39 protein-coding genes, 8 tRNA genes, 1 other RNA gene and 1 pseudogene are annotated in these 51,630 nt (G+C 71.6%); 27 read left to right on the forward strand and 22 right to left on the reverse strand.

What is annotated here, in order from left to right; translation table 11 throughout:
- Positions 1-525: pseudogene (locus V9U70_RS26820) on the forward strand (IS256 family transposase); the annotation flags it as partial.
- 38 nt (positions 526-563) lie between these two features.
- Positions 564-1,274 (forward strand): hypothetical protein, encoded by a 711-nt coding sequence (locus tag V9U70_RS26825; RefSeq protein ID WP_419724040.1) that lies wholly within the window; start codon positions 564-566, stop codon positions 1,272-1,274.
- A 143-nt stretch (positions 1,275-1,417) separates the two neighbouring features.
- On the opposite strand, the gene V9U70_RS26830 is transcribed toward V9U70_RS26825, so the two are convergent.
- From V9U70_RS26830 to V9U70_RS26845, 4 genes are all read right to left on the reverse strand, one after another.
- A complete protein-coding gene (locus V9U70_RS26830; RefSeq protein WP_336679364.1) occupies positions 1,418-4,495 on the reverse strand; it encodes a type I restriction endonuclease subunit R in 3,078 nt (1,025 codons plus the stop codon).
- Between the two features lie 22 nt (positions 4,496-4,517).
- Positions 4,518-5,639, reverse strand: coding sequence for a restriction endonuclease subunit S (locus tag V9U70_RS26835; RefSeq protein WP_336679366.1), 1,122 nt, complete (start codon positions 5,637-5,639; stop codon positions 4,518-4,520).
- A gap of 88 nt (positions 5,640-5,727) precedes the next feature.
- Entirely contained in the window at positions 5,728-7,302 is a 1,575-nt protein-coding gene (locus V9U70_RS26840) for a type I restriction-modification system subunit M (RefSeq protein ID WP_336679368.1), read from the reverse strand.
- A gap of 449 nt (positions 7,303-7,751) precedes the next feature.
- Positions 7,752-7,839 (reverse strand) — tRNA-Ser (locus V9U70_RS26845).
- A 142-nt stretch (positions 7,840-7,981) separates the two neighbouring features.
- On the opposite strand from V9U70_RS26845, the gene ffs reads away from it, so the two are divergent.
- The 6 genes from ffs (at position 7,982) to V9U70_RS26875 (ending at position 17,613) form a co-directional block, all read left to right on the forward strand.
- An RNA gene (ffs, locus tag V9U70_RS26850) (signal recognition particle sRNA small type) lies at positions 7,982-8,078 on the forward strand.
- 110 nt (positions 8,079-8,188) lie between these two features.
- The gene (locus V9U70_RS26855; protein ID WP_336679370.1) at positions 8,189-10,513 is read left to right on the forward strand and encodes a DNA polymerase III subunit gamma and tau; all 2,325 of its coding nucleotides are present in this window, start codon (positions 8,189-8,191) and stop codon (positions 10,511-10,513) included.
- Between the two features lie 148 nt (positions 10,514-10,661).
- A complete protein-coding gene (gene purD, locus V9U70_RS26860) occupies positions 10,662-11,912 on the forward strand; it encodes a phosphoribosylamine--glycine ligase (protein WP_336679372.1) in 1,251 nt (416 codons plus the stop codon).
- Positions 11,913-12,633: 721 nt separating this feature from the next.
- Positions 12,634-14,325 (forward strand): M48 family metalloprotease, encoded by a 1,692-nt coding sequence (locus tag V9U70_RS26865; RefSeq protein WP_336679374.1) that lies wholly within the window; start codon positions 12,634-12,636, stop codon positions 14,323-14,325.
- Between the two features lie 610 nt (positions 14,326-14,935).
- Positions 14,936-16,396 carry a N,N-dimethylformamidase beta subunit family domain-containing protein gene (locus V9U70_RS26870; protein ID WP_336679376.1) on the forward strand — a complete coding sequence of 487 codons (1,461 nt, stop codon included), beginning with the start codon at positions 14,936-14,938 and terminating at the stop codon, positions 16,394-16,396.
- A 302-nt stretch (positions 16,397-16,698) separates the two neighbouring features.
- Positions 16,699-17,613, forward strand: a complete 915-nt coding sequence (locus V9U70_RS26875; protein WP_336679378.1) for a phosphoribosylaminoimidazolesuccinocarboxamide synthase — start codon at positions 16,699-16,701, stop codon at positions 17,611-17,613.
- A 54-nt stretch (positions 17,614-17,667) separates the two neighbouring features.
- Here V9U70_RS26875 and V9U70_RS26880 read toward each other — a convergent pair.
- The 8 genes from V9U70_RS26880 to V9U70_RS26915 all read right to left on the reverse strand — a co-directional run bounded on the left by V9U70_RS26880 (position 17,668) and on the right by V9U70_RS26915 (position 23,115).
- Positions 17,668-17,740: transfer RNA gene (locus V9U70_RS26880), tRNA-Gly, on the reverse strand.
- Positions 17,741-17,763: 23 nt separating this feature from the next.
- Positions 17,764-18,384 carry a response regulator transcription factor gene (locus tag V9U70_RS26885; protein ID WP_336679380.1) on the reverse strand — a complete coding sequence of 207 codons (621 nt, stop codon included), beginning with the start codon at positions 18,382-18,384 and terminating at the stop codon, positions 17,764-17,766.
- A complete protein-coding gene (locus V9U70_RS26890; protein WP_336679382.1) occupies positions 18,381-19,823 on the reverse strand; it encodes a sensor histidine kinase in 1,443 nt (480 codons plus the stop codon). Before V9U70_RS26890 ends, V9U70_RS26885 begins: the two co-directional genes overlap by 4 nt.
- A gap of 243 nt (positions 19,824-20,066) precedes the next feature.
- Positions 20,067-20,894 carry an ABC transporter permease gene (locus V9U70_RS26895; RefSeq protein WP_336679384.1) on the reverse strand — a complete coding sequence of 276 codons (828 nt, stop codon included), beginning with the start codon at positions 20,892-20,894 and terminating at the stop codon, positions 20,067-20,069.
- Positions 20,891-21,898: an ABC transporter ATP-binding protein gene (locus V9U70_RS26900; RefSeq protein WP_336679386.1), complete on the reverse strand. Its 1,008-nt coding sequence runs from the start codon at positions 21,896-21,898 to the stop codon at positions 20,891-20,893. The genes V9U70_RS26895 and V9U70_RS26900 overlap by 4 nt, the downstream gene beginning before the upstream one ends.
- Before the next feature lie 161 nt (positions 21,899-22,059).
- Positions 22,060-22,135: transfer RNA gene (locus V9U70_RS26905), tRNA-Gly, on the reverse strand.
- Between the two features lie 79 nt (positions 22,136-22,214).
- Positions 22,215-22,286 (reverse strand) — tRNA-Gly (locus V9U70_RS26910).
- A gap of 493 nt (positions 22,287-22,779) precedes the next feature.
- A complete protein-coding gene (locus V9U70_RS26915; RefSeq protein ID WP_336679388.1) occupies positions 22,780-23,115 on the reverse strand; it encodes a histone-like nucleoid-structuring protein Lsr2 in 336 nt (111 codons plus the stop codon).
- A 456-nt stretch (positions 23,116-23,571) separates the two neighbouring features.
- Between V9U70_RS26915 and purS the strand changes: the two genes are divergently transcribed.
- The 9 genes from purS to purM all read left to right on the forward strand — a co-directional run bounded on the left by purS (position 23,572) and on the right by purM (position 33,343).
- Complete coding sequence (gene purS / locus V9U70_RS26920; RefSeq protein WP_003968034.1) at positions 23,572-23,823, forward strand: phosphoribosylformylglycinamidine synthase subunit PurS; 252 nt, start codon at positions 23,572-23,574, stop codon at positions 23,821-23,823.
- Positions 23,820-24,500 (forward strand): phosphoribosylformylglycinamidine synthase subunit PurQ, encoded by a 681-nt coding sequence (gene purQ, locus V9U70_RS26925; RefSeq protein ID WP_336679390.1) that lies wholly within the window; start codon positions 23,820-23,822, stop codon positions 24,498-24,500. Before purS ends, purQ begins: the two co-directional genes overlap by 4 nt.
- Positions 24,497-26,746 carry a phosphoribosylformylglycinamidine synthase subunit PurL gene (purL, locus tag V9U70_RS26930; RefSeq protein ID WP_336679392.1) on the forward strand — a complete coding sequence of 750 codons (2,250 nt, stop codon included), beginning with the start codon at positions 24,497-24,499 and terminating at the stop codon, positions 26,744-26,746. Before purQ ends, purL begins: the two co-directional genes overlap by 4 nt.
- A gap of 128 nt (positions 26,747-26,874) precedes the next feature.
- Positions 26,875-27,411 (forward strand): ArsR/SmtB family transcription factor, encoded by a 537-nt coding sequence (locus V9U70_RS26935; RefSeq protein WP_336679394.1) that lies wholly within the window; start codon positions 26,875-26,877, stop codon positions 27,409-27,411.
- Positions 27,412-27,568: 157 nt separating this feature from the next.
- Positions 27,569-28,408 (forward strand): M23 family metallopeptidase, encoded by an 840-nt coding sequence (locus V9U70_RS26940; protein WP_336679396.1) that lies wholly within the window; start codon positions 27,569-27,571, stop codon positions 28,406-28,408.
- 37 nt (positions 28,409-28,445) lie between these two features.
- Positions 28,446-29,249, forward strand: a complete 804-nt coding sequence (locus V9U70_RS26945) for a maleylpyruvate isomerase family mycothiol-dependent enzyme (RefSeq protein WP_336679398.1) — start codon at positions 28,446-28,448, stop codon at positions 29,247-29,249.
- A 157-nt stretch (positions 29,250-29,406) separates the two neighbouring features.
- Positions 29,407-30,246, forward strand: coding sequence for an META domain-containing protein (locus V9U70_RS26950; RefSeq protein ID WP_419724041.1), 840 nt, complete (start codon positions 29,407-29,409; stop codon positions 30,244-30,246).
- 436 nt (positions 30,247-30,682) lie between these two features.
- A complete protein-coding gene (purF, locus tag V9U70_RS26955) occupies positions 30,683-32,209 on the forward strand; it encodes an amidophosphoribosyltransferase (RefSeq protein ID WP_336679402.1) in 1,527 nt (508 codons plus the stop codon).
- Positions 32,210-32,269: 60 nt separating this feature from the next.
- Positions 32,270-33,343, forward strand: coding sequence for a phosphoribosylformylglycinamidine cyclo-ligase (gene purM / locus V9U70_RS26960; protein ID WP_336679404.1), 1,074 nt, complete (start codon positions 32,270-32,272; stop codon positions 33,341-33,343).
- A gap of 278 nt (positions 33,344-33,621) precedes the next feature.
- Here the strand turns inward: purM and V9U70_RS26965 are convergent, their stop codons facing one another.
- Positions 33,622-33,879, reverse strand: coding sequence for a DUF3073 domain-containing protein (locus V9U70_RS26965; protein WP_336679406.1), 258 nt, complete (start codon positions 33,877-33,879; stop codon positions 33,622-33,624).
- 315 nt (positions 33,880-34,194) lie between these two features.
- Positions 34,195-35,286: a Leu/Phe/Val dehydrogenase gene (locus V9U70_RS26970; protein WP_336679408.1), complete on the reverse strand. Its 1,092-nt coding sequence runs from the start codon at positions 35,284-35,286 to the stop codon at positions 34,195-34,197.
- A gap of 176 nt (positions 35,287-35,462) precedes the next feature.
- Between V9U70_RS26970 and V9U70_RS26975 the strand changes: the two genes are divergently transcribed.
- Both V9U70_RS26975 and bldC read left to right on the forward strand, forming a co-directional pair.
- Positions 35,463-36,311 carry a DUF8083 family protein gene (locus tag V9U70_RS26975; RefSeq protein ID WP_336679410.1) on the forward strand — a complete coding sequence of 283 codons (849 nt, stop codon included), beginning with the start codon at positions 35,463-35,465 and terminating at the stop codon, positions 36,309-36,311.
- Between the two features lie 676 nt (positions 36,312-36,987).
- Positions 36,988-37,194, forward strand: a complete 207-nt coding sequence (gene bldC / locus V9U70_RS26980; RefSeq protein WP_003949541.1) for a developmental transcriptional regulator BldC — start codon at positions 36,988-36,990, stop codon at positions 37,192-37,194.
- Between the two features lie 625 nt (positions 37,195-37,819).
- Here bldC and V9U70_RS26985 read toward each other — a convergent pair.
- The 4 genes from V9U70_RS26985 to hrpA form a co-directional block, all read right to left on the reverse strand.
- Complete coding sequence (locus V9U70_RS26985) at positions 37,820-38,161, reverse strand: DUF6274 family protein (RefSeq protein WP_336679413.1); 342 nt, start codon at positions 38,159-38,161, stop codon at positions 37,820-37,822.
- A gap of 154 nt (positions 38,162-38,315) precedes the next feature.
- Positions 38,316-38,390 (reverse strand) — tRNA-Asp (locus V9U70_RS26990).
- A gap of 154 nt (positions 38,391-38,544) precedes the next feature.
- Complete coding sequence (locus V9U70_RS26995; RefSeq protein ID WP_336679415.1) at positions 38,545-38,979, reverse strand: VOC family protein; 435 nt, start codon at positions 38,977-38,979, stop codon at positions 38,545-38,547.
- A 47-nt stretch (positions 38,980-39,026) separates the two neighbouring features.
- Complete coding sequence (gene hrpA, locus V9U70_RS27000) at positions 39,027-42,983, reverse strand: ATP-dependent RNA helicase HrpA (RefSeq protein WP_336679417.1); 3,957 nt, start codon at positions 42,981-42,983, stop codon at positions 39,027-39,029.
- Between the two features lie 183 nt (positions 42,984-43,166).
- Here hrpA and V9U70_RS27005 point away from each other — a divergent pair, with 183 nt between their 5' ends.
- The 3 genes from V9U70_RS27005 to V9U70_RS27015 all read left to right on the forward strand — a co-directional run bounded on the left by V9U70_RS27005 (position 43,167) and on the right by V9U70_RS27015 (position 45,321).
- Complete coding sequence (locus tag V9U70_RS27005; RefSeq protein WP_336679418.1) at positions 43,167-43,598, forward strand: hypothetical protein; 432 nt, start codon at positions 43,167-43,169, stop codon at positions 43,596-43,598.
- A 62-nt stretch (positions 43,599-43,660) separates the two neighbouring features.
- Complete coding sequence (locus tag V9U70_RS27010) at positions 43,661-44,452, forward strand: DsbA family protein (protein ID WP_336679419.1); 792 nt, start codon at positions 43,661-43,663, stop codon at positions 44,450-44,452.
- Positions 44,449-45,321, forward strand: coding sequence for a cytochrome c biogenesis CcdA family protein (locus V9U70_RS27015; RefSeq protein ID WP_336679421.1), 873 nt, complete (start codon positions 44,449-44,451; stop codon positions 45,319-45,321). The genes V9U70_RS27010 and V9U70_RS27015 overlap by 4 nt, the downstream gene beginning before the upstream one ends.
- 38 nt (positions 45,322-45,359) lie before the next feature.
- Here V9U70_RS27015 and V9U70_RS27020 read toward each other — a convergent pair.
- The 4 genes from V9U70_RS27020 to V9U70_RS27035 form a co-directional block, all read right to left on the reverse strand.
- Positions 45,360-45,436 (reverse strand) — tRNA-Phe (locus V9U70_RS27020).
- 21 nt (positions 45,437-45,457) lie between these two features.
- Positions 45,458-45,532 (reverse strand) — tRNA-Asp (locus tag V9U70_RS27025).
- A gap of 38 nt (positions 45,533-45,570) precedes the next feature.
- Positions 45,571-45,643: transfer RNA gene (locus V9U70_RS27030), tRNA-Glu, on the reverse strand.
- Between the two features lie 80 nt (positions 45,644-45,723).
- Positions 45,724-47,373, reverse strand: coding sequence for a metallophosphoesterase family protein (locus V9U70_RS27035; RefSeq protein WP_336679422.1), 1,650 nt, complete (start codon positions 47,371-47,373; stop codon positions 45,724-45,726).
- Positions 47,374-47,561: 188 nt separating this feature from the next.
- On the opposite strand from V9U70_RS27035, the gene V9U70_RS27040 reads away from it, so the two are divergent.
- The 5 genes from V9U70_RS27040 to V9U70_RS27060 form a co-directional block, all read left to right on the forward strand.
- Complete coding sequence (locus V9U70_RS27040; protein WP_336679424.1) at positions 47,562-47,912, forward strand: metallopeptidase family protein; 351 nt, start codon at positions 47,562-47,564, stop codon at positions 47,910-47,912.
- Positions 47,909-48,376 (forward strand): fluoride efflux transporter FluC, encoded by a 468-nt coding sequence (locus tag V9U70_RS27045; RefSeq protein ID WP_336679425.1) that lies wholly within the window; start codon positions 47,909-47,911, stop codon positions 48,374-48,376. The genes V9U70_RS27040 and V9U70_RS27045 overlap by 4 nt, the downstream gene beginning before the upstream one ends.
- The gene (locus V9U70_RS27050) at positions 48,373-48,747 is read left to right on the forward strand and encodes a fluoride efflux transporter FluC (protein WP_336679427.1); all 375 of its coding nucleotides are present in this window, start codon (positions 48,373-48,375) and stop codon (positions 48,745-48,747) included. Before V9U70_RS27045 ends, V9U70_RS27050 begins: the two co-directional genes overlap by 4 nt.
- 211 nt (positions 48,748-48,958) lie before the next feature.
- The gene (locus V9U70_RS27055) at positions 48,959-49,558 is read left to right on the forward strand and encodes a hypothetical protein (protein ID WP_336679429.1); all 600 of its coding nucleotides are present in this window, start codon (positions 48,959-48,961) and stop codon (positions 49,556-49,558) included.
- A gap of 239 nt (positions 49,559-49,797) precedes the next feature.
- On the forward strand, positions 49,798-51,630 hold a 1,833-nt coding region (locus V9U70_RS27060; protein ID WP_336679431.1), incomplete at its 3' end, for a DEAD/DEAH box helicase.

The following is a 51,630-nucleotide window of genomic DNA, read 5'->3' on the forward strand; positions in this document are numbered from 1 at the left end:
ATGCTCGTCTGCGACGGGCTCAAGGGCCTGCCCGACGCCGTCGAGACCGTCTGGCCCCGCACCGTCGTGCAGACCTGTGTGGTGCACCTGCTGCGGAACTCCTTCCGCTATGCCGCCCGCCAGGACTGGGACAAGACCGCGAAGGTCCTCAAGCCCGTCTACACCGCGGCGACCGAGAACGCGGCCCTCGATCGGTTCGCGGAGTTCGCCGACGCTTGGGGCAAGAAGTATCCGGCGATCATCTGGCTCTGGGAGAACGCCTGGGAGGAGTTCACTCCGTTCCTACGCTTCGACACCGCGATCCGCCGCATCGTCTGCACGACCAACGCGATCGAATCCGTGAACGCGCGGATCCGGCGGGCGGTAAAAGCTCGCGGGCACTTCCCGAACGAGCAGGCCGCCTTGAAGTGCGTCTACATGGCGATCATGTCGCTGGACCCGACCGGCAAGGGCCAAGCCCGCTGGACCATGCGCTGGAGGACAGCCTTGAACGCCTTCGACATCGCCTTCGACGGCGACTCTCCGCAGCACGCCAGTAACTCCAACAACCCAAGTTACACCGTTTGTTTGACAGACCCGTCCTGCTCATCCTCGGCGTCTCCGACGCGGTCGTCGACGCCATCATGGGCTGGGAGCCCGGCAAGTCTGCCCGAATGCGCCGTCGCTACCAGCACCTGACCAGCCGCGTCCTCAAGGACACCGCGGCTAAGGTCGGCGGCCTCCTCTGGGGCACAGACCAGGCGGAGGGAAGCGGTGCGCCGAAGGCCAGCCACGGCCCCGTCCCGACCGAGTTGGTGGTCCACGTTGCCCGCCTCGGCGAGCGGCGCGTGCCCTGCCTCCACCGTGAGCACGCCGACGAGGTCGTCGCACTCTGGGGCGAGGACTGGCCCGATCGCACTGCCGAGGTTGAGGAATGGGACCGCTGGGGCTGGGAGCACCAAGGCCCGGACGGCGCGAGCGCAATCCGCGACCGTGTACCGGAGCGGGCCGTGGTCTTCCACGCCCGAGCCCTGTTCCTCCCAGGCGGGGAACGCACGGCGACCGGGGGCCCGGAGCAGTGGTCAATGCCGACCTGGGACTTCGAGACCGACCGCTACACCGACCGGGCCTCAGCCTGGCGCACCGCCCGCCGCCCCGGCACGGGCCAGGAGGTCGAGGCCCAGGTGCGGGGCACGGACAAGATGGCCGTCGAGGTGGCCTTCGTCGAGGCTTGTGCACAGGCTGTGGACCGTGCCCGAAGCCCAGGGAAGTACGGTGACACCGAAGAGTGGTAGTGCCCTGGAATGCCGCTTACCAGGGCGAACCACACCGGCGCGCCCCAGCGTGCCCCCCAGGTGGCGCTAGGGAGAGCAGCAGGCCCACACAACGCGACGATGCCCGACACCCCACGGCGGGGTGCCGGGCATCCGCGCGTTCGTCAGTCAACGAGGTAGTGGGCCTCGATGTAGGCGACCGTGGAGTCGTACGGCTCTCCTACTGGCTTCAGTGCGTAGCGGCGGAAGACCGCAGCGGTGGCGCGGCGGGCGCCTCGGTTTCGGGCATCGGCGTTGTCCCAAGCCTTCGCGAGGGTGTGCCTGACTACCTGGTCGATTTCCTCGGCCAGGTTCCTCTCGGTGATGGTGAGACCGGCAGGTGCATGGTCGTGGAGTATCCGAGTCAGGACACCGATGTGGTCGTCGTCCAGTACTACGACGGCTTCGTCCGGGTGCTTCTCGGCGTTGACGATTGCTCGAGCGACCCGGAGCGCTTCCGAGAGGAAGTCCAGTGCGTCCTGGGCATTCTGGATGATCCGGTCCCGCAGCTGCTTGATCCGCTCGGCGAGGGCGGTGTACTTCGCGGACCCCGGGTCGACGCCCTTGTCGAGGGCAGCCTTGATGTGGTCCAGGATTTCCGCTGCTGACGGCGGAGACGTGTCCTCGCCGCCATTCTTGTCGGTCTTGGGGCGGACAAGCGCCAGCAGCTCCTTGAGGACGGTGATGCCCTGAGCGTCCAGGACAAGAGTTTCCTCCTGGGAGGCGACCACGGAGAAGGAGTGGACGTGGGCGTTGATGATCTCCAGGACCATTGGCCCCAGCTCGGCCAGCCGTTCCTTCCTCTCCTCGTCGGAGGACTTCTTGAACAGGGTTGTGTACACGGACCCGAACAGTCCAAAGCCGTCGCCGTACTTGGCGACTCGCTTGTCAGTGTTGATGAACGGGTACAGGCGGGCCAAGAGCCGGTAGTCCTTGCTGAACACCTCGGCGGCATCGGGGTTGGCGTCCAGGAAGACGTTGATGGCTCGGACGGACTGGTATCCGTGGATCGTCAGGTCCACGCCGTCCACGTCCGCGAGGAGGTCTTCGATCCGAGCGAAGGCGAGTCGGAATTCGGCGACCAGTTCGGACAGGTCGGTGACGAACCCGCCTCCCTTACTGTCTTCAGCCGCGGTGGGGTCGACGACGGCCTTCTGGACCTCTTCGGCGAGGCCGATGTAGTCCACGATCACGCCGGAGTTCTTCACGAACCCGTTCGGTGACACCCAGGTGCGGTTCGGGCGAGTGATTGTCTGGAACAGGTTGTGGGCCTTCAGCGGCTTGTCCAGGTAGAGGACTCCCTCGTTGGGAGCGTCGAACCCGGTCATCAGTTTCGCGGTCACCACCAGGAAACACAGGGGGTCGTCCGGGCTGAGGAACCGGCGCTTTTGCTCCTCTTCCTCGGTCTCCGAGAGCTGATACGGCTTCATATCGACGTCTTCGGTCTTGGAGTCCGAGACGGAGATGTTCACCTCTGCAGTGATCCGCTGATGCTTCCCGACCTCTCCGAGCACCTGGGATGCCTCGAAACCGGCCAGCAGCTCGTTGATCTTGTCCGTATATGCCACAGCCAGCTCACGGTTGTAAGCGACGACCTGCGCCTTGAGGCCGTTGCGGTAGGCGCCAGCCAGGTAGTGGTCCACGATGTGCCTGCAGACTGTGTGGATACGTTCGGGGTTGGCGAACACCGAGGTAAGGCGTCCGAACTTACGGGACAGGGCCTCACGGTCGGGGTCGTCAAGGTCGAAGTCGTCAGCGAACTCGTCGAACTCGGCTTGCAATGCCTGGTCGTCCATGTCGAAGGAGACCGGGTGCGGATGCAGTATGACCGGGACTGTCGCCTCGTCCAGAAGAGAGCGGGATACCGAATACCGGTGCAGCACTCTGCCCGGGTCGCCCTCCTCTCCGAAAAGGTCGAACGTGTCGGTGGCGAGATTCCTGACGGGGGTGCCGGTCATGCCGAAGAACCTTGCGTTGGGCAATGCTGCGCGCATCTGCCCGGCCAGGGAGTCCTTGTCGGAGGACTGGGTGCGGTGTGCCTCGTCGACGAGCACGATGATGTTGCTTCGGACCGACAGGTTCTTGCCGGCCTCGGCGAACTTGTGGACGGTCGTGGAGATGACGCCACGCACTTCATCGGCCAGCAGGGTACGCAGTTTCTGGCTGTTCGAAGGCTTGTGGAAGTACGCATCCCCCATTGCCGAGGTGAAAACTCCTGAGGTCTGCCGGACGAGGTGATTCCGGTCCGAGAGCAGGATGATCGTGGGTGACTCGGTGCGGGTATCGGCCAGCAGCAGCGCGGCGGCGAACACCATCAGCAGGGTCTTCCCTGAGCCCTGGTGGTGCCAGACCAGACCCTTCGAGCCACCCTGCAGGACTCGCTCGTGGATCAGGTGCGCGGCTTCCATCTGCGGGTAGCGGGGTAGGTACTTCACGTCGGTCCCTCCCCCGGCGGTGTCGAAGAGGGCGAAGTTGGCGAGCATGTCCAGGACCGTGGCCGGGTTCATCAGCAACTCGACGGAGCGCTGCACGTCGGCGTGACCGGACAGATTCTCGTCATCGTCGGTGGACCGGAACGGCTGCCACAGGTTCGTGGGCGCGCCGGCGGCACCGAACCGCAGCTTCAGGCCGTCCGTGGCGACGGCGAAGACGTTGGACGTGAAGAACCACGGGTACTCGGTGGCGTACACGTTGTTGATCTCGCGGGCGGCGTCCGCCCACGCGGACTTCGCGGTCGGGGACTTCACCTCGACCACTACCAGGGGCAGGCCGTTGACCCAGTAGACGAGGTCGAACCGGCGGAAGGTCTTGCCTGGCACGCTGATGGTCACCTCATCCGAGACGACCATCGTGTTGGCATTCAGTGTCTCGAAGTCGACCAACTTCAGCGTGTGCCACGCGCCATCGTTGTCCCGGAACTCCTTCCGCCCTCGCAACAGACGCAGCACCTGCTCGTTGGCCCGGACCAGTCCACCTTCGACGGCGGTGACCGTGGACACGACTTCATCGACCACCACGTCCAGGTCAAACCCGTCGATCACTCCCGGGTTCAGTCTGATGATGGCGTCGCGCAGGTGGGAGACGACCACCGTCTGTATGGTCTCCCGCGGCAGGGCTCGCCCCGCGGAGTAATCCCAACCCATCGGCAAGGACCACTGGATCATCTGGTTCTGGAACTCGCGCTCCCGAATGCCCTTCGCCATGCCTCAGACCCCCCTAGTCGGACTAAACGTCGATGGTGATGCTCTGGTCCAACAGTCCCGAGAGCAGGCCAGAGCGCGCTTTCCGGAGGCGGGTGGCCTCAGCCCGCGCCGCATCGGTGTTCGCACGAACGGAAAGTACGGCGGAGGCCACTTCCCGCTGCCGGTCCAAGTCAGGAAGTGGGATCGGTGTCTCACGAATGCGATCCTGGCTGACGTTGACCATGGACGCGCTGGTGCCTGTGGCCGAACTCATGAGGTGGTTCCGGGCCGCCTTCAGCGCCATAGCCACCACGAGGAAGTCCGGGTCCAGTTTCGACGACGGCACGAGTCGAAGAGTCTTGTCAGCGAGGTAGAGGCCGTTCCGAACATCGGCAGGTACTCGCGTGACAGCCCCGACTCGCAAAGGTGTGTTCGCTCGCGTGATTAGCACGTCTCCGGGCTGAACAAGCGCGGACGCAGGCATGAATGTGCCAGGCAGAAGGCTCTTCGATTCCTCTGGGAGGAACCGGAAGGGAGTGACCGCACTGACCTTCAACACGCCAAACTCGTCAGCACCCGGGGGCCACTTGTTTGCCTGGGGACTCTTGCCGCCTCGAATGTCGTCGAGCGCAGTTCCGAGCGCCACGATTGGCTCGCCGGAGAGCATGTCGCTGGCAACGGCCATCGAGACTCGATCCAGCGCCTCGGCCTCTTCGTTGAGTGCGGAGATCTGGTCGTCGACCGCGCCGATGGCCTCGACGATCCGTTTCTGCACTGGCAGGGGCGGAATGTCCATGACGATGTTGAGAAAGTCGGCGGGCTTCACCCGCTCACGCCTGCCACCCATCCCCTTGGAGGCCCCCTGCAGGGCGTCCCACATGCGCTCCATCGTGGTGAGGATGCGAAAGAAGTCGGGGTCGGCGTCGGACGCGAAGGCGAAGGTGGGGAACTCCTGCGACGCGAAGGATTCAGGCAGGTCGTCGGGCGTCACGGTGATCGCGCCCTCGAAAGCCTTGAGGCGGCTGTAGACGAGCATGCTGGGGCCGATCCGGTTGAGCTTCTTGTAGGCGGTTGCGCTCCCTGCCACGGAATCGCGGTAGAGCAGCCCTCGCCCCCTGTTCAGCACGCCCACGGTTGGGTATTTCTGCTCCGGGTCCACGTCCACGGATTCCACATTCGGCGTGAGGAACCGCGCCAGAGGAGCCCGGACCCAGCCCTCCTGCACCGGGGCAGCTTGGCCATTACTCGTCGGGTCACTCATCGAAGCCCTCGATCCCGGCGTCGGCGAGCACTGCGAGCATGCGAGCCTCAGTCTTCTCTCGTTCGGCGCGGGCGAGGTTGTAGGCGTCGATGAGGGTGCCGAGGTCTTCGCTCTCAGCTGCGGCCTGTTTGACGTACCTACCGATGTTCAGGTCGTAGCCGCTCGCCACGATCTCCGTCTTGGGCACGAAGCGTGCTGTCAGGCCGCCAAAACCGTCGGGGTCCACCAGGTGGCCGTCGGCGTCGAACTTGGAGTGGTAGGCAGTCACCATGTCGGCGATGTCGGGCGCGGTGAGGACATTGCGGTTCTTGGCCTTGGTGAACCTCTTGGAGGCGTCGATGAACAGCACCCCGCCCTGACGCTCCGGGGCCTTGGTCTCCCGCGCCCGGAACACCAGAATCGCCGTGGGGATGGCAGTCGAGTAGAAGAGGTTCGACGGCAACCCGATCACGGCTTCCAGGAGGTCATCGTCCAGGATCCGTTGCCGGATGGCTGCTTCCTGGCCGCCACGGAAGAGAACGCCGTGGGGCAGGACGACGCCGGCGCGTCCCTTCTTCGGGTCCATGCTGGCGATCATGTGTTGCACGAACGCCCAGTCCGCCGACGGCTGCGGCGCGACACCGCCGATGGCGCGCGGGTCGTTGGTCCACGGCTTCCACTTCAGGCTGTACGGAGGGTTGGCGAGGATCACGTCGAACTGCGCGACCGAGCCGTCTGGCTTCTTGAACCGGGGATCCTTCAGCGTGTCGCCAACCTCGACCTGGAATTGGGTCAGGTTGTGCATGAAGAGGTTCATGCGGGCCACACCTGCGGTGTCCGGGACGGCCTCTTGCCCGTACAGCTTGAGCGTGTAGCCACGCTTGCTGTGCGCCTTGAGAAGGTTCGCGGAGGCGATGAGCATGCCTCCCGACCCGCAGGTCGGGTCGTACACCGACTCGTAGCCCTTGGGGTCGAGGATCTCAACGATCAGCTCGACGACCTCGCGCGGGGTGAAGAACTGGCCGGCGCGGGTCCCCGAACCGTCGGAGAACCGCTTGAGGAGGTACTCGTATGCCCCGCCGAGCACGTCGTGGGACATGTTGCCCTCGTGCATCTTCGGAGTGCGGTCCATTGCCTGCATGACCGCCGCCAACACCTCCCCTGACAAAACCTCTTCGGCTGCCCAGGTCATAGACCCGAACAAGCGAGAGAACTTGGCGGGGTTAGCAGTTTCGATGGCCTGCAGAGCGGTGCGGACCCGCTGGCCGAGGCCGGGATGGGCGATGGTGGTGAGGATCGACGACCAAGAGGCGCGGCGCTGCTGAACGGTTCCGGGGTAGATGAAGGGGATCTCGAACGACTGGTAGTCGCGGTACTCGATCTCGTGGGCTTCCTCGGCAGAGAGGTTGTCCAGGCCCTCGTTCTCGGCAAGGAACTCCTGGTGGTGGTACTCCCAGGTGTCGGACAGGTACTTCCAGAACATCAGCGGGAAGACGACCGAGGAGTACTGCGCTTCGGGCATCGCCACGCGCAGCTCGTCGGCGGCGTCCCACAAGCGGTTCTCGATCTCCTGCTGGGTCACTGCCATCAGTCGGGGGTGTCCTTGCTCGTCTCAGGGCGGCGACCGAGGGCCGTGGTGGTCCTGCTGGTCACCCTATTTCGGGCGCATCCGGCATGTACACGACGGGTGTGTCCTGCTGGGGGAGTAACGATATCCCTCCCCGGGGCTGCGAAAAGTGGCAAACGACCCGAACAAGCAACGCGACCAGGCGCCCGCTTGTTGATCAAGCATGCCCCGCCCCGCGCATGCGGAGGAGGCACCGACTGTCGCTGTCGTGGTGGCTGCGGCGAGGCTATGAAAGAGGCCCGGGCCCGTCGTCCAGGGACGTGATCCTCGAGGGAGGTAGACGGAAGTCTGTCCGTGGAAGTTCAAGGCCGTCTGTCCCGCGCAACTGAGACCAAAAACTGAGACCACGCACGTCGAAGGGCCCCACCGCGAGCGGTGGGACCCTTCGACGTATTGCCCGGTGAGAGCAATGGCGGAGGATACGAGATTCGAACTCGTGAGGGGTTGCCCCCAACACGCTTTCCAAGCGTGCGCCCTAGGCCACTAGGCGAATCCTCCGCGGCAAACAATACAAGACGTTGGAGGGTGCTCGCGAACCTGGTCTCCGGAGATCGTCCGGGAGGGGGTCCTGGCCGCCCCGGGGAGGGGGTGGTCGGGCGGGCGGGTGGACCGGGAGGGGTGGGAATCCGCTAAGGTGGGCGTCAGCCCCTCACGTGGCGCTATCTGACTGAACTCCCCCAGGGCCGGAAGGCAGCAAGGGTAGGTCGGCTCTGGCGGGTGCGTGGGGGGCCCTTTGCGTTCCGGGGCCGGCCGCCCGGCCGGGGCGCGGGCCTGTCGGAGGGCCCGGGGGGTGCGGGCCTGGGCGGGGTGGGGCCGGTTGTCGGTCGTCCCCGATAACCTCGTAGGTGTGTCGTCCCTTGCGCTGTACCGCCGCTATCGCCCCGAGTCGTTCGCCGAGGTCATCGGTCAGGAGCATGTCACTGACCCGCTCCAGCAGGCCCTGCGGAACAACCGGGTCAATCACGCGTACCTGTTCAGCGGGCCGCGCGGCTGCGGGAAGACGACCAGTGCGCGCATTCTCGCCCGCTGTCTGAACTGCGAGCAGGGGCCCACCCCCACCCCGTGCGGGGAGTGCCAGTCCTGCCGGGACCTCGCGCGCAACGGGCCCGGTTCCATCGATGTGATCGAGATCGACGCCGCGTCGCACGGTGGCGTGGACGACGCCCGTGATCTGCGCGAGAAGGCGTTCTTCGGTCCCGCCTCCAGTCGTTACAAGATCTACATCATCGACGAGGCGCACATGGTCACCCCGGCGGGCTTCAACGCCCTGCTGAAGGTGGTCGAGGAGCCGCCGGAGCACCTCAAGTTCATCTTCGCGACCACCGAGCCCGAGAAGGTCATCGGGACCATCCGGTCGCGTACGCACCACTATCCGTTCCGGCTGGTCCCCCCGGGCACCCTGCGCAGCTATCTCGCCGATGTCTGCGGTCGGGAGAACAGCCCGGTCGAGGACGGCGTGCTGCCGCTCGTCGTGCGGGCCGGGGCCGGGTCCGTGCGTGACTCGATGTCCGTCATGGACCAGTTGCTGGCCGGCGCGGGCGATGACGGTGTGACCTACGCCATGGCGACCTCCCTCCTCGGGTACACGGACGGTTCGCTGCTCGACTCCATCGTCGACGCCTTCGCCGCGGGCGACGGGGCCGCCGCCTTCGAGGTCGTCGACCGGGTGATCGAGGGCGGCAACGACCCCCGCCGTTTCGTGGCGGACCTGCTGGAACGGCTCCGGGACCTGGTGATCCTGGCCGCCGTGCCGGACGCCGGGGACAAGGGCCTCATCGACGCCCCCGCCGATGTGGTCGAGCGGATGCAGGCCCAGGCGTCCGTCTTCGGCGCCGCCGAGCTGAGCCGCGCCGCCGACCTGGTCAACGAGGGGCTCACCGAGATGCGCGGGGCCACCTCGCCGCGGCTCCAGGTGGAGCTGATCTGTGCCCGGGTCCTGCTGCCCGCGGCCTTCGACGACGAGCGGTCGTTGCAGGCCCGGCTCGACCGGCTGGAGCGCGGTGCGTCCGCCGCCGCTGCCGCCTCGTTCGCGGCCCCGGCCTCCGGCGCTCCGATGGGGTACGTGCCGGGCCCGGAGGCTCAGGCCCATGCCCCCGCGGCTCCTGCCGGCCCGGACGCCGCCCGCGCCGCCGCACGGGGCGAAGCGCCCGCCGCGTACGCCCCGTCCCCGCCCGCCGGGCCCCCAGCGGCCCGGGAGACCGCGCCCCCCGCTCCCGCGCCTGCCGCCCCCGCTGTCCCCCAGGCCCCGGCAGAGGCTCCCGCGCAGCGGCCCGGGTCCTGGCCCACCGCCGCGGGCGGGGACCAAGCCCGTCGCCCCGGCGGCTGGCCCACCGCGTCCGCCCCCGGCAGCGGTCCCGCCGCACCCCGGCCACCGGCGGCCGCACCCGTCGCCCCGGTTCCGGCGGCCCCCGCCGCGCCGGCCGCCCCGGCGGCCCCGGCGGCCCCCGAGGGGGGGCAGAGCATGGCCCAGGGCGCCGCACAGGTGCGGAGCATGTGGCCCGACATCCTGGAGGCCGTCAAGAACCGCCGGCGCTTCACCTGGATTCTCCTCAGCCAGAACGCCCAGGTCACAGGGTTCGACGGGACCACCCTCCAGATCGGCTTCCTCAACGCGGGCGCCCGCGACAACTTCGCCGGCAGCGGCAGCGAGGAGGTCCTGAAGCAGGCCCTCGCCGAGCGCTTCAACGCCCAGTGGCGGATCGAGGCGATCGTCGACGCCTCCGGCGGCGGAGGCGCGTCCCCGCCGTCCGGTGGCGGAGGAATGCCCCCGCAGTCCGGCGGTGGGCGCCCCGCCCCGCAGTACCAGCCCGCTCCGGCGGCCCCGGTCGCATATGAGCCCCGCCCGGCACACTCCGCCCCGCAGCAGCCCGGGCCCCCGTCGCCGCAGCAGCACGGGTCGCCGTCCCAGCAGACGCCTTCCTCCTCCGCGCCGCCCCAGGGCCGGCAGGCCGCGTCGTCCGCACCGGAGCCCTCCCGCGGCGCGTACCGGACTGACAGCGCGTACGGGGGGGACAGCTCGTACGGGGCCGAGCCGGCCCGGTCCGTCGCGCCCGAGGACGACACCGCGGAGGCCGACGATCCGGACCTCGTCGACTCCGCCCTCTCCGGTCATGAGCTGATCGTCCGCGAACTGGGCGCCACGGTGGTCGAGGAGTTCACCAACGAGCAGTGAGGCGGGGGCCAACGGCCGGGGCCGACCGCGGGGCGGTCGAGCGGTGAGGCGCCGGGGGGCCGGGCGGTGAGGGGCGCGGCGGCGGTGGGGGCGTCCACGGACCGGCGGCCGTCGGGGCTCCGCGCGCCCGGCGGTTAGGCTGCATCCCGTGAAGGTCCTCGTCATCGGCGGCGGCGCCCGCGAACACGCCCTGTGCCGCTCTCTGTCCCTCGACCCCGATGTCACCGCTCTGTACTGCGCCCCCGGCAACGCCGGGATCGCAGAGGTGGCCGAACTGCACCCGGTCGACGCGCTCGACGGTGACGCCGTCGCGCGCCTCGCGACCGAGCTGGGCGCCGGGCTGGTGGTCGTCGGCCCCGAGGCGCCGCTGGTCGCCGGGGTCGCCGATGCCGTGCGCGCGGCCGGCATCCCCTGCTTCGGCCCCTCCGGCGAAGCGGCCCGGCTGGAAGGCTCCAAGGCGTTCGCCAAGGACGTCATGGCGGGCGCCGGCGTGCCCACCGCCCGCAGTTACGTCTGCACCACCCCCGAAGAGATCGACAAGGCGCTCGACGCTTTCGGCGCGCCGTACGTCGTCAAGGACGACGGCCTCGCCGCGGGCAAGGGCGTCGTCGTCACCGACGACGTCGCGGCGGCCCGCGCCCACGCGCTCTCCTGCGACCGCGTGGTCATCGAGGAGTTCCTCGACGGCCCCGAGGTCAGCCTCTTCGCGATCACCGACGGCACCACCGTGCTGCCGCTCCAGCCCGCCCAGGACTTCAAGCGCGCCCTGGACGGCGACGAGGGCCCGAACACCGGCGGCATGGGCGCCTACTCGCCGCTCCCGTGGGCCGACCCCGAACTGGTCGACGATGTCCTGGAGACGGTGCTCCAGCCGACCGTCGACGAACTGCGCCGCCGCGGTACGCCCTTCTCAGGGCTGCTCTACGCGGGCCTCGCGATCACCTCGCGCGGGGTGCGGGTCATCGAGTTCAACGCCCGCTTCGGCGATCCCGAGACCCAGGTGGTCCTCGCCCGGCTGAAAACCCCGCTGGCCGGTGTCCTGCTGGCCTCCGCCAACGGCACTCTGGACGTGTTCCCGGCACTGAAATGGCGCGACGACGCCGCGGTCACCGTGGTCATCGCCTCGCACAACTACCCGGACACCCCGCGCACCGGCGACCCGATCGACGGGCTCGCCGACGTCGCGGCGCAGGACGCCCCGGACGCGTACGTGCTGCACGCCGGGACCCGGGCCGAGGGCGACGCGGTCGTCAGCGCGGGCGGCCGGGTGCTCTCGGTGACCGCGATCGGCAAGGATCTCGCAGCGGCCCGCGAGCGCGCCTACACCGCGCTCGGCCGGATCAGCCTCGACGGCTCCCAGCACCGTACGGACATCGCGCTGAAGGCGTCCGAGGGCTGACCCGTCCGTCGGCGCTGGCCCGCCCGCCGACCAGTGCGGCACCCGCCCACCGGCGCTGGCCCGCCCGCCGACCAGTGCGGCACCCGCCCACCGGCCCCGGCCCGCCCACCGGCGCGGTACCCGCCGACCAGTGCGGCACCCGCCCACCGGCCCCGGCCCGGCCCGTGAGCCCCGCGCACCGCAGGCCTCGGCCCACCCCACCAGGCCACGGTTCCGGCGGCCCCGTCGGAGGGCGTCGCGGCCCCTTTGCCGCCCGTACGCCATCGGCGTACGGGCGGCGGGCGAGAGGGGCGGCCCTCACGGGCCCGCCCCGTGAACCCTGGCGGGCGCACGACGACAGCCACGGGTTCGACGACCGTTACGCCACCTCGCCACCTCGCCACCTCGCCACCTCGCCGCGTTGTCGGGACGCCCGGGTACATGCAGCATGCGGCCATCCCCCGCCGTGCGACGCGCCTCCTCCGACGCCGCGCACTGGTCCCCCAGGGATCACGGCTCGGTCCTGAGGCGCGAACACGACAGCTCCATTGTCAGCAGCTTTACCCAAAGCCATTCGATCGGGTGACGACTCGGCCATCCGGATGACGGCCGCCGGAGCCCCAACTAGGGTGCGGCGCAAGCGTTCCGGCACTTGGCCCACCGGCATTGCGATGTCAGTTGCGGGTGCCACAGTGGGGGAGTGAGCAACGCCGTCGTAGGGCAGAGGGGGTGACGTCCGGCCATGTCCGGTAGCGATGTGGGTGAAGAACTCGGTGTGCGGGCCGCACAGGCCCGAGCGCTCTCCCTGTTGCGCATCCGCAGCAGGGCGCTGGCCGTGGCGATCCTGCCCGCGGCCCTCGCCGTCGTGCTGTTCGCCGCGGGCGCTCAGGGGCGCCTGGGCGGTCCGGCCTGGGACACCGTGCGCTGGTCCGTTCTCGGCGTCGCCGCCGGTGTGCTGCTGGTGACCGTCCTGGTCGCGGTCTCCGTGGCCCGCGCGCGGCCCGCCGTCAGTCCGACGGTCCCCGTGCCCGAGCGGGGAGCCCCCGACCTCTACCGGCTGGTCCGGGACCTGGCCGCCCGGCTGGACGTGCCCCCGCCCTCGGCCATAGCGCTGACTCCGGACTGCGACAGCTGGCTGGAGGACCGCACCCACCGGGCGTACCGGCGGCTCCGCCAGGGGCAGCCGGGCCCCGCGTCCCGGCAGGACGCCCCCGTGCTGGTCATCGGATCGCCGTTCCTGTGGTGGATGCGGGTCGCCGAGCTCCGCGCGGTGCTCGCCCCCGTCGTGGCCGGCACCGGCCCCTCCGCTCACCCCGACATAGCCGCCGCCCGCCGCTTCGTCCGCGGCCTGGACGCCGCGGTCGCCGATGCCGCGCTCCCCGGGCGGGGCGGGCTGCGCGGGGCACCGCTCACGTTCGTCGGCTGGATCGCCCGGTTCCTGCTGCGCGCCTGCCGGGACCACGCCGGCGAGATGGAGCGCTGTGCGGCCGCCGCCGCGTCGATGCGCGCCCAGACGGTCGACCACGGGCTCCGGATCTCCGCCCAGGAGCAGGTCGGCCTGGCCTACGCGGGATGGGACCGGCTGCTGACCCGGGTGGCGCTGCCCGCCTGGCGGATGGGCCGCTGGCCCTCCCGGCTGGACGTCGGCGTCGTCTCCGCGCTCACCGAGCTCTCCCGCCGGGACCGGCTGGCCGACGGATTCGCCCCCCGCCTGGGCGAGCGCCCGGCGTGCGACCTGCTCGACGAGCCCGGCGCGGCCGACGAGGCGGCGTCCCTCCTGGCCGCCCGGCTCTTCCACGGCGGCCCCGCGGAGAGCGGCCCGGACTGGGCTCCGGTGGACTGGCAGCAGTATCCGGACGAGGTCGTCGACCGGAAGTGGCGCACAGAGGCGGCCCGGCTGCACCGGGTCCTCGACACCATGGGCGTTTCTCCTGCGTCCGCCGCCGACCCGGCCGTCCCCACCCTGGCCCGGGTCGTGGAGCATCTGTCCCGACCGGGAGGCTCCGGTGACGAGCTGGCCGCGGGCATCGGCGCCGCCGTGGCCCGTGAGGAGGCCGGCCGCCCGGCGTACGGCGGCCCGTCCCACGGCGCCCCGGCGCCGACCGTGCCCGGCGGTGGCGGCGCCGCCGACGATCCCCTCGACCTCTGGGGTCCCGGCCCGCTGCCCCTCTTCCCGCTCCAGCCCCCGCGTACGGGCACGGAGCTGCTCGCCGACCACGTCGCGGCGATGGTCTGCTGCGCGGCCGTGGACACGGCGGGCGCGGCCCCCGGTCTGGACTGGCTGGACGGTCCCGCGCTGCTCGTCGGCGGCGAGCGCCGGGCGGACCTGGCGGCGCCCGTCCTCAGCCTCGTCGAGGACGGCGACCCGGACCCGCTGCGATCCTGGCTCGCCGAGGTCGGCGTGCGCTCCGACAAGCCGGTCCGGCTGGTGTAGCCGGGCCCCGGCCCGACTGGTGGAGCCGGGCCCCGCACGCGGCGTACACGCCATCAGGCCCCACACGCCATCAGGCCCCACACGCGTCGTCCACGTCACCGGGCCCAGGGCGCCCCGCTCGCGTCGCGGGCCCCGGGCCCCGCGCCCGCCCCCGTGTCCCGCCCCTCCCGTACGCGCCCCGCCCCCGTGTCCCGCCCCTCCCGTACGCGCCCCGCCCCCGCGCGCCGCCCCTCCCGTACGCGCCCCGCCCCCGCGCGCCGCCCCAACGCAACCCCGTGACCGCCCCCGCGCGCTGCCCCGAGCGCACCCCCGCACCCGCGCCTGCCTCCGTACGCCCGCGCCCACCGCCCGTACGTCCGCGCCCCGCTCCCGCCCCTTGGCGAACACAGGCCCCGGGCCCGCCGGAGCGTGGAGAGGGAAACGTACCGACGTCCGACCGGCGTTGGCGTGCGGGTGCCACCGGAGGGGCGGTGGTCCAAAGGGGCGGCGTCCGTTCCCGTCAATTCACGACGAACGGTGACGGACCGCATGCGTTATGTGATGTGCTGGGGATCGGCGCTGACATTCGGCGCACCAGAGTTGTCCGGGGGACCTGAGGGAGGGGCGAGCCATGGGGGCGGAGCAGATTCGGCGGTGGGAGTCGGGCGCCCTCGCGCACGCGGTGAGCGATCCCTTCGGCCAGGGCCCGCTGCCCTGGCTGCGCGGCAGTGAGAACTACTTCGACGACACCGGCCAGGTCGTCCCCTGGTACGCCGACCCGGCGCTCGGCCGCTCCACCGGCGGCGGCACGCGCACGGCCGACGACGTGCACCGGCAGATCAAGGGCTTCGTCTCGCCCGGCGCGGCCGCCCCCGGAGAGGCCATCGACTTCCACATCACCGTGGACCCGCCCCAGCAGTTCTCCGTGGACGTCTACCGCATCGGCCACTACGGCGGCGACGGCGCGTCCAAGATCACCACGAGTCCGCGGCTCTCCGGCATCGTCCAGCCCGCCCCGCTCGCCGCCGACCGGACCGTCTCCTGCCACCACTGGTGGATGTCCTGGCGGCTCCAGATCCCGAGTTACTGGTCGGTCGGCGCGCATGTGGCCGTTCTGACCACCGCCGACGGCTACCGCTCGCACATCCCCTTCACGGTCCGCCACGACCACTCCGCCGACCTGTTGCTCCTGCTGCCCGACATCACCTGGCAGGCCTACAACCTCTACCCGGAGGACGGTCGCACCGGCGCCAGCCTCTATCACGCGTGGGACGAGAGGGGGCGGCTCCTCGGAGAGGAGGACGCGGCCGTCACGATCTCCTTCGACCGCCCCTACGCCGGGGCAGGGCTGCCCCTGCACGTGGGGCACGCGTACGACTTCATCCGCTGGGCCGAGCGGTACGGCTACGACCTGGCCTACGCCGACGCCCGCGACCTGCACGCGGGCCGCGTCGATCCCAGCCGCTACCGGGGCCTGGTCTTCCCGGGACACGACGAGTACTGGTCGCTGCCGATGCGCCGGGCGGCCGAGCGCGCCCGGGACTCCGGCACCTCGCTCGTCTTCCTCTCGGCGAACACCATGTACTGGCAGGTGGGCCTCGCCCCCTCCGCCTCCGGCGAACCGGACCGCCTGCTGACCTGCCGCAAGCGTCGCGGCCCCGGCAAGTCCGCCCTCTGGCGCGAGGTCGACCGCCCCGAACAGCAGCTCCTGGGCATCCAGTACGCGGGCCGGGTGCCCGAGCCCCGCCCGCTGGTCGTGCGCAACGCCGAGCACTGGCTCTGGGACGGCACGGGCGCGGCCGACGGCGACGAGATCGAGGGGCTGGTGGCCGGCGAGGCCGACCGCTACTTCCCGCGCACCAGCCTGCCGGAGCACGACAACCGCATCCTGCTCGCCCACTCCCCGTACGAGGACTCCGAGGGGGCCCTCCGCCACCAGGAGACCTCGCTCTACCAGGCCCCGTCCGGCGCGCTCGTGTTCGCCTCCGGCACCTTCGCCTGGTCGCCGGCGCTGGATCGCCCCGGCCATGTCGACTTCCGCATCCAGCAGGCGACGGCCAACCTCCTCGACCGGATCTGCAAGCGCGACTGAACTCCCGGGGCGGGTGCGGGCCTCCGGGCGGGCGCGGGCCTCCGGGCGGGGTCCGGCGGCAAGGCCGGCCGGGCCTGCGGCGGGTGTTCGCTCAGATCTCCTCCTGGCGTCCGCTCAGGCCCTTCCTCGTGTGCGCTCGGGCTTCCCCGAACGTCCGGTCACGCTTCCCCCAAAGCGTCCGGTCACGCTTCCCCCGGGCGTCCGCTCAGACCTCCGGGCGTGTCCTCGGCCCCGCTCCAGCGCGCGCGCCCCCCGTGCGGGACAATCGGAACCGCTCCTGGATCAATCTACGCGGAGGCACTGTGTCCGGTTTTGTAGAAAAGCCCGAGCCCGTATCGGTTCCGGGCCTCACCCACCTGCACACCGGCAAGGTGCGTGACCTGTACCGGAACGAGGCGGGCGACCTCGTCATGGTCGCCAGCGACCGTATCTCCGCGTACGACTGGGTCCTGCCCACCGAGATCCCCGACAAGGGCCGCGTCCTCACCCGGCTCTCGCTGTGGTGGTTCGACCAGCTCGCCGACCTCGTGCCCAACCACGTGGTCTCCACCGAGCTGCCGCCCGGCGCTCCGGCGGACTGGGCGGGCCGCACCCTCGTCTGCACGTCCCTGCGGATGGTCCAGGTCGAGTGCGTGGCCCGCGGTTACCTCACCGGTTCCGGGCTGGCCGAGTACAACGCCTCCCGTACGGTCTGCGGTATCGGCCTCCCCGAGGGGCTGGTCGACGGATCGGAGCTGCCCGGCCCGATCTTCACTCCGGCCACCAAGGCGGCCGTCGGCGACCACGACGAGAACGTCAGTTACGAGGAGATCGCCCGCGAGATCGGCGTGGAGACCGCCGCCCACCTGCGGCAGACGACGCTGGACGTCTACCGCAGGGCCCGGGACGTCGCCCGCACGCGGGGGATCATCCTGGCCGACACGAAGTTCGAGTTCGGATTCGAGACCACGGAGGACGGCGGCGAGCGGCTGATCCTCGCCGATGAGGTGCTGACCCCGGACTCCTCGCGCTTCTGGCCCGCCGCCACCTGGCAGCCCGGCCGGGCGCAGCCCAGCTACGACAAGCAGTTCGTGCGCGACTGGCTGACCTCGCCGGCCTCCGGCTGGGACCGCGCGAGCGAGCAGCCGCCCCCGGCCCTGCCCCAGGAGATCGTGGAGGCGACCCGCGCCAAGTACATCGAGGCGTACGAGGTGCTGACCGGGACCGGCTGGTCATAGCGCCGGAGACAGCGGTAAGGCCCCGGTCCTGAGGACCGGGGCCTTACCGAACGGAGCGAACGACGAGGTTCGAACTCGCGACCTCAACCTTGGCAAGGTTGCGCTCTACCAGCTGAGCTACGTTCGCAGTGCGCCGAAGCGCGATGCCCACTATACCCATCCCCGCTCACGTGCGAGACGCACGGCCGTGTGCCGGTTCTCCGCACCGATCTTGGAGGCGGCCGAGGACAGGTAGTTGCGTACGGTCCCCTGGGACAGCGAGGCTCGTTCGGCGACCTCCGCGACGGGCGCTCCGTCCGCCGCAAGCTCCAGCACTTCCGCCTCCCTCGCGGTCAGCGGCGAGTCGCCGGCGGCGATGGCGTCGGCCGCCAACTCCGGGTCCACATAACGGTTGCCGGCGTTGACGGTGCGGATGATCTCGGCGAGCTGCCGGGCGCTGACCGTCTTCGGGACGAAGCCGCGCACCCCGGCCGCGAGCGCCCGCTTGAGGTGCCCGGGGCGGCCGTGGCTGGTCACGATCATGGTGCGGCAGTGGGGCAGTTCCGTACGCAGCGATGTGGCGACCTTCACACCGTCCGCGCCCGGCATCTGGAGGTCGAGGACGGCGACGTCGGGGCGGTGTGCCAGGGCCATCGCGAGCGCCTCCGGGCCGCTCGCCGCCTCCGCGACCACCACCAGGTCCTCCTCCAGGGCGAGCAGTGCGGCCAGCGCGCCCCGGATGAGGTGCTCGTCGTCGGCCAGCAGGACGCGCAGAGGCCGGTCGGTGGTCATCGTTCCTCCGGAAGAGCGGGCGGTGCGGGCGGAGTGGTCGGTGCGGGCGGACGGGGGAGGGCAGGCGGAGTGCCGGGGCCGGGGGCGGCGGGTTCCGGGGCGCCGGGTTCCAGGCCGCCGGGCTCCGAGGCGGCGGGGGAGGGGCTGCTGCGGCCCCTGGAGGGCGCGGCCGTGACCGGCACCGTCGCCGTCACCCGGAAGAGGCCGTCGTCGGTGGCCGCGGTCCGGAGCGAGCCGCCCAGCGCCCCCAGCCGCTCGCGCAGGCCCGCCAGCCCCGAGCCGCCCCCGGCCTGCCCGGAGGCCTCCGGGTCCCGGTCGCCGCTTCCGGTCGCGCCGCTGCCCGCCCCGTCGTTCTCGACCTCCAGCACGACCGCCTCCCGCGTCCTGGTGAGCCGGATCGAGCAGCGGCGCGGGTCGCCGTGGCGCAGGACGTTGGTCGCCGCCTCGCGCACCACCCAGCCCAGCGCCGCCTGGACGGCTGCGGGGGCTCCCAGGCCGGCCGGGCCGTCCGCCCCCTCGACGGTGCAGGCGATCCCGGCGGCCCGCAGGACGCCCTGAGCGCCCAGGAGTTCGGTGGGCAGGTCGGCCTCCCGGTAGCCCCGTACGACGTCGCGGACCTCCTGCTGGGAGGCGCGGGCGATCCGCTGCACCTCGACCATCTGGTCCACCGCCGCCGGGTTCCCCCGCTGGGCCAGCTCCATGGCCAGCTCGCTCTTCAGCGCGATCACCGCCAGGTTGCGGCCCAGTACATCGTGCATGTCCCGGCCGAACCGGAGCCGCTCCTCCGCCACCGCCAGCCGGGCCTGCGTGTCGCGCGCCTCCTCTGCCTGCCACATCACGGACAGACTCCAGCCGCTGGGGCGCACGGACAGGAGCACCAGCAGGGTGCTCACGACCATGGAGACGGCCGCCCCCACCAGCACGGGGCGACTCCCCCCGACGGCGGCCAGGAGCGCCACGAAGGCCGCGATGAAGGCGGCGCTGTGCGCCACGTACCTGCGGGCGGGCACGAGCAGGACGTACACCACCGCGAACGACACCGGCACGTCCATCGCCAGCAAGGCGGTGTCCCCGTCCTCGTCGCCGAGCCCGTCGATCGCCGTCAGGACGACCACCAGCCCGGCCAGCACCGCCAGCAGGGCCGCGGGGAGACGCAGTCGCCGGAGCGGGAAGGGCCGCGCTCCCCGGTAGTGGGCGAGGGCGGGCGTCACATGGAGGTTGCTCAGCACGGCCAGGGCGGCGTTGACGGCGAGCACCATCCCCCCGACGGCCATCGCCCACCCGCCGCGGTCCAGGGTCGCGCCGAGCGGCAGCAGGCCCCAGGTCAGCAGGAACACCCAGCTCATGGAACAGAGCGTCACCCGGGTGTAGAGGTCGATGCGCTGGAGCCTGCTGCGCTCGTGCCAGCCGCGTCGCCAGCCCCGTGCCCGCTCGATCACGTCTGCTTCTTCCTTCCTGCCGTCGAGACCGTCTCCCCGTCGAGACCGTCTCCCCGGCGAGGCCGTCTTCCCGGTGCGGCCGTCTTCCCAGTGCTGCCGCCTCACCGACGGGGCCGTCCCACCCCCGCGGCCGTCGCACGGGTGGGGCGGCGCCGGCCGGCCCTGTCGCCGCCCGGCGGAGGTCCGGTCCGCCGCACCGTCGACGACCCGCCGCTCAGCCGCGCGGGTCTGCCGCACCGCCGCTCAGCCGCGCGGGTCCCAGCGGAACCACCGCTGCACAGCAAACACCCCGAAGGCGGTCCAGGCCAGCGCGGACGCCGCGGCCGTGAGCAGGTCGCCGGCCGCGGCGCCGCCGAGCCAGCCGTGCCGGACGAGGGTCATCACGCCCGTCATCGGCAGCAGTTCGAGCACGGACGCCAGCCGGTCGGGGAACACGTCCAGCGGGACGAACAGCCCGGAGCCGAACAGCGAGACGAAGAACAGGGGCAGGGTGGTGAGCTGGGAGGTCTGCACCGTCCGGGTCACGACGGACGTCGCCGCGGCCAGAGCGGACATCAGCAGGAAGCCCAGCAGCAGCCCGGCCACGAGGAGGTCGGGCCGGTGCGGGGCGGTCAAGTCGAAGGCCAGGGCGCCCGCGACCACCAGCAGCACGCACTGGGCCAGGGCCAGCAGGACGGACGGCAGCGCGGTGCCGGTCAGGATCTCGCGGTCGGAGATCTCGCCGGTGCGCAGCCGCTTGAGGACGAGCTCCTCGCGCCGTGCCACGTAGGCGGAGACGAGGTTCATGTAGACGACCTGGACCAGCACCATGCCGATGCCGCCGGTCAGGGTGGCGCCCGCCACGGTGAGCCCGGTGCCGCCGAGGTCGATCTGTTCGAGCGAGGACCGTATGGCGAAGATCATCACGAGCGGCATCAGCAGGGCCACGGAGATCGCGGTCCGGTTGCGCACCAGGAGGATCAGTTCGGCGCGGCCGAGCGCGGTGAGCCGCCGGGCGACGGCCGCCGCCTTCGAGCCGTCGCGCGGGGCGGCCGGCCGGCCGTCCACGGGGGCCGGTGTCGTGGTCGTCATACCGTCACCTTCTTCGCTCCGCCGAAGCGGGCGGACCGGGCCGGGGCCTGGCGCGGGTCCTCGTCCCGGGGGGCGTGCTGGGTCTTCGCGATGTCGAGGAACGCCTCCTCGAGCGAGGCGGAGCGGGCGTCGAGCCCGTGCAGCCGTACGCCCGACTCCCGGGCCCACGCCAGGAGTTCGTGCAGCGACTCCTGGAGCGCGGGGGTGCGGATCTCGACCCGCTGCCCCTCGGCCGCGGCCCGCAGCGAGAGCGGCAGCCGGGCAGCCGGTACGGCTTCGGGCAGCACGAACCGGATTCTGGCGGGCTGCCGCGCGGTCACCTCTGCGGTGGTCCCGGACGTCACGATCCCCCCCTGGTGCATGATGGCCAGCCGGTCGGCGAGGGCCTCCGCCTCCTCCAGGTAGTGCGTCGTCAGCAGCACGGTCGTGCCGCCGTCGCGCAGCGCCCGGACGAGATCCCAGGTCTCGCGCCGCCCCTCCGCGTCCAGACCTGTCGTGGGCTCGTCGAGGAAGAGCACCTCCGGCCGGGACGTGAGGGCCAACGCGAGGTCGAGGCGGCGCTTCTCACCGCCGGACAGCTGCTTGACCCGCACCCGCGCCCTGCCGGTCAGGCCGACCGTCTCCAGGGCCTCGGCTGCGGGGCGTGCGCCGGTGGTGCAGGCCGACCACATCCGTACGGTCTCGAGGACCGTGAGGTCGGAGGGGAAGCCGCCCTCCTGGAGCATCACCCCGGTCCGGGGCCGGACGGCGGCGCGCTCGCGGTACGGGTCGTGCCCGAGGACCCGGACGGCACCGGCGGTCGGCAGCGCCAGCCCTTCGAGGAGCTCCACGGTGGAGGTCTTGCCCGCGCCGTTCGTCCCGAGCAGGGCGAACAGTTCGCCGCGGGCCACGGAGAAGGAGATCCCGGAAACGGCCTCGAAGCCGCCGGCGTAACGGCGGCGGACCCCGTTCACCTCGATCACGGGACCGTCCACGCGGTCGCTGAGAATGTCGTCGCTGGTCATACCTCCAGGTTTCCGCCCGGCGGGGTCCGTGAGCAGTGCGCGCTGTCATCACCGCGCATGACAAACGTCATGGGCGAGGGCCCGGCGAAAACAAGGGGCCGTCGAAGGAGCACGGGAACACGACAAAGGCCCTGACCGAGAATCGGTCAGGGCCTTTCATCTGGAGCGGACGACCAGGTTCGAACTGGCGACCTCAACCTTGGCAAGGTTGCGCTCTACCAACTGAGCTACGTCCGCAGAGCAGCCGCTCGGCTTTCACCGGCGGTGCGAGCACTACTCTACCTGATCCACCGAAGTGGTCAGAAGGGTCGTGCAGAGCGGGTGACAGGAATTGCACACTGCGCCTTCCCCCTGGAAGGGGGATGTTCTACTACTGAACTACACCCGCACGCTGCGTGGGATTCGGCTTTGCGGCCTCGCCCCTCGGCGTGCTCCAGACTCTAGCCGACCTGCGGGGGTGTCGCGCAAGTCGGCTCCCGGCGGGTCCCCCCGAGCGGGCTCCGCGGGGGCCGTTCGCCGCGCCCCGCCCCCTCCTGACGGAGCGTTGGCCGACGGGGGCGAAGCCGCGGCCGGGAGGAGCCGGAGCGGGGTGGAGCCGGAGCGGGGCGGAGCCGGGGTGGAGCCGCCGGGGGGCGAAACCGCGCCGGGGCCGCACGCCGCCCTGCCCGGACACCGCCCCGCTCAGGCGCGGTGACCGGATTCGGGCCCGGGGGCGGGCGCGGGGCCCATGGTGCGCGGCGACGACGGACCGGGCGACGAACCAGGCGGCGGACCGGACTCGGGCGCGGGGTCCGCGCGGCCCCGGAGGCCGGGGTGGTGTGAGGTCCCGGGGCGGGGGGGAAGGCCTTTGTCCCTGCGCTCCCGGTCGTCCGGCGGGTGCCTCAACTGGCCGCGCGGAACGCCTCGTAGACCCGCTTCGGGATGCGGCCGCGGGCCGGTACCTCCATCCGGTGCGAGCGGGCCCAGGCGCGGACGGCCGCCGGGTCCGGGGCGAGGGAGGTGTGGTGATAGGCGGCGGGGTCTCTGCCGTGCTTGCTGGCATTTGTCTGCTTTCGACCTGCGGCCATGTAAGGCGCCAGGGTCTTCCGCAGTTTCTTCGCGTTGGCGGGATTGAGGTCGATCTCGTACGTCTTCCCGTCCAGGGCGAAGGTCACCGTTTCCGCCGCTGCTCCCCCGTCGATGTCGTCGGAGAGCGTAACCACTACGCGCTGAGCCACGGATATCGGTCCTTTCCTACGGCACCGGCGCGTGCTGCGGGCGCGGATGCCGGCCTTGCGGCTGTCAGGCGGGCGGAAGCGGGTCGGCGTGGGGCCGACTGTTCCGTTGTCCCCGGGCAATGGTGTTTTCCCCGGTAATCATTTGTACAGCGACGGGTACCGCATTGTGAAGCCCGGCCAAATGCGTGCGCGTGTCCGTGTGCAATCGGTGCGCAATCCGGGGGCGATTTTTTCCGTACCTTTTCCTGTGCGGTCTCGCGATCGATATCTCGGCGTGATCCGGAACGCCGTCCGCGCCGAGCCGCCGCCGCATCCGCGTGGGCGTCCGCGCCCTGTCCGCGCCGTCCGATATCTACCCGCGTAGAAATTTTGGCCAGGTACGCTGAGGGGACCCGCGGGGGTCTGGGGAACCCCCCTGAGAGACAGCCGCACCACACCACCACACCGGGAGTGCCAGTGGCACGCGTCGTAGTCGACGTCATGCTCAAGCCCGAGATCCTCGACCCGCAGGGACAGGCGGTGCAGCGTGCACTGCCCCGTCTCGGCTTCGAGGGAATCGCGGACGTTCGTCAGGGAAAGCGTTTCGAGCTGGAGGTCGAGGGGCCGGTCGACGACGCCGCCCTCGCCCGCATTAACGAGCTGGCCGAGACGTTCCTCGCCAACACCGTCATCGAGGACTTCGTCGTGAAGGTGGAGGAGGAGAAGTGACCACCCGTATCGGCGTCGTCACTTTTCCCGGCACCCTCGACGATCAGGACGCCCTGCGGGCCGTGCGGATCGCGGGCGCGGAGCCCGTCTCCCTGTGGCACCGCGACAAGGACCTCCACCAGGTCGACGCGGTCGTCCTCGCGGGCGGTTTCTCCTACGGGGACTACCTCCGCGCCGGTGCCATCTCCCGTTTCTCGCCGGTGATGGAGACGCTGATCGAGCAGGCGAAGGCCGGGATGCCGGTCCTCGGCATCTGCAACGGATTCCAGGTCCTGACCGAGGCGCACCTGCTGCCCGGCGCGATGCTGCGCAACGACCATCTGCACTTCGTCTGCCGTGATCAGCGCCTGAGGGTGGAGAACGCGGAGACCGCCTGGACCTCGGACTACAGCGCCGGCCAGGAGATCCGGGTCCCCCTCAAGAACATGGACGGCCGGTACACCGCCGACGAGCGCGTGCTCGACGAGCTGGAGGCCGAGGGCCGGGTCGCCTTCCGCTACCTGGACGGCAACCCCAACGGCTCGCTCCGTGACATCGCGGGCATCACCAACGCGGCGGGCAACATCGTCGGCCTGATGCCCCACCCGGAGCACGCCGTGGAGCCGCTCATCGGCACCGGCCGCACCGACGGCCTCGGTTTCTTCACCTCGATCATCAAGAAGCTGGTCAACGCATGAGCCTGGATACGGTCAAGCACGCGGCCGAGACCCCGGACGCCGAGCAGCCCTGGAAGGAGCTCGGCCTCAAGGAGGACGAGTACGCCCGGATTCGCGAGATCCTGGGCCGCCGTCCCACCGGCGCCGAGCTCGCCATGTACTCGGTGATGTGGTCGGAGCACTGCTCGTACAAGAGCAGCAAGGTGCACCTCAAGCAGTTCGGCGAGAAGGTCCCGGTCAACGACGCCATGCTCGTCGGCATCGGCGAGAACGCCGGCGTCGTCGACGTCGGCCAGGGGTACGCGGTCACCTTCAAGGTCGAGTCGCACAACCACCCCTCGTACATCGAGCCCTACCAGGGCGCGGCCACCGGCATCGGCGGCATCGTCCGGGACATCCTCGCCATGGGCGCCCGCCCCGTCGCGGTCGTGGACCCGCTGCGCTTCGGCGCGGCCGACCACCCCGACACCAAGCGCGTCCTGCCGGGCGTCGTCGCGGGCATCGGCGGCTACGGCAACTGCCTGGGCCTGCCCAACATCGGCGGCGAGGTCGTCTTCGACGCCTGCTACCAGGGCAACCCGCTGGTCAACGCCGGCTGCATCGGCGTGATGAAGCACGAGGACATCCACCTCGCCCAGGCCTCCGGCCCCGGCAACAAGGTCATCCTCTACGGCGCCCGCACCGGCGGCGACGGCATCGGCGGCGTCTCCGTGCTGGCCTCGGAGACCTTCGAGTCGACCGGGCCGGCCAAGCGGCCCGCCGTGCAGGTCGGCGACCCGTTCCAGGAGAAGCTCCTCATCGAGTGCACCCTGGAGATCTTCCAGGAGAAGCTCGTCGCGGGCATCCAGGACCTCGGCGGCGCCGGGCTCTCCTGCGCCACCAGCGAGCTGGCCTCGGCCGGTTCCGGCGGGATGCGCGTCGAGCTGGACACCGTGCCGCTGCGCGACTCCTCCCTCTCGCCCGAGGAGATCCTCATGAGCGAGTCGCAGGAGCGCATGTGCGCGATCGTCGAGCCGCAGCACGTGGACCGCTTCCTGGAGATCTGCGAGAAGTGGGACGTCATCGCCACCGTCATCGGTGAGGTGACCGAGGGCTCCCGGCTGGAGATCTTCTGGCACGGCTCGCGAATCGTCGACGTGCCGCCGCGCTCGGTCGCCCACGACGGCCCGGTCTACCACCGCCCGTTCGCCCGCCCCTCCTGGCAGGACGCGCTCCAGGCGGACGACGCGGGCAAGCTCGCCCGCCCGGCTGACGCGGCCGAGCTGCGCGAGCAGGTCCTCAAGCTGGTCGCCTCCCCGAACCAGGCCTCCAAGGCGTGGATCACCGACCAGTACGACCGCTTCGTGCAGGGCAACACCGTGCTGGCGATGCCCGAGGACGCGGGCATGGTCCGCATCGACGCCGAGTCGAACCTGGGCGTGGCGATGGCGACCGACGGCAACGGCCGGTACGCCAAGCTCGACCCGTACACCGGCGCGCAGCTCGCGCTGGCGGAGTCGTACCGCAACGTGGCCGCTTCCGGCGCCAAGCCGCTGGCCGTCTCCGACTGCCTGAACTTCGGTTCGCCCGAGGACCCGGACGTCATGTGGCAGTTCGCCGAGGCCACCCGGGGCCTGGCGGACGGCTGCCTGGAGCTGGGCACCCCGGTCACCGGCGGCAACGTCTCGCTCTACAACCAGACCGGTGAGACGGCGATCCACCCGACGCCGGTCGTGGCCGTGCTCGGTGTGATCGACGACGTCACGCGGCGAACGCCGGTCGCCTTCGCGGAAGAGGGCCAGCTCCTCTACCTGCTGGGCGACACCCGTGAGGAGTTCGGCGGCTCGGCCTGGTCCGAGGTCGTCCACCAGCACCTCGGCGGTCTGCCGCCCAAGGTGGACCTCGGCCGCGAGAAGCTGCTCGCCGAGATCCTCATCTCGGCGTCCCGCGACGGCATGGTCGACGCGGCGCACGACCTGTCGGACGGCGGTCTGATCCAGGCGGTCGCCGAGTCCTGCCTGCGCGGCGGGAAGGGCGCCCGGCTGGTCGTTCCGGACGGCCTGGACGTGTTCACCTTCCTCTTCTCCGAGTCGGCGGGGCGCGCGGTCGTCTCGATCCCGCGCAGCGAGGAGCTCCGCTTCACCGACATGTGCGGCGCGCGCGGTCTGCCCGTCACCCGCATCGGTGTGGTGGACGGCGAGGAGATCGAGGTGCAGGGCGAGTTCAGCATCCCGCTGAGCGAGCTGCGTACGGCGCACGAGGCGACGATTCCCGCGCTGCTCGCCTGAGCCGAGCCGCCGCCGGGTCGCCTGTCGACCGGTGGTCCGAAGCCCCCGCCCCGGGACGCCCGGGGCGGGGGCTTCGGCTTTCCCGGGCCCTCTTGATGAAATTTACGTAATTACGTAAGGTTGGTGTCATGGAGCTGGAGCAGCGGGTCGCCGAGCTGGAGCGGCGGCTCACGGCGCTGGAGCGGCAGGACCGCGAGTCCCCCCGCCTGGGCGACGGCGACTTCTGGGCGCTGGAGGGGCTGAAGCAGCAGCTCGCGGGCGTCGGAGAGGCCGCCGCCGACGGGGGAGTGCTCTTCACCGGAGCGGTCCGGCTGCCCACCGGCGAGCAGTACGAGTGGCAGTACGGCGCTCTCACCGGCGCCCTTCTTGAAGAGGGAGGCCCGGACGGCGAGGACCGGCCGGACGACGGACCGGCGACGGCCGACGCGCTCGCCGCGCTCGGCCACCCGGTGCGGCTGCGCCTGCTCCGCGAGATCCTCGGCGGCCGCCGTACCGCCGCGGAGCTGGCCGCGCTCGACGCGGTCGGCACCACCGGCCAGATCTACCACCATCTGCGCCAGCTGACCGGCGCGGGCTGGCTCCACACGACCGGCCGCGGCCGGTACGAGGTGCCCGCCACCCGGGTGGTGCCGCTGCTGGTGGTGCTGACGGCGGCGCGGCCTTAGGGGGCGTCCGGCGGGTCAGGGCCGGACAGGCCGCGGCGTCCGGCACGGCCGCCTCGCGCCTGATCCGCCGGCCCCGAGGGCCCACCGGCGGCAGACCACGGGCCCACCGGCCGCGGAGCACGGGGCCGTCGACCGCAGACAACAAGGGGAAGTGACCATGTCCGTCCGCAAAGCCATGATGGTGCTCTACCGCGGGTGCTGGCTCGGGTTCGTGGCGCTGGTGCTCGTCGGCGTTCTCCTCGAACCGCCGCTGCCCTTCGGCCTGACCTTCCTGCCCGCGGTCGTGGCCCTGGTCATCGGGTTCACGCTGAGCCGCACCGGCCCCGCGAAGCAGGTGAAGGGCCGACCCGCCGTAGAGGTCGCCCCGCCGGTGACCGGCCGCTGGTCCGCGCTGAACAGCCCGGCCGACAAGGTGCCGAGCCACGGGACGCATGTGTACGGGCAGACGTACGCGATCGACATCGTGGCGGAACCGGAGACGCCCGAGGGCGAACCTCCGGCCCGCCCGCCGTTCCGGGCCATCTGGCCGGTCGTCCGCCGCAACCGCGACTTCCCGGCCTTCGGGGCCCCGCTGTTCGCGGTGGCCGACGCCACGGTCGTGCGGGCGAGCGACGGGCAGCGCGACCACCTGAGCCGTAACTCGCTCCCGGCGCTGGCCTACCTGATGCTCATCGAGGGCGGGGTCCGGGACATGTTCGGCCCGAGCCGGATCATCGGCAACCACCTGGTCCTGGACCTCGGCGAGGGCGTCCACGCCGTCTACGCCCACGTACAGCGCGGGTCGCTGACGGTGCGGGCCGGGGAGACGGTCCGGGCCGGACAGGAGATCGGGCGCGTGGGGAACTCCGGGAACACCACCGAGCCCCATCTCCACTTCCATCTGATGGACGGCCCCGACCCCGACTCCGCGCTCGGCATCCCCTTCACCTGGCGGGGCGTCGGAGTGCCCGGGAGCGGCGAGACGTTCACCGTGGAGGAGCAGGCCGCGCGGGCCTGACCCGGCGGTGTCAGCGGCCCCGGTTAGGCTCGGTCCCATGCCTCCGGCCAAGAAGCGCCCGCGCGCCTACGACCACCTCAGGACCCGGACCGCCGTCCTCGCGCAGTTCGCCCATGTGCGCGATGCCGTCCGCACGTTGACGGCAGAGCAGCTCGCCTCGCCGACCCGGCTCGGCGACTGGACGGTGCGGGAGCTGGCCGCGCACGGGGCGATGGTCCTGGGCAGCGTCAGCCGGTCCCTGGCGCTGCCGGAGCCGCCCGGTCCCCGGCCCGAGCTGACCCTCCTGGAGTGGCCGCCCGCCACCGCCGCGTACGCCGCCCGGATCGCGCAGGACGTGGAGGACCTGGCGGCCGGCCGCCCCGACCTGGGCGCGCTGTACGAGGAGGTGGAGGCGGGGTTCCTCGCGGACGTCCCGGCCTCCGGCCCGGGGGACCGGCTGCTGCCCACCCGGGTCGGCTCCATGCGCCTGGCCGACTTCCTGGTCACCCGGACCGTCGAGCTGATCGTCCACACCGACGACCTGAACGAGGCGCTCGGGCTGGAGATCCCCTACGACCGGCAGGCGCTGGCCGCCTGCACCCGGCTGCTCGCGGACGCCCTCGCGGACCGGGCGCCCGGCGGCTCGGTCGAGGTGCGCGTCCCGCCTTTCGCGGTGGTCCAGTGCATCGGCGGCCCCAAGCACACGCGCGGAACCCCGCCCAACGTGGTGGAGACCGACCCGCTGACCTGGGTCCGCCTCGCCACCGGCCGTACGGAGTGGGCGCGGGCCCTGGCGGAGGCAGAGGTCAGCGCCGGCGGCGAGCGCGCCGACCTGGCGGAGCTGCTGCCCCTGATGGGCTGAGGAGCCCGGACCGCCCCCGCCGCCCCCGCCCGCACCGGAACGCACGGAGCGGGACACCGCCCCGGGCCGCCGAGCCTCCCGAGCGGGACGACGCGAGGAGCGAGGACGGAACCGGATCGGGCCCCCGCACCGTCACATCGCCATGCACACACACCGTATGGCCGTCAGCGTCAGCGCCCTGGCCCTCCTCACCCTCGCCGCCTGCGGTACGGAACCGGGCCCCGGCTCCGGCGAGCGCGGCGGCGCCGTTCGGAGCGACGTGCCCGTCACCGGGGTGCGATGGAGCGTGGACTCCCTGACCGTCGGGGGCGAGGAGACCGAGGCCCCGGACGACGCACGCCTGGAGTTCGACCCGAAGGACGGGCTCACCGCCCGCTTCGGCTGCAACCACATCCGCGCCGACGCCCGTATCGAGGGCGACCGGATCACCGTGGGCCGGGCCGTCTCCACGCAGATGGCGTGCGAGGAGGACGTCGAGGCGTTCGAGAAGGCCGCCACCGCCGCGCTCACCGGGGAGCTCACCGCCCGGCTGTCCGGAGAGAAGCTGACCCTCGCCGCCCCGAATGGCGACCGCCTCGCGCTCAGCGAGCAGCCCACCGCCGAACTGACGGGCACCCGGTGGGAGGTGAACACGCTGCTCAGCGGGGAGACGGCGACCTCCGTCCCGGCCGATCTGCCGCAGGAGCGGACACCGCACCTCACCTTCCGGGAGAACGGCACGGTCGAGGGCCACTTCGGCTGCAACACCTTCCGCGGGAAGGCCGCGGTCGAGGAGGGCGCGATCACCTTCGGTCCCCTCGCCGGCACCCGCCGGATGTGCCCGGAGGCGGAGATGGCCACCGAGCGCGCCGTGCTCGCCGCCCTCGACGGCAGGGCCGCGTACACGATCGAGGGAGACCGCCTCACGCTCACCGCCTCCGACGGCAGGGGCATCGGCGCCGTCGCCGCGCCCCGGGAGGAGGAGGGAGCCTCGGGCGCCCCCGGGAAGCACGGCTGAGCACGCCGTCCGGCCTGGGCCCGGCCGCGGAAGGCTCCGACAGCCCGTCCGTGCGGCGGGGAGAAGCATGGTCGGTCCCGCTCCGCACCCGCCCCACGGCTCGTCCGGTGTGAGGCTCGCCACGAAACGAGCGTTCGGCCAGCTCCCGGTCCGGGCGGGGAGCGAGTTCACCGAACGCCACGGGCGGGCGGGCTCGGCCTCCACGCCGCCGAGCGCTCCGACCGGCCGTCGACCGGCCGCTCAGCCGGGCAGTGAGCCTTCGAGGCCTTCCGCGCAAACCGCGCCCACCGAGGCAGTGATCACGGAGTGTGAGCGGATGAAGCCTCCCGGGGCGTCCTGAGGGCTCTCGGCCGCGACGCGTTCCCCGTGCTCCGCCCGCCTTTGCCGACCGGTCCCCAATTCGGACCAGTGGTCGATCTCCCTTACACTCGGTGCTGTGCCCCGTGGTGATGGACGACTCAACCACGACCTGCTCCCCGGAGAGAAAGGCCCCCAGGACGCTTGTGGCGTCTTCGGTGTCTGGGCTCCGGGCGAAGAGGTCGCCAAGCTCACCTATTTCGGACTGTATGCCCTGCAGCACCGTGGACAGGAGTCCGCGGGCATCGCAGTGAGCAACGGGTCCCAGATCCTCGTCTTCAAGGACATGGGACTGGTCTCGCAGGTCTTCGACGAAACGTCTCTGGGTTCCCTCCAGGGCCATATCGCGGTCGGTCATGCCCGCTACTCCACCACCGGCGCCTCGGTGTGGGAGAACGCGCAGCCGACGTTCCGTGCCACCGCGCACGGCTCGATCGCCCTCGGACACAACGGGAACCTGGTCAACACCGCCCAGCTCGCGGAGATGGTCGCCGACCTGCCGCGCAAGGACGGACGTGCCACCCAGGTCGCGGCGACCAACGACACCGACCTGGTGACCGCCCTGCTCGCCGGCCAGCGGGACGAGAACGACAAGCCGCTCACCATCGAGGACGCGGCCGCCAAGGTGCTCCCCGACGTCAAGGGCGCCTTCTCCCTCGTCTTCATGGACGAGGGCACGCTGTACGCCGCCCGCGACCCGCAGGGCATCCGCCCGCTGGTCCTCGGTCGGCTGGAGCGCGGCTGGGTGGTCGCCTCCGAGTCCGCCGCACTCGACATCTGCGGCGCCAGCTACGTCCGCGAGATCGAGCCGGGCGAGCTCGTCGCCATCGACGAGAACGGCCTGCGCACCTCCCGATTCGCAGAAGCGAAGCCCAAGGGCTGTGTCTTCGAGTACGTGTACCTGGCCCGGCCCGACACCGACATCGCCGGCCGGAACGTCTACCTCTCCCGCGTGGAGATGGGCCGCCGCCTGGCCGCGGAGGCTCCCGCGGAGGCGGACCTCGTCATAGCGACCCCGGAATCCGGCACCCCCGCCGCGATCGGGTACGCGGAGGCCAGCGGCATCCCGTTCGGCGCCGGACTGGTCAAGAACGCCTACGTCGGCCGGACCTTCATCCAGCCCTCGCAGACCATCCGCCAGCTCGGCATCCGGCTCAAGCTGAATCCGCTGAAGGAAGTCATCAAGGGCAAGCGGCTGGTGGTCGTCGACGACTCGATCGTCCGCGGCAACACCCAGCGGGCCCTGGTCCGGATGCTCCGCGAGGCCGGAGCGGCCGAGATCCACATCCGGATCTCCTCGCCGCCGGTCAAGTGGCCCTGCTTCTTCGGCATCGACTTCGCGACCCGCGCCGAGCTGATCGCCAACGGCATGTCCGTCGACGAGATCGCCACCTCGATGGGGGCCGACTCGCTCGCGTACATCTCGATCGACTCGATGATCGAGGCGACGACCATCGACAAGCCGAACCTCTGCCGCGCCTGCTTCGACGGTGAGTACCCCATGGATCTCCCCGACCCGGAGCTGCTCGGCAAGCAGCTGCTGGAGACCGAGCTGGCGGCCGGCCCCGCGGCGACCGCCGCGGCCGACGCGCTGCGCCGTCCGTGACCCGGACCCGCCCGCGCCCCTTGCACCAGCCCCGTATCTCCACACGAAAGATCCCAGGCCATGTCTGAGACAACAGGCGCTTCCTACGCGGCAGCGGGCGTCGACATCGAAGCCGGCGACCGTGCCGTCGAGCTGATGAAGCAGTGGGTGAAGAAGACGCAGCGCCCCGAGGTCGCGGGCCTCGGCGGCCTCGGCGGTTTCGCGGGGCTCTTCGACGCCTCGGCGCTGAAGCGGTACGAGCGCCCCCTGCTCGCGTCCGCCACGGACGGCGTCGGCACCAAGGTCGACCTGGCCCGGCAGATGGGTGTGTACGACACCATCGGCCGCGACCTCGTCGGCATGGTCGTGGACGACCTCGTCGTCTGCGGCGCGGAGCCGCTGTTCATGACCGACTACATCTGCGTCGGCAAGGTGCACCCCGAGCGTGTCGCGGCCATCGTGAAGGGCATCGCCGAAGGCTGCGTCCTGGCGGGCTGCGCTTTGGTCGGCGGCGAGACGGCCGAGCACCCGGGCCTCCTGGGCCCGGACGACTTCGACGTCGCCGGGGCCGGCACGGGCGTGGTCGAGGCCGACCGGCTCCTCGGCCCGGACCGCGTCCGCAAGGGCGACGCGGTCATCGCGATGGCGTCCTCCGGTCTTCACTCCAACGGGTACTCGCTCGTCCGCCATGTGGTCTTCGACCGGGCCGGCTGGACCCTGGACCGCGAGGTCGAGGAGTTCGGCCGGACGCTCGGCGAGGAGCTCCTGGAGCCCACGCGGATCTACTCGCTGGACTGCCTCGCGCTCACCCGGACGACCGAGGTGCACGGCTTCAGCCACGTCACCGGCGGCGGCCTGGCGAACAACCTGGCCCGGGTGATCCCGGACGGCCTGCACGCCACCGTGGACCGCTCCACGTGGACGCCCGGCGCGGTCTTCGACGTGGTCGGCGCCGCGGGCGGCGTCGAGCGGCTGGAGCTGGAGAAGACGCTGAACATGGGCGTCGGCATGATCGCGATCGTCCCCGCCGACTCCGTGGACGCCGCCCTGACGACCCTGGCCGACCGCGGGGTCGACGCCTGGGTCGCCGGTGAGATCACCGACCGCGGGGCGCACACCACGGGCGCTGAGTTGACCGGCGACTACGCGCGCTAGCCGGTGCCCGGCGGGCCGCCGCCAAGGCGCCCGGCCACGGCCCGCCGGGCGGCGACCCGATCCGTACGGCATCCGGAGGGCTGGCTCGCCCCGGGCGGCCCCACCCGCGGGACGACGGACCGGCGCCCGTCCTGCGGGCGGCGGGCCGCCCGGCGGGAGGCGGACGGGCGTGCTCCCGGGCTCGGCCTCACGGGGTCCGGACCAGGGGCCACCGGGAAAGGGCAGCACAAAACCCGGCCCGGGGCTGGCCCGGACCGGGGAGTTGTGTCAGCGCGAGGTCAAGCGCCGCGGCGCTGGGACGACGGCCCGGACTGATCGTCCTGATCGTCGTCGTCATTCTGGTTGTAGCGATCCGCGTACTGTGCGTACGGGTCATCTTCCTCGTCGTCGTCCTCGAACGGCTCTGCGTTCGGTGGCTGACTCGAAGGCGATGCGCCCAGCTCATTGGCCAGACGCGACAGGTCAGTCCCGCCGCTGCTGTACTTCAGCTGGCGGGCGACCTTGGTCTGCTTGGCCTTTGCCCGGCCGCGCCCCATGGCTCGACCCCCTCGGTGACGGGGCTCGACGGCCCCAGAGTCTTGACACGCGTTCATGTTTCAGGACGGACTCTCGACGGAGAGACCGCGCCTGTAGGGCTTTAACGGTACCTGCTTCCGTGGCCATACGGTACGCCGCCCGCGTCCCGGTCCCGGCACAGGGCCAGTGAGGAGCCCTGTCCTCGCTGGTCAACTGCGATTTTAACCTCTTGTGGGCGTACGACCCGCCGACCGGAGTGAGTCTTGTCTCTCCGGTCGGCGGGCCGTCGCCGCGGGCGCGGCCGCCGACCCGCGAGGGGCCGGTGGCCGCCGTGCTCAGCGGTGGCGCGCCTCCGCCATCCGCTGCTCGGCGATCCGGTCGGCCGCCGCGGCCGGCGGAATGCCATCCGACTTCGCACGTGCGAATATTTCCAGCGTGGTGTCGAAGATCGTCGTCGCCTTCTCCTTGCACCGGTCGAAGTCGAACCCGTGCAGCTCGTCGGCCACCTGGATCACGCCACCGGCGTTGACCACGTAGTCGGGCGCGTAGAGAACCGACCGGTCGGCCAGGTCCTTCTCCACGCCCGGGTGCGCGAGCTGGTTGTTGGCCGCGCCGCACACCACCTTCGCGGTGAGCACCGGCACGGTCGTGTCGTTCAGCGCGCCGCCGAGCGCGCACGGTGCGTAGACGTCGAGGCCCTCGGTGCGGATCAGCGCCTCGGTGTCCGCGGCGACCGCGACCTCGGGGTGCAGCTCGGTGATCCGGCGCACCGACTCCTCGCGGACGTCGGTGATCACCACGTGGGCGCCGTCGCTCAGCAGGTGCTCGACGAGGTGGCGGCCCACCTTGCCGACCCCGGCGATCCCGACCGTGCGGCCGCGCAGCGTCGCCTCGCCCCACAGGTGCTGGGCCGAGGCCCGCATGCCCTGGAAGACGCCGAACGCGGTGAGCACGGAGGAGTCGCCGGCGCCGCCGTTCTCGGGCGAGCGGCCGGTGGTCCAGCGGCACTCCCGGGCGACGACGTCCATGTCGGCGACATAGGTGCCGACATCGCAGGCGGTGACGTAACGGCCCCCGAGCGAGGCCACGAACCGGCCGTAGGCCAGGAGGAGTTCCTCGCTCTTGACCTTCTCCGGGTCGCCGATGATGACGGCCTTGCCGCCCCCGTGGTCGAGCCCGGCGAGGGCGTTCTTGTACGACATGCCGCGCGACAGGTTCAGCGCGTCGGCGACGGCCTCCGCCTCGGAGGCGTACGGATAGAAGCGGGTGCCGCCGAGGGCCGGGCCCAGGGCGGTGGAGTGGAGGGCGATGACGGCCTTGAGGCCGCTGGCACGGTCCTGGCAGATCACGACTTGCTCGTGGCCTCCCTGGTCCGAGTGGAAGAGGGTGTGCAGTACATCGCCAGGCACGCCGGTCACATCGGTCACTGTGGTGACTCCCAAGCAATAAGCGGCGGGAGGCCCTCCTGAGGGTGGGGAGGACCCCCGGACCGACCGGCACGGCCGGTCCGATGGGCAAGAGCGTAAGTCCTTCGGCGGCGCGTATCCGCCCCCGCGCGAAGGATCACTCCAAGGGGGTGCGGGGCCGTGACACCATGCGCTGCATGTCGGTGGTGTCTTCGGTGCTCGTCCCTTACGCGTCCTATCTCCGGGTCTACGAGCCGCTCATCGCGTTCGCCGAGCCCGAGCGGAGTCACTGGGCGCGTTACGCGCGACGCCCGGAGCTCCCCACGGCCCAGGACGAACTGCGCCGCTCGCTGGCGGACCTGGTGCCGACGCCGCCGGTCGGGGTGCCCGTCCACGAGAGCGGCGACGCCTTCGTGACGGAGCTGGACGGGGTGGTGTGCGTCTGCCCGTGGCGGACCCGGATGCGTGGCTGGCTGGCCCTGGAGGAACTGGAGGGGATGTTTCCGGCCAACGTGCTGGACGCCCTGCTGCCCGCGGTCGTCCGGGGCCAGGCCCAGGCGGACCACGGACGCTGGAGGCGTCGGCACCCGGACGCCCGGCCGTGGATTCGCACCACGGTGTGGCAGGTCCCGGTGCGCTGGTTCGTCCTCTTCCGCGACGAGGAGCGGGAGTACGCGGCGGCGGACGGCGCCGGGGGCCCCGGGCCCCTCCTGCGGTATCGCACTCCGATGGTGGAGGCGCGCCGTCGGCTGGCGCGGGGGCTGCGCACGCTGCGGGAGAACGCCGCGGAAGGCCCGCTGACGGAGGGCCTGGTGGATGTGGGGCGCTGGTTGGAGGAGTTCCATCCGCGCTCGCTGGTCGAGCTCGACTACGGGGGTCTGGTGCACGCGCTGCCGGCGGAGCGGTTGGCGGGGGACCGGTCGGCGGCGGATGTCGCGGAGGGCCTCGCCGCGTTGCGGGACGGCGACACGGAGGGCGCGAGCGCGGCCTACGCGAGGCTCGCGGAGCGCTGGCGGGCGGTCAGGGACCTTCAGTTCACCAATTGACGTGAAAAGACCCACAGCGGCATCAACGTGATGGAACCGGGGCATCCTTCATCCAGGACGGCCGAAAGGCCGACGGAGCCGGCCCGTGGGCCGGGGCGCGGGGAAGGAGGGAGAGCGCCGGGCCGCCGCGGCGGAGGGCGGCGAGGCGGGAGACGGGGAACTGGCGGGCCGTGAACCCGCGTCCTGTGGGACGCGTGGGATGGGTGAGGCGGAAGCGTACGACGCCGGTCCCAGGACCTAGGTCCCGAACCGGGCCTTTGCCTCAAGCGTGATGGACAGCACTAACGGGGCCCTTGCGCCCTTCCCTACTCCTCGTGCCAAAATAGGACAAGGAGTCCGGGGAGGGCTCCTTCTGTCCAAGTACGGGCAGATTGCTCAGCATTGCGCTTTATGGGGGGTCTGACGACTCCTGATCGCTCTGTGACTGATCGTCACGGTCGCGTGACTGTCCGCTATGGCATGGTCCATCGGCTTCCGTCGCTGATGAACACCTGGGAGGGCAATTCCATCGGTTTGGCCGACGTGGCTGGACGGATGGTGTAGTTGTAGTGCCGAGGACAAGCCGTTCGTCCTATAACCGACTCGGCCCGCGTCCGCCATTTCGGGCAACGCGGGTCAAGGTGCAGAATTTAGAGGAAAGAACCGAGAAGGTTCGGTTCTCCCGAGGAGGCCGCTCATGACCGCTCGCACCCCTGATGCCGAGCCGCTGCTGACCCCGGCTGAGGTCGCCACGATGTTCCGCGTGGACCCGAAGACGGTCACCCGTTGGGCCAAGGCCGGCAAGCTCACGTCCATCCGCACGCTCGGTGGGCATCGCCGGTACCGCGAGGCAGAGGTCCGCGCACTGCTTGCGGGTATTCCGCAGCAGCGCAGCGAGGCCTGACACACCCCTGCCCCGCACCGGTACAGCAGCACAGCATCACCACCGGGCAGCTACCGGGTCCCCCAACCCCAGCCGCCCACCCATAGCTTCACTTCGACGGACGCCTGCCCCAACGGGCGTCATGCCCGTGTCCTGCGGGTGCGTCGCAACGATCGCGCTGGACTCCGCCGGGTCCAGCGCGATTTTTCGTGCCCTCGGCGGGGTGTGACGGGCACCCCGGCCGCGCCGCCCCAGAACCGGGCGGTCGGTCGGCTTCAGGGGTCCGGGCGGGCTCGCGGAGCTCCCGCCGCAGCCCCCTTTGCGCCTTCCTCCGGCGGGTCCCGCCACGGTGCGGGGCGGTCGCTCCGAGGGCGTTCGTGGGCCTGTGAGCGGGTCTGTGCGGGAGTGTGGGTGAGCGTCCCGGACGCGGCGGAGGCGGGGTGGGGACGCGGTGGGACAGCCCCGGACGGAACGGTCCTCATGGGCTTGCCACCCTTGTGCAATTGCACATATTAAATTCAGTGGTTGTAGGGGAGGCGTAAAATCCGCCGTTCTGAAAACTCTTTCCGTGACTACCGTCACACTGCCCGGCGCTTGCCAACTCCCAGCCTGCCACTGTCCGGAGGCGGTCGCATCCGGCCGATCGTCAGGTCGGGGAAGGCCTTTCGACCCCCGCCCTATCCGACCGCTCGTCAGGGTTCGGCGGGGCGACGGCCCGTTCGGGCCGCCGACGGGGCTTCGCGGGCGTACGGCGGACTTCCGGCCGGGGGGCCGTTCCGGGCCGGCGCTCCGCGGCCTCCCCGGACGCCGAACCCTGGGCGCTCTTCTGAGGCGTGTCGGACTCCGCGGGGCCGGCCGGCCCCTGGGCGAGGCGCAGCAGCCGGTGGCAGACCGGGCAGTGCCGCGTGAGATGTCCATAGGCGGAAGCGGCCGCCAGATGGGCGCGCAGCAGCGCGCGGGTCTCGTGCCGTGCTGAGGGTGCGGACATGCGAGCCACCTCCCGGTGGGCCCGGCCGTCCCCCGCCTTGGGGGAGCGTCGAGGGGAGCAGGGACGGCCCCTGCCTCTACGGGTTACTCCCGGCCCCTGTCGGCGTCAAGACGCGAGAAAGCCCGGATCGATGTGATCCGGGCTTTCTTCGCTGCGGTCCTGACGGGATTTGAACCCGCGGCCTCCACCTTGACAGGGTGGCGAGCACTCCAAACTGCTCCACAGGACCAGGTTTTCGCTGCCTGCCTTGCGGCTGGCTGCGAAACGAGACTCTACAGGAGGTGGGAGGTCCAGGTCGACTTCACTCCAGGTGGTCGATCCGTCACCGCCCCGGCAGACCTCCCGGCCCCCCGCCGGGCTCCTCGCGGGGGGCGCCGCGGCCGTCAGTCGAGGCAGAACTCGTTGCCCTCGACGTCCCGCATCAGGAGGCACGACTCGTTGAAGCCGTCGGCGCGCAGCAGCCGTACGCGCTCCGCCCCGAGGGCCACCAGCGGTGTGCACGCGGCCTCCAGCGCGGCCACGCGCTCCTCTCCCACGAGCCCGGTGCCGACCCGTACGTCCAGGTGCACCCGGTTCTTGACGGTCTTGCCCTCGGGGACGCGCTGGAAGAACAGCCGGGGCCCCGCCCCCGAGGGGTCGACGCACGCGAACGCCGCTCCCCGCCGCTCAGGGGGCAGCGAGCGGTCGAAGGCGTCCCATGTGGCGAACCCCTCCGGCGGGGGAGGCACGACATACCCCAGCACCTCGCACCAGAAACGAGCCACGCGTTCGGGTTCCGCGCAGTCGAAGGTGATCTGGACCTGCTTGATCGACGTCATCGGCCCACCCTAGGAGCGGCCCTGCCTCCCGGCAACGGACTTCGGGATCAGGGCGCCGCGGCGTCGATCGCCTTCACGATCCGCTTGTCGGAAACCGGGAACGCGGTCCCCAGGGCGTGGGCGAAGTAGCTGACCCGCAGCTCCTCGATCATCCAGCGGATGTCCAGCACCTCCTGCGGCGCCGGCCGGCCCTGCGGGAGCTGTTCGAGCAGCCAGGCGTACTCGTCCTGCATCTCGTGGACCTTCGCCATCCGCGTGGTGTCGCGCTGCACGGCCGTCGGCATCTGCTGGAGCCGGCGGTCGGCCGCGACGAGGTAGCGCATCAGGTCCGGCAGTCGGCGCAGACCGGTGGCCGTGACGAAGCCCGGCGGTACGAGACGGGCCAGCTGTCCGCGTACGTCGGCGACGTTGGCGAGCAGGGTCGGGCTGGTGGTGGATTTCAGCCGGCGCTCGCAGGCCTGCCAGGCGGCCAGGATCTGCTGCACCTGGTCGATCGTGCGGACGGTCAGGTCCACGAGATCGGCGCGGACCTTGTCGTACAGCGTCCGGAACGCCTTCTCGTCCCACGCCGGACCCCCGTGCGCGGCGATCAGCCGGTCGGCGGCGGCGGTGGCGCAGTCCTCGAAGAGGGCCTGCACCGAACCGTGCGGGTTACGGGACAGGGCCAGCTTCTGCTGGTTGGTGAGCCGGTCGGAGGCGAACTTCGCCGGGTTGACGGGGATGTTCAGCAGGATCAGCTTCCGGGTGCCGCGCCACATGGCCTGTCGCTGCTCGGCCTCGGTGTCGAAGAGCCGTACGGCCACGGTCTCGCCCTGGTCGACCAGGGCCGGATAGGCCTTCACCGGCTGCCCGGCCCGACGGGTCTCGAAGACCTTGCCCAGGGCGCCGATCGTCCAGTCCGTGAGGCCCGACCGCTCGATGGACTCGCCCGAGGGCCCGGCGGTCGCCGCCGCGGCCTTGGAGAGCGCTTGGCGGGCCTTCGGGCGCAGCCGCAGCTTCAGCGCCTCCAGGTCCTTGTCCTCGGCGACCTTGCGGCGCCGCTCGTCGACGATCCGGAACGTGATCTTGAGGTGGTCCGGCACCCGGTCCAGGTCGAAGTCGTCCGCGGTCACCGGCACGCCGACCATCCGCTGGAGCTCCCGGGCCAGGGTGGCCGGCAGCGGCTCCTGGAGGGGGACCGCCCGGTCCAGGAACTTGTCCGCGTAGTTCGGCGCGGGGACGTAGTGGCGGCGGATCGGCTTCGGCAGCGAGCGGATCAGCTCGGTGACGACCTCCTCGCGCAGCCCCGGGATCTGCCAGTCGAAGCCCTCGGCGGTGACCTGGTTGAGCACCTGGAGCGGGACGTGGACGGTCACACCGTCCGCGTCCGCGCCGGGCTCGAACTGGTACGTCACCTTGAAGGTGAGCTTCCCCTGCCGCCAGGAGTCCGGGTAGTCGTCCTTGGTGACGGCCCCGGCCTTCTCGTTGATCAGCATCGAGCGCTCGAAGTCGAGGGCGTCGGGCTCCTCGCGCTTCTTCTGCTTCCACCAGGAGTCGAAGTGCGCCCCGGAGACGACGTGCTCGGGAATCCGCTGGTCGTAGAAGTCGAACAGGGTCTCGTCGTCGACGAGGATGTCGCGGCGGCGGGCCCGGTGCTCCAGCTCCTCGACCTCGCCCAGGAGCCTGCGGTTGTCGTGGAAGAACTGGTGGTGGGTCCGCCAGTCGCCCTCGACCAGGGCGTTGCGGATGAACAGGTCCCGCGACGCCTCCTGGTCGATACGGCCGAAATTGACCTTGCGCTGGGCGATGATCGGCACGCCGTAGAGCGTGACCCGCTCGTACGCCATCACCGCCGCCTGGTCCTTCTCCCAGTGCGGCTCGCTGTAGGTGCGCTTCAGCAGGTGCTGGGCCAGTGGCTCGATCCACTCGGGCTCGACCTTCGCGTTGACCCGTGCCCAGAGCCGGGAGGTCTCCACCAGCTCCGCCGACATCACGAACCGCGGCTGCTTCTTGAACAGCGCCGAACCGGGGAACACCGCGAACTTCGCGCCGCGTGCGCCCAGGTACTCGTTCTTCTCGGTGTCCTTCAGCCCGATGTGCGACAGCAGACCGGCCAGCAGCGAGGTGTGCACCGCCTGCTCTGGGACGCCCTCGTCGGCCTTGGGCTCCTCGACGGTGATGCCCATCTGCTTGGCCACCGTGCGCAACTGCGCGTAGATGTCCTGCCATTCACGGATGCGCAGGAAGTTCAGATACTCCTGCTTGCACATCCGGCGGAACGAGGAGGAGCCGCGCTCCTTCTGCTGCTCGCGGATGTAGCGCCACAGGTTCAGATAGGCCAGGAAGTCGGACGTCTCGTCCTTGAACCGGGCGTGCTGCTGGTCCGCCTGCGTCTGCTTCTCCGCGGGCCGCTCGCGCGGGTCCTGGATGGAGAGCGCGGCGGCGATGACCATGACCTCGCGGGCGCACCCGTTGCGGTCGGCCTCGATGACCATGCGGGCGAGGCGGGGGTCGACGGGCAGCTGGGAGAGCTTGCGGCCGAGCGGGGTGAGGCGCTGCCCCTTCTTTCCCTCCCGGGGGGACTTCTCGCCCTGCTCCAGCGCACCCAGCTCCTGGAGGAGCTGCACGCCGTCGCGGATGTTGCGGTGGTCCGGCGGGTCGATGAAGGGGAACTTCTCGATGTCGCCGAGTCCGGCCGCGGTCATCTGGAGGATGACGGAGGCCAGGTTGGTCCGCAGGATCTCCGGGTCGGTGAACTCCGGCCGGGTGACGAAGTCGTCCTCCGAGTACAGCCGGATGCAGATGCCGTCCGACGTACGGCCGCAGCGGCCCTTGCGCTGGTTGGCGCTGGCCTGGGAGATCCGCTCGATGGGCAGCCGCTGGACCTTGGTCCGGTGGCTGTAGCGGGAGATGCGGGCGTTGCCCGGGTCGATCACGTACTTGATGCCGGGGACGGTCAGCGAGGTCTCGGCGACGTTCGTCGCGAGGACGACGCGGCGCCCCGTGTGGCGCTGGAAGACGCGGTGCTGCTCGGCGTGCGAGAGGCGCGCGTAGAGGGGGAGCACCTCGGTGTGCCGGAGGTTGCGCTTGTTCAGCGCGTCCGCCGTGTCCCGGATCTCCCGCTCGCCGGAGAGGAAGACCAGGATGTCGCCGGGGGCCTCGTGGCCCAGCTCGTCGACGGCGTCGCAGATCGCGGTGATCTGGTCGCGGTCGGAGTCCGCCGTGTCTTCTTCGGCCTCTTCCAGCAGAGGGCGGTAGCGCACCTCGACGGGGTACGTACGCCCGCTGACCTCCACGACCGGCGCCTCGCCGAAGTGGCGCGCGAACCGCTCCGGGTCGATGGTCGCCGAGGTGACGACGACCTTCAGGTCCGGGCGCCTGGGCAGCAGCCGGGCGAGGTAGCCGAGCAGGAAGTCGATGTTCAGGGACCGCTCGTGGGCCTCGTCGATGATGATCGTGTCGTACGCCAGCAGCTCCCGGTCCGTCTGGATCTCGGCGAGCAGGATGCCGTCCGTCATCAGCTTCAGATACGTCGACTCCGGGTTCACCTGGTCGGTGAAGCGGACCTTCCAGCCGACGGTCTCGCCCAGCGGCGTCTTCAGCTCGTCCGCGACCCGCTCCGCGACGGTGCGGGCGGCGATCCGGCGGGGCTGGGTGTGCCCGATCATGCCCCGGACGCCGCGTCCCAGCTCCATACAGATCTTGGGCAGCTGCGTGGTCTTCCCGGACCCGGTCTCCCCGGCGACGATCACGACCTGGTGGTCGCGTATCGCCTCCAGGATCTCGTCCTTCTTCTGGCTGACCGGCAGCTCTTCGGGGTACGACAGGGCCGGCAGCCGGGCCGCGCGGGCCGCGAGCCGCTCGGCCGCCCTGCCCGCTTCGGCCGCGATCTCGTCCAGCACGGACTGTCGGGCCTCGGGCTTGCGGATGCGGCGCGCTCCTTCGAGGCGCCGGCCGAGCCGGTTCGCGTCACGGAGCGAGAGCTGTCCGAGCTGGGACTGGAGATCGGCGAAGGAAGTAGACATACGGCCCCCAGGATCTCACCCGGCCATGAGAAGTGGCGACCTCATTTCCCGCGGAACGCGTCACGCGGTAGGACGTTTCGCGCCGGAGTGCGCACCGGCGGCCGCGAACGAGCGGGCAGGCACCGGTGCGCCACGTACCATTTCGGGCAGCCGAACGCTCGCCCCGCCCGAAAGGCCTGTGCCGTGTCCCGTACGCCGTGGTGCTGTCTGACGGCGCTGCTCGCGGTCGTCGTCGGGCTGCTGTGCGGACCGGCGGCCCAGCGGGGCGGGGCGGCCGTGCCCCCGGCGGCGACGGCCCCGCACACCTCCGTGGCGTCCGCGGTCTCCGGTGCGGACGCGGCGGCCGACACCGCCCCCGCGGGGGTCCCGGTCCTCGAAGCCGTCGAGGCGGCAGGCGGCGGCGTCCCCGGCTGCGGCAAGCAGCGGGACCACGACGGGGAGCCCGCCGTGCCCTCCCGCGTCCGCGCCGCGTACGACCAGGCGCCGGGGCTCGCACCGTGGGGACTGCCCGCCGCGACGGGCGCGCTGCCCGCCCAGCCGCCCCAGGGGCTTCGGATACGGCTGCCCGTCCCGGCCGCCCCGACTCCGGTGGAACTCTCCGTGCTGCGGGTATAGGCCGGCGCCGCCGCGACCCGCCCCTCTCCCTCTCCTTCCGCACGACCCGCACGGAGTGCCGCATGCCCACGCCCAAGAACACGACGACGTCCTTCCCACGCAAACCCCTCCTCTACGGAACGGTGGTCGTTCTGGCCGCCGGACTCCTCGGCTTCGCCTCCTACCGGGCCACCGCACCCGACGGCTCGCCCCGGAACACCGGCTCCGCCCCGGCCGCGGAGGTGTCCGCCGACCCGGGCGCCGGCGTCTACCCGGAGCTGGCGAAGCTCGCCCGCCGCGACGCGGACGACCGCCTCGCCACCGGCCGCACCGACGCGCCGGTCGTCCTGATCGAGTACGCCGACTTCAAGTGCGGCTACTGCGGCAAGTTCGCCCGGGACACCGAGCCCGAGCTGGTCGAGGAGTACGTGAAGGACGGCACCCTGCGCATCGAGTGGCGCAACTTCCCGATCTTCGGCGAGGAGTCGGAGACCGCCGCACGCGCTGCCTGGGCCGCCGGGCAGCAGGACCGCTTCTGGGAGTTCCACCGGGCCGCCTACGCCGAGGGGGCGAAGGAGAAGGGCTTCGGCAAGGACCGGGTCAGGGTGCTCGCCGACGAGGCCGGGGTGGAGGACCTGGACCGGTTCATGAAGGACCTGGACGGTCCGGCCGCCCGGGACGCGGTCACGAAGGACCAGGAGCAGGCGTACGGGATCGGCGCGACGTCCACCCCGTCGTTCCTGATCAACGGCCGCCCGATCGCCGGAGCCCAGCCGAAGGAGACGTTCACCGAGGCCATCGAGGCGGCCGCGGAACAGGCGAGGGCCACGACCACCGGCAACGCGGGGAACGGTGCCCGGGACGCTGCCGAGTGACCGCGGACATCGGCTACTTCGCGGCCTTCCTCGGCGGCTTGCTCGCCCTGGTCAGCCCGTGCAGCGCCCTCCTGCTGCCGGCCTTCTTCGCGTACTCCATCGACTCCGCCTCCCGGCTGCTGGCCCGCACCGGCATCTTCTACGCGGGGCTCGCCACCACCCTCGTCCCGCTCGGCGCGGCCGGCTCGTACGCGGGCCGGCTGTTCTACGGGCACCGCGATGCCCTGGTGACGGGCGCCGGGTGGCTGATCATCGCCCTGGGCGTGGCGCAGATCGTCGGCCTGGGCTTCGCCTCGCGGAGGATCGCGGCGCTCAGCGGCCGCATCCGCCCCACGACGGCGTTCTCCGTCTACGCCCTGGGCGCGGTCTACGGACTGGCCGGTTTCTGTGCGGGCCCGATCCTCGGCAGCGTCCTCACCGTCGCGGCGGTCAGCGGCAGCCCGGTCTACGGCGGGCTGCTGCTGGCGGTCTACGCGCTGGGCATGGCGGTGCCGCTGTTCGTGCTGGCGCTGCTCTGGGAGCGCTTCGACCTCGGCCGCCGGGCCTGGCTGCGCGGCCGGGCCCTCCGGCTCGGCCGGTTCGAGCTGCACACCACGTCGCTGCTGTCGGGGCTGTTCTTCATCGGCCTGGGCGCGGTGTTCCTCGTGTACGACGGGACGACCGCGTTGCCGGGCCTGCTCGGGGTCGACGACTCGTTCGCGGTCGAGCAGTGGGCGCAGGACCTGGGTGAGCAGGTGCCGGGCCCGGTGCTGCTGGGGGCCGTGGTGCTCGTGGTGCTGCTGTTCCTCGGCGTAGGGGGCCGGCGCCGACGGGCGGCGGACGAGAGGGGCCGCGCGGAGGAGACGGAGAAGGAGAGCGAGAAGGTGTGACACGGCGAAGGCCCCGTCCGGTGGACGGGGCCTTCGTGTGGTGGCTGGGGCCGGGATCGAACCGGCGACCTATCGCTTTTCAGGCGATCGCTCGTACCAACTGAGCTACCCAGCCACGCAGCCGCTGGGGCTGCAGCGGTCCTGACGGGATTTGAACCCGCGGCCTCCACCTTGACAGGGTGGCGAGCACTCCAAACTGCTCCACAGGACCAAGCAATGTGCGAAACAAGTCTCGCACACGGTAAAACGTGCCCCCAACGGGATTCGAACCCGTGCTACCGCCTTGAAAGGGCGGCGTCCTGGGCCACTAGACGATGAGGGCTAAGGGCCCGCCTGTTCGCTTTGCAGCGCGTCGGGGACGTGAGAAGCATATGGGATGGGCGGAGGTATCGCCAAAACGGTTTACGACGAGGGCGTCGGGCGCGCCGGAGAGCGGGCCGGGGAGGGGGCGGAGGGCGACGCCGGGGCGGGCGAGGAGGAGGACGGGTTGGGCGACGAGGGGGAGGCCTTCTCCAGGTTCTCCTCCGGAAGGTGGCGGCTGACCTCGGCCGTCGTCAGTCCCAGGCCGCCCAGGGTGATCTCGTCCCAGGCCTGGAGACGCCGGGTCGGGCGGTCCAGGTAGAGCACCGAAGCCCGCACCTTCTCCGGCTTCTCGTTCTGCACCGCGCGCAGCCCGCCGCCGCCCGTGGAGCCCTCGACCTTCAGCCGCGTACCGAGCTCCAGCAGCTCGTTGACCCGGTTGTGGAGGTGCCCGGCGAGCACCAGTGGGACCGTGCCGTCGGTCTCCCGGGCGGTGTTCGGGTCGTGGGCGACCGCGATGTCGACCGGGGTGCCCGCGCGTTTCTGGTCCCGGAGGGCGGAGGCCAGCCGCATGCCCTCCAGCCGGGCCGCTTCCTTGCCCCCGGCCGGCTTCGAGCGGTCCGGGGTGAACTGGGCGTCGCCGGTGCCCGCGATCCGCAGCCCGCCGACGTCGACGGCCCTGCCCTCGTCGAGGACGCGCACGTTCTCGAACTTCTCCAGATAGGCCTGGGTGATCTTCGAGTCGTGGTTGCCGCGCACCCAGACGTAGGGCGCGCCGAGATCGCGGATCGGGTCGAGGAACCCGTTCTCCGGGGCTGAGCCGTGGTCCATCGTGTCGCCGGAGTCGATGATCACGTCGATCTCGTACTGCTTCACGAGCGAGGCGATGATGTGCCAGGCCGCAGGGTTGAGGTGGACGTCGGAGACGTGCAGGACCCGGATGGTGCCGGGGTCGGGGCGGTAGACGGGGAGCGTGGAGGTCGCCTCGTACAGCTTGGTGACGTTGGTGACCAGGCGGGCCAGCTCCTGCTGGTAGATGCCGAACTCGGTGACGATCGACCGGGCGTCGCCGACCACGGACGGGGCGCTGGAGAGCAGCCCGGAGAAGCGCGGCTCCAGCACGGACTTCGGGTTCCAGGTGGCGTACGCGCTGACGCCGGAGGCGGCCAGCAGGGCCAGGGCGAGCCCGCCGGCGGCCAGGGCGCGGCGGGGGCGGCGGTAGACGACGAGGCCCAGCGCGGTCGCCCCGGAGACGACGGCGACGCACGAGCGCACGGCCAGCTCCCGGGTGCCCGACGCGACGTCCCGGGTCACCTCCTCCTGGAGGCCGGAGAACCGCTCGGGACGGTCGACCAGGGCCTGGGAGCGTTCCGGGTCGAGACGGTCCACGTCCACGTCCAGCCGGAGCGGCGCGACGTGCGAGTCCAGCTCCAGGGCCCCCAGCGGCGCCACGTTGATCTTGCTTCCGCCGCTGAGGGACGGCCGCAGGGTCATGCTGGTGTCCATGGGGCCGACCGGGGTGCGGATGCTCCCCACGGCCAGCAGGCCGGCCCAGGCCCCCAGCACGACGACGGCGAGCATGCCCAGCGCGCGCACGTACGGGCGGTGGGCGGACCCCGCCGGCCCGCCCAGGGCCGCCGCGCCGGGGCGCGTGCGGGACCCGGCGCGGGCGGCGGGACGGGGGCGGACGTGCTGCCGGGTGAGGCGGTGCCGGAGGCGGGCAGCTGCGGCACGGAACGGGACGCGGACCATTGAGCCCGTATGCCCCGTTGCTCCCCTGCCCATGCCGGTCGGGGCCCGCCCGGCCCCGGGCGGACGGGCCGCCCACGGCCGGAGGACAACCCGTTGGCGGCCGGGGGAACGGGTCGCTCACGGCCGGGGGAACGGACCAGAACGGAGACAGCCCGCCCGCCGGGCCCGCCGTACGTGACAATGGCCGGGTGCTGGAGATGACGCGCGAACAGTTCGAGGAGCTGGTGAGCCAGGCTCTGGACCGGATTCCGCCGGAGCTGACACGGCTGATGGACAACGTGGCGGTGTTCGTCGAGGACGAACCCGACCCCGGCGATCCCGACCTGCTCGGGCTCTACGAGGGCACCCCGCTCACCGACCGCGGTGAGTGGTACGCCGGGGTGCTGCCCGACCGCATCACCGTCTACCGGGGGCCGACGCTGCGGATGTGCGAGTCCCAGGAGGACGTCGTCGCGGAGACGGAGATCACCGTGGTCCACGAGATCGCCCACCACTTCGGCATCGACGACGAACGGCTCCACGCCCTGGGCTACGGGTGAGCGAACGGGCCCCCGACGAGCTGCCGGAGCCCGGCCCGCCCGCCGCGCCGCAGGGCCGGGTCCTCGCGGCGGTGGCGGCGGGCGGCGCGCTCGGCGCGCTCGCGCGGTACGGCGCGCTGACGCTCCGGCCGACGGCGGAGAACGGCTTCCCGTGGACGGTGCTCGGGGTCAACGCGGCCGGCTGCGCCCTCATCGGCGTGCTGATGGTGCTGACCGTCGAGCGCGCCCGGGTGACCCGTCCGCTGGTGCGCCCCTTCCTCGGCGTCGGCGTGCTCGGCGGCTTCACCACCTTCTCGACGTACGCGGTCGACGTCGCGGGCCTGCTGGAGCGTCAGGAGGTCGCGACGGCGCTGACGTACGCCGCGGCCACGGTGGCGGCCGCGCTGGGGGCGGTCGCCGCGGCGGCGACGGCGACGAGGGCCCTGCTGGGCCGGGGCGCCCGGGGCGGGGGCCGGACGGGGTGAACTGGCTGCTGGTGATGGTCGGCGGAGCGATCGGCGCGCCCCTGCGCTATCTGACGGACCGTGCGGTGCAGTCGCGCCGGGGGCCGGGCCTCCCGTACGTCTTCCCGTGGGGCACCTTCGCCGTCAACGCGGCGGGCAGCCTGGCCCTCGGCCTCATGACCGGGGCTGCGGTCTCCTCGCCGGTGCACGCCCTGCTGGCCACGGGGCTGTGCGGGGCGCTGACGACGTATTCCACGTTCTCGTACGAGACCCTGCGCCTGGCCGAGACGGGCCGGGGCCTGCTGGCCGCCGTCAACGTGGCGGTGTCCTTGCTGGTGGGGCTGGGCGCGGTGTTCCTGGGGGTGGAACTGACGGGCGGGTTCTGGGGGTAGCGCACGGCGGGCGGTTCGGTGGGTGGCGCGCGGGTGGCAGGCCGTTCGGGCGTGTCTCCGGCGGGGTCGCGGGAGTTGGGCACGGTGCGACGCCGTACCGCGCGCACCGCTGCATCCGCTTCGGGGCCCGGCGTCGCGTCGCCGATCGCTGTTCCCCTTGCGCCGCCCACGTGTTCCCGCCCGCCGTTCCCTCGCCCCGGAGGTGCCACTCGTGCGCCAGTTGTCCGCCCCTGCCCGCTGGGCAGCCGTCACCGTCACCGCGCTGACGATCGCCGCGTCCACCGGCTGCATGAACGTCGGCGAGGACGGAGCCAGGCCGGGGCCCTCGCGGTCCGACGGCCCGAAGGGGGCGGACATCGAGCCGGCCGGCGGCACGGTCCCCGGCGCCGGCTGGGCCCCCGCCCGCGGCGGTGGGGCCCACCCGCAGTCGGACCGGGAGGCCCCCGACGGGCGCCCGAGTCCGAAGGCCTCCCCCGCCGTGTCGTCGGTCACGCCGAAGGCTCCGCACCCCGAGCCCGGCGTCCCGCAGCCCTCCGGCGGCAACCCTCGGCCGACGCCGACGCCCTCGACGCCCGGCCCGGGGGAGCCGCCCCCCGCCACACCGGAGCCGCCGGCCACTCCCGAGCCGCCGGCCCCGCCGACGCCCGCCCCGGACCCGGACCCCGAGCCGGACCCGGAGCCGACGGAGCCCACGGAACCGCTGCCCTCGGCCTCGCCCGCGGCGCACCTCCGCGCCTATGCGACGGGGCGGTCGCACGACGCCGTCTCGATGCGGACACCGGAGGCATCACCGCAGGTGGGGCCGGTGTAACCGCGTGGTCGACGGGGGCGGGTTGCGCGATGGGGGGAGGAGTGCGTATGGTGGTAGATCGTTTGATCCTATTGCCCGGCGCCGACACAGAAGAGCGCCGTGTGGCGCGTACTCTCCCTTGCCGTGGCTGGACCGCATTGAGGCGGTCGAAATTGCGAATCACGGAGTTATGGGCGCGTGCCGAGACTCCGGAAGGTTTCGCATTTCGCATGTCAATTTCCAGTTCTGACCGCACCGTCATGCCCGAGAATGTCGACAACGCCGAGCTCACCGAGCTCGTCGAGGCCGCTGTGACCGAGGCCCCCGCAGGCACCACCGCCTCGGCCGCTCCGGCCGAGGAGAAGACCGTCGCCGACTTCGTCGCGGACACGAAGGCCGCGGACACGAAGGCCGCGGACACGAAGGCCGCGGACACGAAGGCCGCGGACACGAAGGCCGAGGCGAAGGACGAGGACGCGGTGGCCGAGGCCCCCGCCGACACCGCGGCCGACGCCGAGCCGACCGTCACCTTCGGCTCGCTGGGCCTGCCCGAGGGCATCGTCCGCAAGCTCGCGCAGAACGGTGTGACCGCCCCCTTCCCCATCCAGGCGGCGACCATCCCGGACGCCCTGGCCGGCAAGGACATCCTCGGCCGCGGCCGTACGGGCTCCGGCAAGACGCTCTCCTTCGGCCTGCCGCTGCTGGCCACACTGGCCGGCGGCACCACCGAGAAGAAGAAGCCGCGCGGCATCATCCTCACCCCGACCCGCGAGCTCGCGATGCAGGTCGCGGACGCCCTGCAGCCCTACGGCGACGTGCTCGGCCTCAAGATGAAGGTCGTCTGCGGCGGCACGTCGATGGGCAACCAGATCTACGCCCTGGAGCGCGGCGTCGACGTCCTCGTCGCCACCCCGGGCCGACTGCGCGACATCATCAACCGCGGCGCCTGCTCCCTGGCGAGCGTCCAGGTCGCGGTTCTCGACGAGGCCGACCAGATGTCGGACCTGGGCTTCCTGCCCGAGGTCACCGAGCTGCTCGACCAGATCCCCGGCGGCGGCCAGCGGATGCTCTTCTCCGCCACCATGGAGAACGAGATCGGCACGCTGGTCAAGCGCTACCTCACCGACCCGGTCACGCACGAGGTCGACAGCGCCCAGGGCAACGTCACGACGATGTCGCACCACGTCCTCGTCGTGAAGCCGAAGGACAAGGCGCCGGTCACGGCCGCCATCGCCGCCCGCAAGGGCCGCACGATCATCTTCGTCCGCACCCAGCTGGGCGCCGACCGCATCGCCGAGCAGCTCATCGAGTCCGGTGTGAAGGCCGACGCGCTGCACGGCGGCATGACCCAGGGCGCCCGTACGCGGGTCCTGGAGGACTTCAAGAAGGGTTACGTCAACGCGCTCGTCGCGACCGACGTCGCCGCCCGAGGCATCCACGTCGACGGCATCGACCTGGTCCTGAACGTGGACCCGGCCGGCGACCACAAGGACTACCTGCACCGCTCGGGCCGTACCGCCCGCGCCGGCAAGTCCGGTGTCGTCGTCTCGCTGGCGCTGCCGCACCAGCGCCGTCAGATCTTCCGCCTGATGGAGGACGCGGGCGTCGACGCCTCGCGCCACATCGTGCAGGGCGCGGGCGTCTTCGAGCCGGAGGTCGCCGAGATCACGGGCGCCCGTTCGCTCACCGAGGTCCAGGCCGACTCCGCGAACAACGCCGCCAAGCAGGCCGAGCGCGAGGCCGCCGACCTGACGAAGCAGCTGGAGCGCGTCCAGCGCCGCGCCGTCGAGCTGCGCGGGGAGGCCGACCGCCTGGTCGCCCGCGCCGCACGCGAGCGGGGCGACGACCCGGAGGCGGCGGTGGCCGAGGTGGCCGCAGAGGCAGAGGCCGCCCTCGTGGCAGCCGTCTCCGTGCCGGAGCAGCCGGCCGCCCGCGACGAGCAGCGCCGCGACGAGCGGGGCAACTACGAGCGCCGTGACAACCGCGGCGGCTACCGCGGCGGCAACGACCGCCCGTCCGGTGGTTTCCGTTCCGGTGGCGGTGACCGCCGGGACGACCGTGGTGGCCGTTCGTTCGAGCGTCGGGACAATGAC

Source organism: Streptomyces pratensis (genome assembly GCF_037137275.1).
Lineage (GTDB): Bacteria > Actinomycetota > Actinomycetes > Streptomycetales > Streptomycetaceae > Streptomyces > Streptomyces pratensis_B.

Bases quoted from the DNA above. Each gene is read 5' to 3' on its own strand.
- V9U70_RS26965 (WP_336679406.1), bottom strand. From the start codon at position 33,879: ATGGGGCGCGGCCGGGCAAAGGCCAAGCAGACCAAGGTCGCCCGCCAG.
- V9U70_RS26895 (WP_336679384.1), bottom strand. From the start codon at position 20,894: ATGACGACCACGACACCGGCCCCCGTGGACGGCCGGCCGGCCGCCCCG.
- hrpA (WP_336679417.1), bottom strand. From the start codon at position 42,983: ATGTCTACTTCCTTCGCCGATCTCCAGTCCCAGCTCGGACAGCTCTCG.
- purM (WP_336679404.1), top strand. From the start codon at position 32,270: ATGTCTGAGACAACAGGCGCTTCCTACGCGGCAGCGGGCGTCGACATC.
- V9U70_RS26935 (WP_336679394.1), top strand. From the start codon at position 26,875: ATGGAGCTGGAGCAGCGGGTCGCCGAGCTGGAGCGGCGGCTCACGGCG.
- V9U70_RS26900 (WP_336679386.1), bottom strand. From the start codon at position 21,898: ATGACCAGCGACGACATTCTCAGCGACCGCGTGGACGGTCCCGTGATC.
- V9U70_RS26840 (WP_336679368.1), bottom strand. From the start codon at position 7,302: ATGGCAGTGACCCAGCAGGAGATCGAGAACCGCTTGTGGGACGCCGCC.
- V9U70_RS26975 (WP_336679410.1), top strand. From the start codon at position 35,463: ATGTCGGTGGTGTCTTCGGTGCTCGTCCCTTACGCGTCCTATCTCCGG.
- V9U70_RS26865 (WP_336679374.1), top strand. From the start codon at position 12,634: ATGTCCGGTAGCGATGTGGGTGAAGAACTCGGTGTGCGGGCCGCACAG.
- V9U70_RS26995 (WP_336679415.1), bottom strand. From the start codon at position 38,979: ATGACGTCGATCAAGCAGGTCCAGATCACCTTCGACTGCGCGGAACCC.
- V9U70_RS26945 (WP_336679398.1), top strand. From the start codon at position 28,446: ATGCCTCCGGCCAAGAAGCGCCCGCGCGCCTACGACCACCTCAGGACC.
- bldC (WP_003949541.1), top strand. From the start codon at position 36,988: ATGACCGCTCGCACCCCTGATGCCGAGCCGCTGCTGACCCCGGCTGAG.
- V9U70_RS26940 (WP_336679396.1), top strand. From the start codon at position 27,569: ATGTCCGTCCGCAAAGCCATGATGGTGCTCTACCGCGGGTGCTGGCTC.
- V9U70_RS26870 (WP_336679376.1), top strand. From the start codon at position 14,936: ATGGGGGCGGAGCAGATTCGGCGGTGGGAGTCGGGCGCCCTCGCGCAC.
- V9U70_RS26950 (WP_419724041.1), top strand. From the start codon at position 29,407: ATGGCCGTCAGCGTCAGCGCCCTGGCCCTCCTCACCCTCGCCGCCTGC.
- V9U70_RS26985 (WP_336679413.1), bottom strand. From the start codon at position 38,161: ATGTCCGCACCCTCAGCACGGCACGAGACCCGCGCGCTGCTGCGCGCC.
- V9U70_RS26885 (WP_336679380.1), bottom strand. From the start codon at position 18,384: ATGACCACCGACCGGCCTCTGCGCGTCCTGCTGGCCGACGACGAGCAC.
- purL (WP_336679392.1), top strand. From the start codon at position 24,497: ATGAGCCTGGATACGGTCAAGCACGCGGCCGAGACCCCGGACGCCGAG.
- V9U70_RS27010 (WP_336679419.1), top strand. From the start codon at position 43,661: ATGCCCACGCCCAAGAACACGACGACGTCCTTCCCACGCAAACCCCTC.
- V9U70_RS27035 (WP_336679422.1), bottom strand. From the start codon at position 47,373: ATGGTCCGCGTCCCGTTCCGTGCCGCAGCTGCCCGCCTCCGGCACCGC.
- V9U70_RS26830 (WP_336679364.1), bottom strand. From the start codon at position 4,495: ATGGCGAAGGGCATTCGGGAGCGCGAGTTCCAGAACCAGATGATCCAG.